The sequence below is a fragment of the Pseudomonas caspiana genome (assembly GCF_002158995.1).
Lineage (GTDB): Bacteria > Pseudomonadota > Gammaproteobacteria > Pseudomonadales > Pseudomonadaceae > Aquipseudomonas > Aquipseudomonas caspiana.
In genome coordinates, this window is the sequence record NZ_LOHF01000020.1 from 54,924 (window position 1) to 111,469 (window position 56,546).

55 protein-coding genes and 1 other RNA gene (1 of these 56 only partly in view) are annotated in these 56,546 nt (G+C 57.9%); 27 read left to right on the forward strand and 29 right to left on the reverse strand.

The window, feature by feature from the left end:
* Positions 1-89 precede the first annotated feature (89 nt).
* On the reverse strand, positions 90-494 hold the full coding sequence (locus AUC60_RS20480) for an RNA-binding S4 domain-containing protein (protein WP_087271883.1): 405 nt from the start codon (positions 492-494) through the stop codon (positions 90-92).
* A gap of 117 nt (positions 495-611) precedes the next feature.
* Here AUC60_RS20480 and rimA point away from each other — a divergent pair, with 117 nt between their 5' ends.
* The 3 genes from rimA to rimK are packed head-to-tail and all read left to right on the forward strand — an operon-like array spanning position 612 to position 2,795.
* Positions 612-1,394 carry a S6 modification regulatory phosphodiesterase RimA gene (rimA, locus tag AUC60_RS20485; RefSeq protein ID WP_087271885.1) on the forward strand — a complete coding sequence of 261 codons (783 nt, stop codon included), beginning with the start codon at positions 612-614 and terminating at the stop codon, positions 1,392-1,394.
* A gap of 16 nt (positions 1,395-1,410) precedes the next feature.
* Positions 1,411-1,893, forward strand: a complete 483-nt coding sequence (gene rimB, locus AUC60_RS20490) for a retropepsin-like aspartic endopeptidase RimB (protein WP_027899917.1) — start codon at positions 1,411-1,413, stop codon at positions 1,891-1,893.
* Positions 1,890-2,795 (forward strand): 30S ribosomal protein S6--L-glutamate ligase, encoded by a 906-nt coding sequence (gene rimK / locus AUC60_RS20495; RefSeq protein WP_020293260.1) that lies wholly within the window; start codon positions 1,890-1,892, stop codon positions 2,793-2,795. Before rimB ends, rimK begins: the two co-directional genes overlap by 4 nt.
* A gap of 198 nt (positions 2,796-2,993) precedes the next feature.
* Here rimK and AUC60_RS20500 read toward each other — a convergent pair whose 3' ends face one another.
* Entirely contained in the window at positions 2,994-4,316 is a 1,323-nt protein-coding gene (locus tag AUC60_RS20500) for an ATP-binding protein (protein ID WP_087271888.1), read from the reverse strand.
* 167 nt (positions 4,317-4,483) lie between these two features.
* Positions 4,484-5,224: an osmolarity response regulator transcription factor OmpR gene (ompR, locus tag AUC60_RS20505; RefSeq protein ID WP_027902703.1), complete on the reverse strand. Its 741-nt coding sequence runs from the start codon at positions 5,222-5,224 to the stop codon at positions 4,484-4,486.
* Positions 5,225-5,516: 292 nt separating this feature from the next.
* On the opposite strand from ompR, the gene AUC60_RS20510 reads away from it, so the two are divergent.
* The 3 genes from AUC60_RS20510 to gshA all read left to right on the forward strand — a co-directional run bounded on the left by AUC60_RS20510 (position 5,517) and on the right by gshA (position 10,014).
* Complete coding sequence (locus AUC60_RS20510) at positions 5,517-7,844, forward strand: Tex family protein (protein WP_087271891.1); 2,328 nt, start codon at positions 5,517-5,519, stop codon at positions 7,842-7,844.
* Positions 7,844-8,227 (forward strand): PaaI family thioesterase, encoded by a 384-nt coding sequence (locus AUC60_RS20515; protein WP_087271894.1) that lies wholly within the window; start codon positions 7,844-7,846, stop codon positions 8,225-8,227. The genes AUC60_RS20510 and AUC60_RS20515 overlap by 1 nt, the downstream gene beginning before the upstream one ends.
* Before the next feature lie 197 nt (positions 8,228-8,424).
* Positions 8,425-10,014 carry a glutamate--cysteine ligase gene (gene gshA / locus AUC60_RS20520; protein WP_087271897.1) on the forward strand — a complete coding sequence of 530 codons (1,590 nt, stop codon included), beginning with the start codon at positions 8,425-8,427 and terminating at the stop codon, positions 10,012-10,014.
* Between the two features lie 136 nt (positions 10,015-10,150).
* Here gshA and argA read toward each other — a convergent pair whose 3' ends face one another.
* Positions 10,151-11,455 (reverse strand): amino-acid N-acetyltransferase, encoded by a 1,305-nt coding sequence (gene argA / locus AUC60_RS20525; protein WP_087271900.1) that lies wholly within the window; start codon positions 11,453-11,455, stop codon positions 10,151-10,153.
* Positions 11,456-11,580: 125 nt separating this feature from the next.
* Positions 11,581-12,729, reverse strand: coding sequence for an acetylornithine deacetylase (gene argE / locus AUC60_RS20530; RefSeq protein ID WP_087271903.1), 1,149 nt, complete (start codon positions 12,727-12,729; stop codon positions 11,581-11,583).
* Positions 12,730-13,066: 337 nt separating this feature from the next.
* Between argE and AUC60_RS20535 the strand changes: the two genes are divergently transcribed.
* Positions 13,067-14,434 (forward strand): CYTH domain-containing protein, encoded by a 1,368-nt coding sequence (locus AUC60_RS20535; protein ID WP_087271906.1) that lies wholly within the window; start codon positions 13,067-13,069, stop codon positions 14,432-14,434.
* A gap of 138 nt (positions 14,435-14,572) precedes the next feature.
* Here the strand turns inward: AUC60_RS20535 and AUC60_RS20540 are convergent, their stop codons facing one another.
* Genes AUC60_RS20540 through AUC60_RS20555 form a run of 4 tightly spaced genes read right to left on the reverse strand, consistent with a single transcriptional unit; the run spans position 14,573 to position 17,424 of the window.
* Positions 14,573-15,310 carry an amino acid ABC transporter ATP-binding protein gene (locus tag AUC60_RS20540; protein WP_027902696.1) on the reverse strand — a complete coding sequence of 246 codons (738 nt, stop codon included), beginning with the start codon at positions 15,308-15,310 and terminating at the stop codon, positions 14,573-14,575.
* Positions 15,297-15,947, reverse strand: a complete 651-nt coding sequence (locus AUC60_RS20545) for an amino acid ABC transporter permease (RefSeq protein ID WP_193441876.1) — start codon at positions 15,945-15,947, stop codon at positions 15,297-15,299. Before AUC60_RS20545 ends, AUC60_RS20540 begins: the two co-directional genes overlap by 14 nt.
* Positions 15,944-16,609 (reverse strand): amino acid ABC transporter permease, encoded by a 666-nt coding sequence (locus AUC60_RS20550; protein WP_087271912.1) that lies wholly within the window; start codon positions 16,607-16,609, stop codon positions 15,944-15,946. The genes AUC60_RS20545 and AUC60_RS20550 overlap by 4 nt, the downstream gene beginning before the upstream one ends.
* Before the next feature lie 29 nt (positions 16,610-16,638).
* Entirely contained in the window at positions 16,639-17,424 is a 786-nt protein-coding gene (locus AUC60_RS20555) for a transporter substrate-binding domain-containing protein (protein ID WP_087271915.1), read from the reverse strand.
* Between the two features lie 252 nt (positions 17,425-17,676).
* On the opposite strand from AUC60_RS20555, the gene AUC60_RS20560 reads away from it, so the two are divergent.
* The 5 genes from AUC60_RS20560 to AUC60_RS20580 all read left to right on the forward strand — a co-directional run bounded on the left by AUC60_RS20560 (position 17,677) and on the right by AUC60_RS20580 (position 23,336).
* Positions 17,677-18,381, forward strand: coding sequence for a FadR/GntR family transcriptional regulator (locus tag AUC60_RS20560; RefSeq protein ID WP_087271918.1), 705 nt, complete (start codon positions 17,677-17,679; stop codon positions 18,379-18,381).
* 281 nt (positions 18,382-18,662) lie between these two features.
* Positions 18,663-18,992, forward strand: a complete 330-nt coding sequence (trxA, locus tag AUC60_RS20565) for a thioredoxin TrxA (protein ID WP_005792406.1) — start codon at positions 18,663-18,665, stop codon at positions 18,990-18,992.
* Between the two features lie 230 nt (positions 18,993-19,222).
* Positions 19,223-20,482: a transcription termination factor Rho gene (rho, locus tag AUC60_RS20570; RefSeq protein ID WP_024689162.1), complete on the forward strand. Its 1,260-nt coding sequence runs from the start codon at positions 19,223-19,225 to the stop codon at positions 20,480-20,482.
* Between the two features lie 419 nt (positions 20,483-20,901).
* Positions 20,902-22,368, forward strand: coding sequence for a 4-hydroxy-3-polyprenylbenzoate decarboxylase (gene ubiD, locus AUC60_RS20575; RefSeq protein WP_087271921.1), 1,467 nt, complete (start codon positions 20,902-20,904; stop codon positions 22,366-22,368).
* Positions 22,368-23,336, forward strand: coding sequence for a CDP-6-deoxy-delta-3,4-glucoseen reductase (locus AUC60_RS20580; RefSeq protein WP_087271924.1), 969 nt, complete (start codon positions 22,368-22,370; stop codon positions 23,334-23,336). The genes ubiD and AUC60_RS20580 overlap by 1 nt, the downstream gene beginning before the upstream one ends.
* 11 nt (positions 23,337-23,347) lie before the next feature.
* Here the strand turns inward: AUC60_RS20580 and AUC60_RS20585 are convergent, their stop codons facing one another.
* A complete protein-coding gene (locus tag AUC60_RS20585; RefSeq protein WP_087271927.1) occupies positions 23,348-23,842 on the reverse strand; it encodes a sn-glycerol-3-phosphate transporter in 495 nt (164 codons plus the stop codon).
* A 342-nt stretch (positions 23,843-24,184) separates the two neighbouring features.
* On the opposite strand from AUC60_RS20585, the gene AUC60_RS20590 reads away from it, so the two are divergent.
* Complete coding sequence (locus AUC60_RS20590) at positions 24,185-24,859, forward strand: gamma-glutamylcyclotransferase (protein ID WP_087271930.1); 675 nt, start codon at positions 24,185-24,187, stop codon at positions 24,857-24,859.
* Between the two features lie 93 nt (positions 24,860-24,952).
* On the opposite strand, the gene glpT is transcribed toward AUC60_RS20590, so the two are convergent.
* Both glpT and AUC60_RS20600 read right to left on the reverse strand, forming a co-directional pair.
* A complete protein-coding gene (gene glpT / locus AUC60_RS20595; protein ID WP_087271933.1) occupies positions 24,953-26,290 on the reverse strand; it encodes a glycerol-3-phosphate transporter in 1,338 nt (445 codons plus the stop codon).
* Positions 26,291-26,443: 153 nt separating this feature from the next.
* Positions 26,444-27,421 (reverse strand): NADPH:quinone oxidoreductase family protein, encoded by a 978-nt coding sequence (locus AUC60_RS20600; RefSeq protein ID WP_087271936.1) that lies wholly within the window; start codon positions 27,419-27,421, stop codon positions 26,444-26,446.
* Between the two features lie 132 nt (positions 27,422-27,553).
* On the opposite strand from AUC60_RS20600, the gene AUC60_RS20605 reads away from it, so the two are divergent.
* A complete protein-coding gene (locus tag AUC60_RS20605) occupies positions 27,554-27,964 on the forward strand; it encodes a flagellar basal body-associated protein FliL (RefSeq protein ID WP_087271939.1) in 411 nt (136 codons plus the stop codon).
* 3 nt (positions 27,965-27,967) lie between these two features.
* On the opposite strand, the gene AUC60_RS20610 is transcribed toward AUC60_RS20605, so the two are convergent.
* A complete protein-coding gene (locus tag AUC60_RS20610; RefSeq protein WP_087271942.1) occupies positions 27,968-28,417 on the reverse strand; it encodes an EVE domain-containing protein in 450 nt (149 codons plus the stop codon).
* Between the two features lie 194 nt (positions 28,418-28,611).
* Between AUC60_RS20610 and AUC60_RS20615 the strand changes: the two genes are divergently transcribed.
* Positions 28,612-28,764 carry a hypothetical protein gene (locus tag AUC60_RS20615; protein WP_087271945.1) on the forward strand — a complete coding sequence of 51 codons (153 nt, stop codon included), beginning with the start codon at positions 28,612-28,614 and terminating at the stop codon, positions 28,762-28,764.
* A 137-nt stretch (positions 28,765-28,901) separates the two neighbouring features.
* On the opposite strand, the gene AUC60_RS20620 is transcribed toward AUC60_RS20615, so the two are convergent.
* From AUC60_RS20620 to AUC60_RS20635, 4 genes are all read right to left on the reverse strand, one after another.
* A complete protein-coding gene (locus tag AUC60_RS20620; protein ID WP_087271948.1) occupies positions 28,902-29,504 on the reverse strand; it encodes a 5-formyltetrahydrofolate cyclo-ligase in 603 nt (200 codons plus the stop codon).
* A 109-nt stretch (positions 29,505-29,613) separates the two neighbouring features.
* Positions 29,614-29,792, reverse strand: a non-coding RNA gene (gene ssrS, locus AUC60_RS20625) — 6S RNA.
* Positions 29,793-29,822: 30 nt separating this feature from the next.
* Positions 29,823-30,152: a cell division protein ZapA gene (locus AUC60_RS20630; RefSeq protein WP_027902405.1), complete on the reverse strand. Its 330-nt coding sequence runs from the start codon at positions 30,150-30,152 to the stop codon at positions 29,823-29,825.
* Entirely contained in the window at positions 30,149-30,358 is a 210-nt protein-coding gene (locus AUC60_RS20635) for a TIGR02449 family protein (protein WP_027902404.1), read from the reverse strand. The genes AUC60_RS20630 and AUC60_RS20635 overlap by 4 nt, the downstream gene beginning before the upstream one ends.
* A gap of 160 nt (positions 30,359-30,518) precedes the next feature.
* Here AUC60_RS20635 and AUC60_RS20640 point away from each other — a divergent pair, with 160 nt between their 5' ends.
* The 8 genes from AUC60_RS20640 (at position 30,519) to gcvH (ending at position 39,599) form a co-directional block, all read left to right on the forward strand.
* Positions 30,519-31,073, forward strand: a complete 555-nt coding sequence (locus AUC60_RS20640; protein ID WP_087271951.1) for a YecA/YgfB family protein — start codon at positions 30,519-30,521, stop codon at positions 31,071-31,073.
* 76 nt (positions 31,074-31,149) lie between these two features.
* Complete coding sequence (gene pepP, locus AUC60_RS20645) at positions 31,150-32,493, forward strand: Xaa-Pro aminopeptidase (RefSeq protein WP_087271954.1); 1,344 nt, start codon at positions 31,150-31,152, stop codon at positions 32,491-32,493.
* Positions 32,490-33,677 carry a 2-octaprenyl-6-methoxyphenyl hydroxylase gene (ubiH, locus tag AUC60_RS20650; protein ID WP_087271957.1) on the forward strand — a complete coding sequence of 396 codons (1,188 nt, stop codon included), beginning with the start codon at positions 32,490-32,492 and terminating at the stop codon, positions 33,675-33,677. The genes pepP and ubiH overlap by 4 nt, the downstream gene beginning before the upstream one ends.
* Positions 33,678-33,735: 58 nt before the next feature.
* A complete protein-coding gene (locus tag AUC60_RS20655; protein WP_167384384.1) occupies positions 33,736-34,950 on the forward strand; it encodes a 2-octaprenyl-3-methyl-6-methoxy-1,4-benzoquinol hydroxylase in 1,215 nt (404 codons plus the stop codon).
* Positions 34,951-35,162: 212 nt separating this feature from the next.
* Positions 35,163-36,164, forward strand: a complete 1,002-nt coding sequence (locus AUC60_RS20660; RefSeq protein WP_087272046.1) for an extracellular solute-binding protein — start codon at positions 35,163-35,165, stop codon at positions 36,162-36,164.
* Between the two features lie 151 nt (positions 36,165-36,315).
* The gene (locus AUC60_RS20665; RefSeq protein WP_087271963.1) at positions 36,316-37,932 is read left to right on the forward strand and encodes an ABC transporter permease; all 1,617 of its coding nucleotides are present in this window, start codon (positions 36,316-36,318) and stop codon (positions 37,930-37,932) included.
* Positions 37,933-38,086: 154 nt separating this feature from the next.
* Positions 38,087-39,169 carry a glycine cleavage system aminomethyltransferase GcvT gene (gene gcvT / locus AUC60_RS20670; RefSeq protein ID WP_087271966.1) on the forward strand — a complete coding sequence of 361 codons (1,083 nt, stop codon included), beginning with the start codon at positions 38,087-38,089 and terminating at the stop codon, positions 39,167-39,169.
* A 46-nt stretch (positions 39,170-39,215) separates the two neighbouring features.
* Positions 39,216-39,599, forward strand: a complete 384-nt coding sequence (gcvH, locus tag AUC60_RS20675; protein ID WP_087271968.1) for a glycine cleavage system protein GcvH — start codon at positions 39,216-39,218, stop codon at positions 39,597-39,599.
* Between the two features lie 58 nt (positions 39,600-39,657).
* Here gcvH and AUC60_RS20680 read toward each other — a convergent pair whose 3' ends face one another.
* The 5 genes from AUC60_RS20680 to AUC60_RS20700 all read right to left on the reverse strand — a co-directional run bounded on the left by AUC60_RS20680 (position 39,658) and on the right by AUC60_RS20700 (position 44,054).
* A complete protein-coding gene (locus AUC60_RS20680) occupies positions 39,658-39,981 on the reverse strand; it encodes a DUF2388 domain-containing protein (RefSeq protein ID WP_027901291.1) in 324 nt (107 codons plus the stop codon).
* Between the two features lie 168 nt (positions 39,982-40,149).
* Complete coding sequence (locus AUC60_RS20685; protein WP_087271971.1) at positions 40,150-40,605, reverse strand: NfeD family protein; 456 nt, start codon at positions 40,603-40,605, stop codon at positions 40,150-40,152.
* 10 nt (positions 40,606-40,615) lie between these two features.
* Entirely contained in the window at positions 40,616-41,536 is a 921-nt protein-coding gene (locus AUC60_RS20690; protein WP_087271974.1) for an SPFH domain-containing protein, read from the reverse strand.
* Between the two features lie 278 nt (positions 41,537-41,814).
* On the reverse strand, positions 41,815-43,599 hold the full coding sequence (gene tfpB, locus AUC60_RS20695) for a type IV pilus assembly ATPase TfpB (protein WP_087271977.1): 1,785 nt from the start codon (positions 43,597-43,599) through the stop codon (positions 41,815-41,817).
* A gap of 107 nt (positions 43,600-43,706) precedes the next feature.
* Positions 43,707-44,054, reverse strand: coding sequence for a hypothetical protein (locus AUC60_RS20700; protein ID WP_087271980.1), 348 nt, complete (start codon positions 44,052-44,054; stop codon positions 43,707-43,709).
* Between the two features lie 140 nt (positions 44,055-44,194).
* Between AUC60_RS20700 and AUC60_RS20705 the strand changes: the two genes are divergently transcribed.
* The gene (locus AUC60_RS20705; protein ID WP_087271983.1) at positions 44,195-44,659 is read left to right on the forward strand and encodes an Lrp/AsnC family transcriptional regulator; all 465 of its coding nucleotides are present in this window, start codon (positions 44,195-44,197) and stop codon (positions 44,657-44,659) included.
* A 216-nt stretch (positions 44,660-44,875) separates the two neighbouring features.
* Positions 44,876-46,378, forward strand: a complete 1,503-nt coding sequence (ppx, locus tag AUC60_RS20710) for an exopolyphosphatase (protein WP_087271986.1) — start codon at positions 44,876-44,878, stop codon at positions 46,376-46,378.
* Here the strand turns inward: ppx and ppk1 are convergent.
* Together ppk1 and hemB are read right to left on the reverse strand one after the other, a co-directional pair.
* Positions 46,365-48,572 carry a polyphosphate kinase 1 gene (gene ppk1 / locus AUC60_RS20715; RefSeq protein WP_087271988.1) on the reverse strand — a complete coding sequence of 736 codons (2,208 nt, stop codon included), beginning with the start codon at positions 48,570-48,572 and terminating at the stop codon, positions 46,365-46,367. The genes ppx and ppk1 overlap by 14 nt on opposite strands.
* A gap of 16 nt (positions 48,573-48,588) precedes the next feature.
* A complete protein-coding gene (gene hemB, locus AUC60_RS20720; RefSeq protein ID WP_087271991.1) occupies positions 48,589-49,599 on the reverse strand; it encodes a porphobilinogen synthase in 1,011 nt (336 codons plus the stop codon).
* A gap of 219 nt (positions 49,600-49,818) precedes the next feature.
* Between hemB and AUC60_RS20725 the strand changes: the two genes are divergently transcribed.
* Positions 49,819-50,505 carry a DedA family protein gene (locus AUC60_RS20725; protein ID WP_087271994.1) on the forward strand — a complete coding sequence of 229 codons (687 nt, stop codon included), beginning with the start codon at positions 49,819-49,821 and terminating at the stop codon, positions 50,503-50,505.
* Between the two features lie 334 nt (positions 50,506-50,839).
* Positions 50,840-51,502, forward strand: a complete 663-nt coding sequence (elbB, locus tag AUC60_RS20730) for an isoprenoid biosynthesis glyoxalase ElbB (protein ID WP_087271998.1) — start codon at positions 50,840-50,842, stop codon at positions 51,500-51,502.
* A gap of 217 nt (positions 51,503-51,719) precedes the next feature.
* On the opposite strand, the gene codA is transcribed toward elbB, so the two are convergent.
* From codA to AUC60_RS20755, 5 genes are all read right to left on the reverse strand, one after another.
* Positions 51,720-52,955, reverse strand: a complete 1,236-nt coding sequence (gene codA, locus AUC60_RS20735) for a cytosine deaminase (protein ID WP_087272001.1) — start codon at positions 52,953-52,955, stop codon at positions 51,720-51,722.
* Between the two features lie 2 nt (positions 52,956-52,957).
* The gene (locus AUC60_RS20740) at positions 52,958-54,175 is read right to left on the reverse strand and encodes a PucR family transcriptional regulator (RefSeq protein ID WP_087272004.1); all 1,218 of its coding nucleotides are present in this window, start codon (positions 54,173-54,175) and stop codon (positions 52,958-52,960) included.
* Positions 54,172-55,437 (reverse strand): cytosine permease, encoded by a 1,266-nt coding sequence (gene codB / locus AUC60_RS20745; protein ID WP_087272007.1) that lies wholly within the window; start codon positions 55,435-55,437, stop codon positions 54,172-54,174. Before codB ends, AUC60_RS20740 begins: the two co-directional genes overlap by 4 nt.
* 224 nt (positions 55,438-55,661) lie before the next feature.
* Positions 55,662-56,111, reverse strand: a complete 450-nt coding sequence (locus AUC60_RS20750) for a YaiI/YqxD family protein (RefSeq protein WP_027902767.1) — start codon at positions 56,109-56,111, stop codon at positions 55,662-55,664.
* Positions 56,112-56,248: 137 nt separating this feature from the next.
* On the reverse strand, positions 56,249-56,546 hold the final stretch of the coding sequence (locus AUC60_RS20755; RefSeq protein ID WP_087272010.1) for a cytochrome c/FTR1 family iron permease. It continues 1,598 nt past the right edge of the window; 298 of the gene's 1,896 nt are visible here — the last part of the coding sequence; its start codon lies beyond the right edge, outside the window; the stop codon is at positions 56,249-56,251.

The window sequence follows — 56,546 nt, forward strand, 5'->3', positions numbered from 1 at the left end:
GGATCTACGCCATTCGCAGCACCGGCGTCTCGTCACTAGAAATACCGCTCTTCTGGCTAAAGCTGGTCCTACGGATTCGCGAGGTTCACTTATTCGCGCACCGCTCCACGAAAATCGAACAGTTGCCGACGCTGCTTCTTGGTCGGCTTGCCGTCGGTAGTCACCCCCAGATTCCCGGCCTTGCGTTGTGCGGCTTCGTTTTCACGTTTGGTAATACTCTCGGGCGTCTCGCTGTAAAGCGCTTGGGCCTCCGGCGCGCCGCGGCGGACAATCGACAGGGCCTCAACAACGACCGTACGCTCATCGAAGCCTGTACGAATCTGAAACTGATCACCGATGCGCGGTTCTTTGCCCGGCTTGCAACGCTCGCCACGGCAGTGCACCTTACCGCTTTCAATAGCCGTTTTTGCCAAGGCGCGAGTCTTGTAGAAGCGGGCCGCCCATAGCCATTTATCCAGGCGGACTTTATCGTCTTCCTCTGACTTTTGAGCCATATGAATTCCTCAATCAGGTCGTAGTCAGACTGTACTACGGCACGCACCGCGTGCTGCAAGCGTTTGCGACGATCTGCAACCCTGGCTCTTTCCAAAACCCTATTCATGGAACGTGATATGACTGAGTTTCCCCCGTCATTGACCTCACCCGCCAGCGGCTGCGACGGTTGCAGAAACAGCCCCGATCTGGACTTCTCTTTCGCCTTTGCCTATCAGCCTATCGTTGACCTGCGCGACCAGTCGGTTTTTGCGCACGAAGCACTGGTGCGTGGCATCAATGGCGAAGGTGCGTTTTCGGTCTTGAATCAGGTAACTGACAAGAACCGCTATCGCTTCGATCAATTGTGCCGGACCCACGCCATTGCAGGGGCTGCTACGTTGCAGATGCAAGAGCGGCTTTCGATCAACTTCCTGCCCAATGCGGTTTATCGACCTGAGTTGTGCATCCGCAGCACGCTTGAGGCTGCGCGCCGGCATGACTTTCCGCTGGACCGGCTGATCTTTGAGACGATCGAAAGTGAGCACGTCGATAACAATCGCCACCTCACCAATATTCTGCGTGAATACCGCCAATTCGGTTTCATGACGGCCATCGATGATTTCGGCGCTGGATACTCGGGCCTGACCTTACTCGCTGACTTTCAGCCGGACCTGATAAAACTCGACATGCAATTAATCAGAGATATTCACCGCGACCGGCCGCGTCAGGCTATCGTTCGTGGGGTTGTCACAATGTGTGCGGAGTTGGGGGTTACAGTCATTGCCGAAGGCATCGAATGTGCCGAGGAGCGTGACTTTCTCGCGGACTGCGGGATTTACCTGATGCAAGGTTACTGGTTCGCCAGACCTGCATTCAAAGCATTGGCCCAGATCGATTCAGGGGTCTGGCAGAAAGCATAAGAAGTACGGAAATTCATTGAAAACATTTGATCATCTGACAGTCATCGGCCTGCGTGAGTGGGTGGCGCTGCCCGACCTTGGGGTCGCGGGCCTGCGGGCGAAAATCGATACCGGCGCGAGCACCTCAAGCCTGCACGCTACCGAGATCGAACCTTTCGAACGCGATGGCCAAAAGTGGGTCCGTTTCAACGCCCATCTGGGCACAGTGGTCCAGTTGCGCCATCGCCGTTGCGAAGCGCTGCTGGTCGCCATGAAAACCATTAAGAGCTCCAACGGTCACGCGCAGGTCCGCTACGTCATTCGCACCACCCTGGCTTTGGGTGATCGCGTCTGGCCTGTGGAATTCACGCTGGCCTGCCGCAAAGCAATGCGCTATCGCTTGCTGCTCGGCTCCAACGCTTTGATCGATGGCCAACTGGTCGTCAATCCAGGCATTACTTATGTTCAGGACAAACCGGTCTTTCCGGTCTCGACTACCTCTGCCACAGGTGCTGCATGAAGATCGCTGTGCTTTCGCGTAACCCGCGTTTGTATTCAACCCGTCGTCTGGTCGAAGCTGGTATTGAACGTGGCCATGAGATGGTGGTGATCGACACCCTGCGTGCCTACATGAATATCGCCAGCCACAAGCCGCAGATCCACTATCGCGGCAAACCGTTGGAAGGCTTCGATGCAGTGATCCCGCGCATCGGCGCTTCAGTGACTTTTTACGGCTGCGCGGTATTGCGTCAGTTTGAAATGATGGGCGTTTTCCCGCTCAACGAATCAGTCGCCATCGCTCGTTCGCGGGACAAACTGCGCTCGCTGCAATTGCTCTCGCGGCGCGGGATCGGGTTGCCGGTGACAGGCTTTGCTCACTCACCGGACGATATCCCTGACCTGATCCAGATGGTCAACGGCGCACCGCTGGTGATCAAGGTACTTGAAGGCACACAGGGTATTGGCGTGGTGCTGTGCGAAACGGCCACAGCGGCTGAGTCGGTGATCGAGGCCTTCATGGGCCTCAAGCAGGACATCATGGTTCAGGAGTACATCAAGGAAGCGGGTGGTGCGGATATCCGCTGCTTCGTGGTCGGTGACAAGGTTATTGCGTCGATGAAGCGCCAGGCCAAACCCGGCGAATTCCGCTCCAACCTGCACCGTGGCGGCAGCGCCAGCCTGATCAAGATCACCCCCGAAGAGCGCATGACCGCTATCCGCGCCGCCAAGGTCATGGGCCTGAGCGTCGCCGGTGTCGACATCCTGCGTTCCAATCACGGCCCGCTCGTGATGGAGGTCAATTCTTCACCGGGGCTGGAAGGCATCGAAGTAACTACCAGCAAAGACGTGGCCGGGATGATCATTGAGTATCTGGAGAAGAACAGCGGACCGCATATGACGCGGACCAAAGGGAAGGGTTAACGCAGGTCTTTTGCTGCCCAGTGGGAGCTGGAATCACTGATGACGTGGGACCGGCTTCAGCCGGGAAGAGGCCGGTGCAGACACTGAATCTTCATCTGCCGAAATACCGCCTTCCCGGCTAAAGCCGGTCCCACGTCGTCAATCAGCTTGCGGACAAATATGGAATCTCCAACAGGAGACAGGTTGAGTTGGCCGTTTTTAAACCGCCCCTCTCGGCAGCATCAGCCCCAACGGCAAGCGCACACGCGCTTCCAGCCCACCGCCCGAGCGATTGCGCAATTCAACATTGCCACCGTGCATCGCTGCAATCCGCTTGACGATCGCCAACCCCAGCCCCGTGCCCTTGCCACTTCTGGCACGATCACCACGGATGAACGGATTGAAGATCACTTCAAGCTCCGACGGGTCAATCCCGATTCCACGGTCCAGAACGCTCAGGACCACGTAAGGCGCACTGGTGTCGCCGGACACATAAGCCGCAACCTCAATCCCATTGCCTGCGTGGTGCATGGCATTGCCAATCAGGTTGGTGAGCAATCGCTTCATTGAAACCCGTCGCAACGGGAATGGCGGAATCGGCTCAAGACACAGACGTATCTGCTCTTCAGGATTCTCCGGATTGTTGAATGGGGCAACCACATCACGCACCAGCTCACTGAGGTCTACCTCTTCGATTTCTTCGTCACGGCCGTCACGAATGAACGCCAGAAACTGATCGAGAATGGCATCCATGTCTTCAATGTCGCGGACCATGCCTTCAGTGAGCTCGTTTTCGCCCTTCATCAACTCCAGTGACAAACGCAAGCGGGTCAATGGTGTTCGCAGGTCATGGGAAACACCCGCGAGCATCAACTCTCGTTCTTGCCCTGCCTGCTCGACGTCCTCGGCCATCTGGTTGAACGCGCGATATACCTCAGTCATTTCACTGGGCGTATCGCTGACCGGCAGACGCACGCTGCGCCCCTGCCCTAATTGCCTGGCGGCGAACACCAAACGCTTGAGAGGCTGATTGAGTTGCCGGACGAAGATCCACGCCGAGGCGGTGGATAACAAACCGATTGCAAGGAACCAGCCCAGCACGCTCCAGATTTTCTGGCCGCGAAGCGGGTGCGGATACAACGGCACTTTCAACCAGCCATCGCCCAGACTCGGAGCCCGAACCCACAACGCAGGTGGCGCATGCACGCGCAAGCGCACTTCAGTGTCCGCACCCAGTTCGGCCTGCATCTGGCGCTGATAGATTTCGCTGTAGGGCCAATGCTGCTCACCTTCCGGAACGCCGCCGCCCACCACACGGATCAGGCCTGCCGCATCGGCAATCGCCTCCCGGTCATTCTCGTTGGCCGCCCAATAGGCGCGCAGGGTTAGCGCGACACCGTGGCTGTATTGCCTGTCGACGAGCACGTCCTCGTTCATCAGCAGATAAACCAGGGTCAGCGCCTTGGAGAACAGCACGACGATGAGCACCAGCCACAGGGTGCGGGAGAAGAAGCTTTGCGGGAACCAGAGCGGGGTTTTCATAGTTGCAGCTATACACTTTGCAGGAGCGAGCCAGGCTCGCAGGTTTGCTAAACGCGAACGACAACCCGACGCCAGATCAGCGAAAACCAAAACGTCGATAGCCCTGTTCGGGGCTATCGACGTGACTGGCAATCACCACAGCGGGCTGTGCTCCTAAAAGCGCTCGATTATCGTGTACCCGCACCGTCCGGAACGAATACATAACCAACACCCCAGACCGTTTGAATGTAGCGCGGCTTGGAAGGATCCGGCTCGATCAGGCGACGCAGACGGGAAATCTGTACGTCGATAGAGCGCTCCAGCGCATCCCATTCACGGCCACGAGCCAGGTTCATCAGCTTGTCGCGGGTCAGCGGCTCGCGCGCATGCATCACCAGCGCCTTGAGTACCGCAAACTCGCCTGTGGTGAGCATGTGTACTTCATCGCCACGCTTGAGTTCGCGAGTGGCCAGGGACAACTCGTAATCACCAAAGGTGACTGACTCGTCTTCACTGCCTGGTGCGCCCGGTACCGGAGCGGCCTGACGGCGCAATACAGCTTTGACTCGCGCCATCAGCTCATCAGGGTTGAATGGCTTGGCCAGGTAATCGTCAGCGCCCAGTTCGAGGCCTTTGATGCGGCTCAGCTCATCGCCCTTGGCGGTCAGCATGATGATCGGCACTTGATTATTAGCGGCCCGCAGACGACGGCAGGCTGACAGCCCGTCTTCGCCCGGCAGCATCAGGTCAAGCACGACAAGATTGAAAACTTCGCGGGCCAGCAAGCGATCCATTTGCTCAACGTTGGCCACAGCACGGGCACGATAACCCTTGCTGGTGAAAAAACGTTCTAACAGGCTGCTCAAACCCGGATCGTCATCAACAATAAGGATTTTTTCGCCTTCGGCAGTTTGTGCAGTGCTGCTCATTCAGATGCTCCTTTGATCTCGGGGCGCATTATGGCGTAGCTGCTGTGATACGCACCGTGTGCATTGTTAGCAGATTTTACCGGGGCTGCCACTCAAGCCTTGCTTCTCCTGAGCAAAAACAGCGCTTTTGTCGGCTCATCCCCTAATCGGGCTGTGCTGGGTATAATGCGCCGCCCTCAAAGTCAGGCAACGCCTGAACATGGCCGTTCGACAGTATTCTTGCGAAAGTAGGTCTGCGCAGCTCGCGACCACTTTGTAATCAGGTATTTTGCTCACAACTCCAGGTGGTCTCATGGACAGCATCAACAGCCGCATCGCCGAAGAACTCGGCGTACGCCCACAACAGGTCGCAGCGGCCGTCGCCCTACTGGATGAAGGCTCTACCGTGCCTTTCATTTCCCGTTACCGCAAAGAAGTGACCGGCAGCCTCGATGACACGCAACTGCGTCATCTTGAAGAGCGCCTGCGCTACCTGCGCGAACTCGACGAGCGCCGCATCAGCATCCTTGCCAGCATCGAAGAGCAAGGCAAGCTGACTCCGGAGCTGGCCCGTGATATCAAGCTGGCCGACACCAAGACCCGCCTCGAAGATTTGTACCTGCCTTATAAGCAAAAACGCCGCACCAAAGGCCAGATCGCGCTGGAAGCAGGCCTTGGCGAATTGGCAGACGGTCTGTTCAACGACCCTGCTTTGAGTCCGGAAGCCGAAGCCGCACGTTTTGTAGATGCCGAAAAAGGCGTTGCCGACGTGAAGGCTGCGCTGGAAGGTGCCAAATACATCCTCATGGAGCGCTTCGCCGAAGACGCCACCCTGCTGGACAAGCTGCGCAGCTTCCTCAAACAGGAAGCCGTGATCAGTGCTCGCGTAGTGCCCGGCAAAGAAGAAGAAGGTGCCAAGTTCCGCGATTACTTCGAACACGACGAGCCACTGAAAAGCATGCCGTCGCACCGCGCCCTGGCTATTTTCCGTGGTCGCAACGAAGGCTTCCTCAGCTCGGCGCTGAAAGTCGGTGAAGAACTGCCCGGCACCCTGCATCCATGCGAGCTGATGATCGGCGAGCGTTTTGGTCTGCAAAACCAGAACCGTCCGGCTGACAAGTGGCTGGCCGAAGTCGTGCGCTGGACCTGGAAGGTCAAGCTTTACAGCCACCTGGAAACCGACTTGCTAGGCGAATTGCGCGATGGCGCGGAAACCGAAGCGATCAACGTGTTCGCCCATAACCTGCATGACCTGCTGCTGGCCGCACCGGCTGGCCCGCGCGCCACGCTGGGCCTGGACCCGGGCCTGCGCACCGGTTGCAAGGTCGCCGTGGTCGATTCCACCGGCAAGCTGCTGGATTACGCCACGGTTTACCCGCACGTTCCGAAAAACCAGTGGGATCAAACCATCGCTGTGCTGGCTGCGCTCTGCGCCAAGCACGCTGTTGATCTGATCGCCATCGGCAACGGCACCGCCAGCCGCGAAACCGACAAGCTGGCCGCCGAACTGATCAAAAAATACCCAGGTCTGAAAATGACCAAGGTCATGGTCTCCGAAGCGGGCGCCTCGGTTTATTCCGCCTCGGAACTGGCCGCCAAGGAATTCCCGGATCTGGACGTGTCGATCCGTGGCGCGGTTTCTATCGCCCGTCGCCTGCAAGACCCGCTGGCTGAGCTGGTGAAGATTGACCCGAAATCCATTGGTGTCGGTCAGTACCAGCACGACGTGTCGCAGCTCAAATTGGCGCGAGGTCTGGACGCTGTGGTGGAAGACTGCGTAAACGCCGTGGGCGTGGACGTGAACACTGCATCGGTGGCCCTGCTGGCACGGATTTCCGGCCTCAATACCACACTGGCGCAGAATATCGTGGCGCACCGCGATGAAAACGGCGCATTCAAATCTCGTGCAGCGCTGAAAAAAGTCCCGCGCTTGGGCGAAAAAACCTTCGAACAGGCTGCAGGCTTCCTGCGCGTCATGAACGGCGATAACCCGCTGGACTCGTCGGCTGTTCACCCGGAAGCCTATCCGCTGGTGAAGCGTATCGCGTCCGAAACAGACCGGGATATCCGTTCGCTGATCGGCGACGCCAGCTTCCTCAAGCGCCTGGACCCGAAAAAATACACTGACGAGACCTTCGGTCTGCCAACCGTCACTGACATTCTGCAAGAGCTTGAGAAGCCGGGCCGCGACCCGCGTCCAGAGTTCAAGACTGCCGAGTTCCAGGAAGGCGTCGAAGACCTCAAGGACCTGGTACCAGGCATGATGCTTGAAGGTGTTGTGACCAACGTCACCAACTTCGGCGCTTTCGTTGATATCGGCGTGCATCAGGACGGTCTGGTGCATATCTCGGCGCTGTCCGAGAAGTTCATCAAGGACCCGCGTGAAGCGGTCAAAGCCGGTGACGTGGTCAAGGTCAAAGTCATGGAAGTCGACATCCCTCGCAAGCGCGTTGGCTTGTCGATGCGCATGAGCGACACACCGGGCGAGAAAATCGACGGTGCTCGTGGTTCACGCCCAGGCTCTGCCCCGCGCCAGCAGCAGAGCAGCGTCCCACGCAAGGAAACCGCAACAGCAGCAGCCCCGGCCAACAACGCGATGGCTTCGCTGTTCGCCAACGCCAAACAGTTGAAGAAGCGCTGATGGACGTTCCGGCAGGCTTTACGGAAAGCCCGTACTTCCGGGCCATAGGCTGCCAGTTACGCCGTTTGGACGTGGGCGTTGCCGAAGTGGCCTTGCCGCTGGAAGACCACCTGCGCAATCGCGGAAATATGATGCACGGCGGGGCGATTTTCAGCCTCGTCGACATCGCCATGGGGCTGGCTTGTTCCAGCTCCCACGGTTTCGATCAGCGCAGCGTGACCATCGAATGCAAAATCAATTACATGCGTGGAGTTTCTGAAGGCGAAGTGCTGTGTATCGCCAAAGTGCTGCACGCGGGCCGTCGCACGCTGGTGGTTGAAGCTGAAGTGCTTCAGGGCGAGAAACTTGTCGCCAAAGCACAAGGCACGTTCGCTGTCGTCTAGTACAGACAGGCCAAATTGAGGTAATTTCGGCGCTATTGAATAAGCGTCGGAATTTTCCATGCGCGCTGTGGCCAGAAAGAGCTATCGATAATGGCGTCGCAGAACCAAACCAGGCGACATCGCCAGTTAATCCTCACCCTTGTACACCGTCACATCCACCCCCATATTGGGGCGACTGACGCGTGAAGGAATCCAACTTGAGCGAACTTCTCAACCGCCGCCTGGCTTTGCTTAGCGAGCGCACTAACCTCTCCCTGCTGGAGCAGTGCCTGCACGGTATTGAGCGCGAATGCCTGCGTGTAACCGGCGATGCCCAACTGGCGCAGACGCCGCATCCGCAAGCCTTGGGCGCGGCTTTGACCCATGGCCAGATCACCACAGACTATTCAGAATCATTACTGGAGTTCATCACTCCGGCGCTGGCCAACCCGGTCGAAACACTGGACAGCCTGGATAAAATCCACCGTTTTGCTTACACCAAGTTGGGTAACGAGCTCCTCTGGAGCCCGTCGATGCCGTGTCCGCTGCCGGATGAAAAAGATATTCCGATTGCCTATTACGGCACGTCGAATATCGGCAAGCTCAAGTACGTCTACCGCAAAGGCCTGGCCCTGCGTTATGGCAAAACCATGCAATGCATTGCGGGTATCCATTACAACTTCTCGCTGCCGGAAAGCGTCTGGCCGCTGCTCAAGCAAACCGAAAGTTTCGAAGGCGATGCTCGCGACTACCAATCGCATGCTTACATCGGCCTGATCCGAAACTTCCGTCGCTACAGCTGGCTGCTGATGTACCTGTTCGGCGCTTCACCAGCGCTGGATGCAGGCTTCTTGCGCGGCCGTGCCCATAAGCTTGAACAGTTCGACGCTGACACGCTGTATCTGCCTTATGCGACCAGCCTGCGCATGAGCGACCTTGGCTATCAGAGCAACGCCCAAGCGGACCTGACGCCTTGCTACAACGATCTGATCAGCTACACCGACAGCCTGCGCAAAGCGGTGGCCACGCCGTACGCTCCGTATGTCGAAGTGGGCACACATAATGCCGAAGGTGAGTGGGTTCAGCTCAACACCAATGTCTTGCAGATCGAGAACGAGTACTACTCCAACATTCGCCCCAAGCGAGTGACCTACTCGGGCGAGCGTCCGATCCAGGCCCTGATGGCACGAGGCGTGCAGTACGTTGAAGTTCGCTGCCTGGACATCAACCCGTTCCTGCCAACCGGCATCGACTTGCAGCAAGCCCGTTTCGTCGACGCCTTCGTGCTGTACTGCGCCCTGCAGGAAAGCCCGCAACTGACCAATAACGAATGCCGTAACGCTGCGTCGAACTTCCTGACGGTGGTCAAGGAAGGACGTCGCCCAGGCCTGGAGCTCAACCGCAACGACGGCACCATCGACCTGAAGGCATGGGCCACCGAGCTGTTGGAAAAGATCAAGCCTATCGCGCAATTGCTGGATCAGGCGCAAGGCACTGACGAGCACGTCAAATCCATCGCGGCGCAGCAAGCCAAGGTCGATGACGCATCCCTGACCCCATCGGCGAAAGTGCTGGCGAGCATGAAGCAGCACAACGAGGGGTTTACCGCATTCTCGCTGCGTCAAAGCCGTGCGCACGGTGAATACTTCCGCAGCAACCCGTTGAGCGCCGAAGAGCAGGCGCACTTCGAAGAGCTGGCCACCACCTCGATTGCCGAACAGGCAGAGCTGGAGCAAACCGAAGAACCGGTGGATTTCGATACCTTCGTCGGTGCGTATCAGGCGAGTATTTTGCGGATTAGTAACTGAGCCGGAAGCACGATTATCTGTAGGAGCTCACGAGCAACGCGAGGCAGCGATAGCGGTTTACCTGAAACACCCCTATGCTACCTCGCGTTGCTCGTGAGCTCCTACAGAATCGGTGTTTGCCGCAACGATCCGGCTTTTACAACGCCTTCTCGAAAATCTTCGAATTACGCTGGAAGTTATACAGCGATGCACGGGCAGCAGGCAGGCGATCAACGCTGCTTGGCTCGAAGCCACGCTCGCGGAACCAGTGCGCCGTGCGCGTGGTAAGCACAAACAGGGTTTTCAAACCTTGTTCGCGAGCACGGGTTTCGATGCGCTCAAGCAACTCGTCACCGCGGCCGCCATGGCGGTATTCAGGGTTGACCGCCAGGCAGGCCAATTCTCCGGCTTGCGAATCCACAATCGGATACAACGCCGCACAGGCGATGATCAAACCTTCGCGCTCGACCACGCTGAACTGCTCGATCTCACGTTCCAGCACTTCACGTGAACGACGCACCAGAATGCCCTGCTCTTCCAGCGGCGTAATCAGATCCATCAAGCCGCCGACGTCTTCAATGGCGGCTTCGCGCACCAGCTCGAATTGCTCCTGCGCCACCAGCGTACCGCCACCGTCACGGGTAAACAGCTCGGTGAGCAGCGCGCCGTCTTCCGCGTAGCTGACGATATGGCTACGGCCCACACCGCCTCGGCATGCTTCAGCGGCAGCATCCAGCAACTCGGCCTGATAGTTGTAGTTGCTGCCCAGACGCAAGATATGCGCAGGCACTTGCTGCGGACGCAGCTCACGCACCAGCCGGCCCTGCTCGTCCATCAAGCCGCGCTCCTCGCCGAACAGCAGCAACTTGTCGGCACCCAGATCGATAGCGGTTCGGGTAGCGACGTCTTCGCAGGCAATGTTGAAAATTTCACCAGTTGGCGAGTAACCGATTGGCGACAACAGCACGATGTGGCGCTCGTCCAGCAGGCGATTGATCCCCTTGCGGTCGATCCGGCGCACTTCACCGGTGTGCTGGTAGTCCACGCCTTCAAGCACGCCGATGGGCCGTGCGGTGACGAGGTTGCCGCTGGTGACCCGCAGGCGCGAGCCCTGCATCGGCGAGGCGGCCATGTCCATGGACAGACGCGCCTCGATGTCGAGACGCAAATGACCGACCGCGTCGATGACGCAGTCCAGCGTTGCAGCATCAGTCACGCGCAGGTTGCGGTGATATTGCGGCGTCAGACCGCGAGCAGCCAGGCGGCTTTCGATCTGCGGACGCGAGCCATGAACCAGCACCAGACGCACGCCGAGGCTGTGAAGCAGCACCAGGTCGTGGACGATATTGCCGAAGTTCGGGTGTTCAACGCCATCGCCGGGCAGCATGACGACAAAGGTACGTTCCCGGTGAGCGTTGATATAAGGCGAAGCGTGGCGAAGCCAATTGACGTATTCGTGCATAACCTGAAGAGCCTGCTGATAAAAGGACGAAAGACAGAAACACTCACAACCGTGTGGTGGTTATCGTCGGAACAAGCATGGCTGCACGCGCACTCTCCTTATTTTTAATTCAGGCATGAGCCGATTCATTTCGGGCTCAGGCAATAATGTTCAATCAGTTGGCTTAACAGACGCACTGTAGGCTGCAAACGTGACATTTCAAGATACTCACCCGGCTGATGCGCGCAGGCAATATCACCGGGGCCCAATACCAGCGTTTCGCACCCCAGACGCTGAAAATAAGCGGCTTCGGTACCAAATGCTACCGCTTCGGCGCGATGCCCTGTAAGACGTTCGGCAACACGCACCAGTTCCGCATCGGCCGCCTGCTCGAACGGCGGAGCCTCAGGAAACAACGGCGCGTAATCAATTTTTACCTGATGCAGTTCGGCCAGCGGCTCCAGCTTCTGACGGATCGCGGCGCGCAGTACAGTCGGATCCATGCCTGGCAGCGGGCGCAGGTCGAATTCCAATGAACACTGACCGCAAATCCGGTTCGGGTTATCCCCGCCGTGGATGCATCCGAAATTCAGGGTTGGCGTCGGCACGCTGAACTGCGGATTGCGGTACTCAAGCTGCCACTGCTTGCGCAAGCCCTTGAGCTCGCTGATTGCATCGTGCATGGCTTCCAGAGCGCTGTGTCCCAGGCTTGGATCTGAGGAGTGACCGCTGCGTCCGAGAATATCGATGCGCTCCATCATCACGCCTTTATGCAAACGAATCGGCTTGAGGCCCGTGGGCTCACCGATAACGGCCGCACGACCTAAAGGCCGCCCCGCCTCGGCCAACGCACGAGCGCCTGCCATGGAGCTTTCCTCGTCACAGGTCGCCAGGATCAACAGCGGCTGCTTGAACGGCTTATCCAGCAACGGCTGCACGGCTTCGATAATCAACGCGAAGAAGCCTTTCATGTCACAACTGCCCAGCCCGACCCAGCGGTTGTCGACTTCGGTCAGCTTCAGCGGATCAGTTTTCCACAGGGCCTCATCGAACGGCACCGTGTCGCTGTGCCCGGCCAATACCAGCCCGCCAGGACCACTGCCGAAACTGGCCAGCAAGTTGAACTTGCCCGGCGAAACCTGCTGGATATCACACGCAAAACCCAGATCGCCCAGCCAACCGGCCAGCAAATCAATCACCGCACGGTTGGACTGATCCAGTGAAGGCTGGGTGCAGCTCACCGAAGGGGCGGCAATCAACGCGGCGAATTGGTCTTTCATGGACGGCAAGGGCATGTGCGTTTCCTTTAACGGGAGAGCTTGCCGACCATCATAGGGGTATCGGGCGGTGGGAATAAACCGTTAAGGGCGGTTTGCCAGACATCTCACAGCGGCGGAGAAACGCAGAACCTGTTGGAGCGGTGCTTGCCCGCGATAAGGACGACGCGGATTATCTGACATACCGCGCCGCTATGATCGCGGGCAAGCACCGCTCCCACAGGGATGGCATTCCAGCCAACGGGATTTGATCCAGCCTGTTTAAGACCCATGTCCTGTACACTGCCCACCCTAAGTAGCCACGCAACAACCGGCTGCACCCCGTTTATCAGTAAAAGCGTCTGGATTCCCGGCCATGCAGAAAGAAACAGAAATCAAACTCCGCGTCAGCCGCGAAACCCTCGCTGCACTGCGCGATCACCCGTTGCTGAAAAAGCGTAACAAGAGCGGCTGGGAGAGCGTGGAGCTGTCCAATCAGTATTTCGATACGCCAGAGCGCGACCTGGCCAACGCCAAGGTTGCCCTGCGCGTGCGCCGTGATGGCGACCAGATCATCCAGACCATGAAGACTCGCGGCCAAAGCGTGGCCGGATTCTCCGAGCGCAACGAGTTCAACTGGGACCTGCCCAAGGCCAAGCTGGACCTGAAGAAGCTCGACGGCGAATGCTGGCCTGAGCAATTGGCCGATCTGGACAAGAAAACCATCAAGCCGCTATTCACCACCGATTTCGTCCGTGAGCGTGCAGAAATCGCCTGGGGCCGCGGTAAAACCAAGGTTGTGATCGAAGCAGCACTGGATCTCGGTCATGTAGTGGCGGGCAAGCAGAAGGAAGAAATCTGCGAGCTGGAGCTGGAATTACGCGAAGGCGACCCGTCCGCACTGCTGGAGTTGGCCGCTGAACTGGCGGTGACCCTGCCGCTGATGCCGTGCGATATCAGCAAAGCCGAGCGCGGCTATCGCCTGCTGGACGCCAACAGCTATTCGCTGACGCTGCCTGCTCCGCAGTTCCAGGCCGAAATGCCACTGGATGATGCTTACGCTGCTCTGGCCTTGCATTTGTTGGGCAGCAGCCAGCGTCTGGCCGAGCAATACCGTTTCAACGGCCACTGGCGCTTGCTTCAGGACTGGGTTGCGTTGCTGGCGGAATTGCGCGCACTGACCGGCAGCCTCGGCCAGGCCGCACCACGCAGCACCAGCAGCGAACTGCGTTTGTCGCTAGATGCCTTGCTGGAAGACTGGCGTCCGCTGGTTCAAGCAGGCCAGGAAGATGAGGATGTGCGTGGCGCAGCTCACGAGCAGTTTCTTGAAGAGCTTCAGGACCCGCGCTGGGGCCTGTTCTCGCTGAGCACTTCGCGCTGGTTGCTCGCACGCAGCTGGACAGTGGAACGTAATAACCGCGGCAATCGCCAAGGCGCCGCGCAACTGGATAGCTGGCTGCCGCGTTTTCTGGCCGATGAAGCCACGGCTTTGCAACTGGGTCGTTATCAGCAGCAGCCGGAAGATCTGGCCGAGCAACTGCCGCGTATCGAGCGCATTCAGGCCTGGCTGCACCACGCCCGTGGTGCGCTGGATCTGCCGGAGCTGGATCGTCTATACGGGGAGCTGAACAAGCTGGTGCATCTGGCTGAGCAGCCGATAAGCGATGAAGTGCTGGATGCTCGCGTGCAACAGACCATCGTCGTGTTCCAGAGCCGTGCGTGGAAGACGTTGCTGCGGTTTTAAGCAACGCTGATTACTGTGGGAGCCAGGCTTGCTCGCGATAAGACTGGACGCGATTCACTCTAGATCGCGCCTGGCCTTATCGCGGGCAAGCCCGGCTCCTACAAGAGATTACTTTTCAAATTTAGTTGTATGGGCCTCTTAAGCCCCCTGCTCCACCGACCCGATAAAATTCGCCAGCTCTGGCGTTCTCGGGTTGGCGAACAGGATCTTCGGATCGCCCACTTCATGCACCTTGCCTTGGTGCATGAACACCAGTTTGTCGCCCACTTCACGGGCGAAGCGCATTTCGTGGGTCACCATGATCAGCGTCATGCCGTCTTTTGCCAGTTGGCGCACCACGCTGAGCACTTCGTTGACCAACTCCGGGTCCAACGCCGAGGTGATTTCATCGCAGAGCAATACCTTCGGCGACATCGCCAGCGCACGAGCAATCGCCACGCGCTGCTGCTGACCACCTGAAAGCCGATCAGGGAAGGCATCGAACTTCTCACCCAGCCCGACACGTTCAAGCATCTCTTTGGCAATCTTCCTGGCTTCAGCTTTCGAAACCTTCTTCACCACCTGTGGTGCCAGCATTACGTTCTCGCCAACACTCAGGTGCGGGAACAGGTTGAACTGCTGGAAGACCATGCCGACTTTCTGCCGCAACGAGCGCAGGTCTGCGCGGGCGGCATCCAGGTACTCGCCATCGACTTCGATAACGCCGTCGTTGATCGACTCCAACCCGTTCAACGTACGCAGCAGCGTACTTTTGCCCGAACCGCTACGGCCGATGATCGCAACAACCTGACCCTCTTCAACGGTCAGGTCGATGCCTTTGAGGACGTGATGGTCGCCGTAATATTTATGCAGCGCGGAAATTCTAAGCAGAGGCATGCAGTCTCCTTTCCAGGTAACGGGCACTGAGGGACAGGGGATAGCAGAGCATGAAGTAGCCCAGAGCGACGAAGCCATACACCATGAAGGGCTGGAACGTAGCGTTGGCGAGCATGCCGCCGGTTTTGGTCAATTCGGTAAAACCAATAATCGAGGTCACTGCGGTGCCTTTGACGACTTGCACCGAGAACCCGACTGTAGGCGCAACGGCAATGCGCAGCGCCTGGGGCAGAATTACATAACGCAGTTGCTCCAGTGGCGTCATTGCCAGACTGGCAGACGCTTCCCACTGGCCATTGGCGATCGACTCGACGCAACCGCGCCAGATCTCAGCCAGGTAAGCACTGGTAAACAGCGTGAGGGCCAACGCTGCAGCGGCCCATGGAGAAATATCAACGCCCAGCAAAGCCACACCGAAGAACACCAGGAACAGCTGCATCAGCAGCGGCGTACCCTGAAACAGTTCGATGTAAACCTTGGCGATAACGCGTGGCGCATTGAGCTTGGCGATGCGCATACACATGACCAGCAAACCGATCACGCCGCCGCCGATGAACGCCACCAACGACAGGGCCAGGGTCCACTGCAGGCCGGTGAGCAAGTTACGCACAACATCCCAGAGGGTGAAATCCATCAGCTTTTCCTCGAAATGTAGCGACGACCAATCCAGGCCAGAAGCTGGCGAACCATCAGTGCCATAAAGAGGTAGATCAGCGTCGTGACGATGTACGTCTCGAAAGCCCGAAAATTACGCGACTGAATGAAGTTGGCGAAGAAGCTCAACTCCTCGGTAGCGATCTGTGAACAGACCGCCGAACCGAGCATCACGATAATGATCTGGCTGCTCAATGCCGGCCAGACTTTACCCAATGCGGGAATCAGCACGACGTAGCGGAACGCCTCGAAGCGCGTCATCGCCAATGCGGCAGCGGCTTCCAGCTGGCCTTTGGGAATCGCCTGGATGCCTGCACGGATAATTTCCGTCGAGTAAGCGCCCAGGTTGATCACCATGGCCAGAATCGCCGCCTGCCATTCGGAAATCTGCAGGCCCAGAGACGGCAGCCCGAAGAAGATGAAGAACAACTGCACCAGGAACGGCGTGTTGCGTATCAGCTCGACATAGACCCCAAAAATCGCCGAGAACGGCTGAATCTTCCAGGCCCGCACGATGGCGCCGATGATGCCCAGGCCGACCCCGAGCAACGTGCCAATGGCGGTCAACTCCAGGGTAAACAAAGCCCCGCGCAGAAGCAGATCGGCATTCTGCATGACCGGTGCAAAGTCAAAGTTGTAAGCCATTGGCAGCCTCCGAAATCAGTAAACAGTTATCAGAGGTCAGCGGGCAGAGGCTGCTTGAGCCAGGTCTGGGAGTTCTTCTCCAGTGCGCCATCTTTCTTGGCGGCATCAATGATTTCATTGACCTTGGCCAGCAGCGCGCCCTGATCCTTGTTGACACCCACATACACCGGGGAATCCTTGAGTTTCACTTTCAGCTCAGGGATGCGCTTCGGGTTCTTCTCACTGATCGCGACCATTACCACGTTGCCGCTGGCGATCAGGTCAGTCTGGCCAGCCAGATAAGCCGCAATAGTGGAGTTGTTGTCTTCAAAGCGCTTGATGGTCGCTTCTTTCGGCGCAACAGCGGTCAGCTCGATATCTTCGATAGCGCCGCGGGTGACGCTGATGGTCTTGCCTTTGAGATCGTCCAGACCTTTGATCGACGCCTCAGGTGGACCGAACACCGCCAGGTAGAAAGGCGCGTAGGCCTTGGAGAAGTCGATGACTTTCTCACGATCAGGGTTCTTGCCGAGGCTGGAGATCACCAGATCCACCTTGCCAGTGGTCAGGTACGGAATGCGGTTGGTGCTGTTGACCGGCGTCAGCTCCAGTTTGACCTTGAGCTGGTCAGCGATCAGCTTCGCGGTGTCGATGTCCAGGCCACGGGGCTTCATATCCGGACCTACCGAGCCAAACGGCGGGAAGTCCTGTGGCACGGCAACTTTCAACGTGCCGCGTTTCACGACGTCGTCCAGACCATCGGCGTGGGCAGGTGCCTGGCTGAGCATGAGGCTGGCAAACAGGGCAGTAAGCAGAGCGCTGTAACGCTTGGTCATAGGAAGACTCCGTGAAGGACGACAGATGTTTGTCCGCAACCTCAGTGCACAGCCCATGCCATCCGTTCATACGCAGCCATAAACCAAGGCTTTGCGCTGAATTTCGGTCTTACTGGTCTGACCAGTCAAACCATTCTACGCCCTGCTTTGGCGCGCCAGAGAGCCCGGCCGCCCTAGGCTTGGGCGTCGCTTGCCGAATTGTGAAGATGGTTATAAAAGGGACTTTTCGCGGACTGACTGGCCTGAACAGTGATGCCCTATAGCCCACTTGCCGTACCCGAGTCAGCCTTGAGGGCAATCCGTAAATTGATTGCCGAACAAGGCTATCAGCCCGGCGATAGCCTGCCGTCGCAGCGTGATCTGGCGGCCCTGCTTGGCGTCAGCCGTGCGTCGTTGCGCGAAGCGTTGTCGTCGCTGAGCGCACTTGGCGTGGTCAGCGTACAGCCCGGCAAAGGCGTGTTCGTCCAGGCGATTTCTGAACCAGAAAAGCGCACAGGCGGTTTTTCCTGGCCTTTCGACGCACAGGTTTCACCAGCTGATACGTTTCAACTGCGTTATGCACTGGAAGGCTTTGCTTCAGGGCTGGCGGCCGTGACCTTGACCGCCGACGAGCGCGACGTACTGGAAGACAACGTCGAAGCCATGCGCCTGGAGCTGCGCGCCGGGGATTTCGAGTCGGCGTCACGGCTGGATTTCGAATTCCATCGGCACATTCTGATCGCCAGCGGCAATCAAGCCATGCTCGGCATCATCACTGCCGGTGCCGATATCTTCCTCGAAAGCCAGAAAATGCCTTTTATCCGCCCCTCGCGAGCAATGGAAACCTGGCAGGAACACCGCAAGATCCTCCGCGCCCTGGCCCGCCACGCATCGGGCCCCGCGCAAAAGGCAATGCACGAGCACATTCGTAATGCAGCCCTGCGGACCGGGATTGTTTTCGTTTCGCCAGCGAGCTAGAGCATCTGACGATCTGCAGGAAGCACACATACCTGTAGTAGCTGCCGAAGGCTGCGAAGCATTCATTCTGATACGCCTCCATCGCAGCCTTCGGCAGCTCCTACAGGGATTCATTCCGGGTGAAGTTTCGCGCTGGTTGAAGATCGGCCTTGCTAAAACCCTCCCCCTATAACCAGACTCATGGACCTCTATAGCCAGACTCAATCAAAGCCGACTTCCTGAACGGGGCAAGGCCCGCTATGATGGGCCACGTTTTTTAGCCTACTAACTCGGAGAACTCCATGAGTAGCGACCTTATCAAGCATGTCAGCGACGCCAGCTTTGAAGCCGACGTCCTCAAGGCTGACGGTGCTGTACTAGTTGATTACTGGGCTGAGTGGTGTGGCCCGTGCAAAATGATTGCCCCGGTTCTGGACGAAATCGCCGAAACCTACAAAGGCAAACTGACTATCGCCAAGCTGAACATTGACGAAAATCAGGAAACCCCGGCCAAGCATGGCGTGCGTGGTATCCCGACTCTGATGCTGTTCAAGAACGGCAACGTTGAAGCCACCAAAGTCGGTGCGCTGTCGAAGTCTCAGTTGGCAGCGTTCCTGGACGCCAACATCTGATGCATCAAAGCCCTGCAAATTGCGGGGCTTTTTTTCGGCCTCGATACTAGACGCCTCGAAAATCAAGTGGTACATTCGGCCCCGCAACGGCTTCTCCGTTGCCCCCTGCTAGCCGTCGCCGACGCTCTCCTTTCGATTTAGTACGCGATCCTGTCGCCTTCTCTGCGGCGCGGCCTCATTAAGCCCACAAGCTTAATTTTTCCCCTCCTACATGATTACGTCATTCCCATATGAATCTGACTGAACTCAAGCAAAAGCCGATTACCGATCTGCTCGAAATGGCCGAACAGATGGGCATAGAAAATATGGCCCGTTCGCGCAAGCAGGATGTGATTTTCTCCCTGCTGAAAAAGCACGCCAAAAGCGGCGAGGAAATTTCCGGTGATGGCGTGCTGGAGATCCTCCAGGACGGCTTCGGTTTCCTGCGCTCTGCAGACGCTTCCTATCTCGCCGGCCCAGACGATATCTACGTCTCGCCGAGCCAGATCCGCCGCTTTAACCTGCGCACTGGCGACACCATCGTCGGCAAGATCCGTCCACCGAAAGAAGGCGAACGTTACTTCGCACTGCTCAAGGTCGACACGATCAACTACGACCGTCCGGAAAACGCGAAGAACAAGATCCTCTTCGAAAACCTGACGCCGTTGTTCCCGAACGTGCGCATGAAGATGGAAGCCGGTAACGGTTCCACTGAAGACCTGACCGGCCGCGTAATCGACTTGTGCGCCCCGATCGGTAAAGGTCAGCGCGGCCTGATCGTTGCTCCGCCAAAAGCGGGCAAGACCATCATGCTGCAGAACATCGCGTCGAACATCACGCGTAACAACCCGGAAGTGCACCTGATCGTTCTGCTGATCGATGAGCGTCCTGAAGAAGTAACCGAAATGCAGCGCACCGTGCGCGGCGAAGTGGTTGCCTCGACGTTCGATGAGCCGCCAACCCGCCACGTGCAGGTTGCTGAAATGGTGATCGAGAAGGCCAAGCGCCTGGTTGAACACAAAAAAGACGTGGTGATCCTGCTCGACTCCATCACTCGTCTGGCTCGCGCCTACAACACCGTCATTCCAAGCTCCGGCAAGGTACTGACAGGTGGTGTCGATGCTCACGCCCTGGAGAAACCGAAACGTTTCTTCGGCGCAGCACGGAACATCGAAGAAGGCGGCTCGCTGACCATCATCGCCACCGCTCTGGTTGAAACCGGCTCGAAGATGGACGAAGTGATCTACGAAGAATTCAAAGGCACCGGCAACATGGAGCTGCCTCTGGATCGCAAGATCGCTGAGAAGCGCGTGTTCCCGGCAATCAACATCAACCGTTCCGGTACCCGCCGCGAAGAGTTGTTGACCGCCGATGACGAGCTGCAACGTATGTGGATCCTGCGCAAACTGTTGCACCCGATGGACGAAGTCGCTGCTATCGAGTTCTTGATCGACAAGCTGAAGCAGACCAAGACCAACGACGAGTTCTTCCTGTCGATGAAACGCAAGTAACAGGCAGAACCGCAGCACAAAAAATGGCGCCCTCACCGGCGCCATTTTTTTATTCTGAAATAGCGCTAAATCCCGGCGGGAAGCTTTATGTGTGCCCGCAAGCTGATATGCCGACGTGGGACCGGCTTTAGCCGGGAAGGCGGTATTTCTGCAGATGAATATTAAGCGTCTGTCCCGACCTCTTCCCGGCTGAAGCCGGTCCCACGTCATCATTGATTCCTGTGGGAGCGAGGCTTGCCCGCGATGAGGCTGGACTCGATTCCAGATAAAAACCGCGGAGGTCTTATCGCGGGCAAGCCTCGCTCCCACAGGAATGTATTTCAACAATTGGTATTAGCGACCCAATCCCGATACTTCAAAGCTGCCACGAACTCTAAGAGCAGGTACGATACGAACCTATTTTATCGGTGGCCGGGTTAATGAAATTCAAGGATCTACGGGATTTCGTGCAGCAGCTTGAGCAGCGCGGAGAGTTGAAACGCATTCAAATGCCCATTTCCCCAGTATTGGAAATGACCGAAATCTGCGATCGGACCTTGCGCGCCAAGGGCCCGGCTCTGCTGTTCGAAAAGCCAGTCGGCTTTGATATTCCGGTATTGGGTAATCTGTTCGGCACACCAGAACGCGTTGCCATGGGCATGGGCGCTGAAGAAGTCAGCGAGCTTCGAGAAATCGGCAAGCTGCTGGCATTCCTGAAGGAGCCTGAACCACCCAAGGGCTTGAAAGACGCCTGGTCCAAGCTGCCAATCTTCAAGAAAGTCATCTCCATGGCGCCCAAGGTCGTCAACGACGCGCCTTGCCAGGAAATCGTCATCGAAGGCGATGATGTAGATCTGGGCATGCTGCCGGTCCAGACCTGTTGGCCTGGCGACGTTGGGCCACTGATCACCTGGGGCCTGACCGTCACTCGCGGTCCGAATAAAGAACGCCAGAACCTGGGCATCTACCGCCAGCAGGTCATCGGCCGCAATAAAGTCATCATGCGCTGGTTGAGCCATCGTGGCGGCGCGCTGGACTTCAAGGAATGGTGCATCAAGCATCCCGGTGAACCGTTCCCGGTGTCCGTTGCCTTGGGCGCGGACCCGGCAACCATTCTTGGCGCCGTAACGCCGGTACCGGACAGCCTCTCCGAATATGCTTTCGCAGGTTTGCTGCGCGGTAACCGTACCGAGCTGATCAAGTGCCGGGGCAATAACCTGCAAGTCCCCGCCAGCGCGGAAATCGTTCTGGAAGGCGTCATCCATCCGGGCGAGATGGCCGATGAAGGCCCGTACGGCGACCACACGGGCTATTACAACGAAGTCGACAGCTTCCCGGTATTTACCGTCGAGCGAATCACCCACCGCATCAAGCCGATCTACCACAGCACTTACACCGGCCGTCCACCTGATGAGCCCGCGATTCTCGGCGTCGCATTGAACGAAGTGTTCGTGCCGATCCTCCAAAAGCAGTTCCCGGAAATCACCGACTTCTACCTGCCACCCGAAGGTTGCTCGTACCGGATGGCGGTGGTGACCATGAAGAAGCAGTACCCCGGCCACGCGAAACGCGTGATGCTCGGTGTGTGGTCGTTTTTGCGACAGTTCATGTACACCAAATTCGTTATCGTCACCGACGACGATATCAATGCCCGGGACTGGAACGACGTGATCTGGGCCATTACCACGCGCATGGACCCCAAGCGTGACACGGTAATGATCGAAAACACGCCGATCGATTATCTGGATTTCGCCTCGCCGGTTTCCGGACTGGGTTCAAAAATGGGGCTGGATGCAACGCATAAATGGCCGGGTGAGACCACGCGTGAGTGGGGTCGGGTGATCGTCAAGGACGAAGCCGTTACACGCCGGGTCGACGAAATCTGGAATCAGTTGGGAATAGATTGATGCGCGTAACTTTGCAGCCTTCGGGTGCGGTGCTGGAAACGTTGCCCGGCGAGCGGATTCTCGATGCCGCTCAACGCCTGGGCTATGAATGCCCGCAAAGCTGTCGCAACGGCAACTGCCACGTGTGCTCGGCACTGCTGGTGCAAGGTCGCGTGAAACAGGCCGATGATGAGCTGAGCCACGGCGAGATCTATACCTGCCTTGCAGAGCCACTGGAAGACTGCGAAGTGCTATGGGACGGTGTGCTCGCTCTGGGTGAGTTACCCGTTCGCAGCCTCGCCTGCCAGTTGAGCGAATGCGTGGAAGTTGGTGGTGATGTCTGGCGGGTCGGCTTGCGCGCTCCGGCAGGCAAGCCGCCGCGTTATCACGCCGGCCAGTACTTGATGATCCATAAGGACAGCGGCGAAAAGTCGGCGTTCTCCCTGGCTTCCGCGCCCCACAGCGGTCGTGATCTGGAAATGCACGTACTGGTCCGCGAAGCCAGCGCGCAAAGCCTGATCGAGCAACTGCAACGCGATCAAATGGCCCGCATCGAGCTGCCATTCGGTGACACGCACCTGGCCGATCTGCCCGATGGCCCGCTGGTGCTGATCGCCGCCGGTACCGGTATGGCGCAGATGCACAGCCTGATCGAACACTGCCGCGCCAAAGGCTTCACCCATCCGGTGCACTTGTACTGGGGTGCGCGTCGCCCGGACGACTTCTACGAAATCAAGCATTGGGAAGAATGGAAAAAACTGCCCAATCTGTTTCTGCACAAAGTGGTCAGTGACCTGTGTGGCTGGGAAGGACGTTGCGGCATGCTGCATGAAGCCGTTTGCGAAGACATCGACGACCTGTCGGCAGTCCATGTCTATGCCAGCGGCTCACCAGCCATGATCTACGGTACCCTCGACGCACTGGTCAGCGCCGGGATGGATGCACACCAGATGCGTGCCGACGTATTTGCCTACGCACCGCGCCCCTGATCAGGACGCCGTTAAAAGCGAAACCCTACGTTAAATATCGCAGCGGAGGCTCCCAGCAGGACAGCTTCCGCGACGACCGGCCCGAGGTTGATTCCCACCCCAGGGATGATCACAGGAGCCACGCCGTAGCGATTCAACGGAATCTTGTCGCGGTACTGCCCGCGGTAGCCATGCAGCAGCCCACCGGTGACCTTTAGATACACGGCCGGATAGCGGCTGCTGTTGAAGCGCTTGCCAACATAGCCGTACACGGAACGTTGCGCGAACGAATTGCGGAAAGTCGCGCCACCATAGACCAGTCCTGATGCTTCATTGCGCTCAAGACCGATCAAGTTCTGGCGATTGTTATGCTCCGGCGAGGGCGAAAAATGCCGGGTATACACGCTGGTTTGCACGACCCAAAAACCGGACCCGCTCTCTTCTGCCTGTAAGTCGGCCTTCGCCTGTATTGCCCCGGCGCCCAGCGCTACGAGCAATATTCCGTTGATAGCTACACCCGCTTTCATGCCCAGACCTTTTCGCTTATGACTTTAAGGCTGGGCGTTATACGACTCGCGCGGTTGACTCGGTAAGCGGAAGTCTCCCAATGTTACGTAGGATTCGTCCTTGAATTAAACACGACGGCCGCGCGTCGTTTATCGGGAAATGTTCTGCATTCGCCTGTACACAACTTGCGTGGATTGCTAATTGCATTGTTTTTTTTATTAAATAGATTCAAGTGTTTCACTCGTGAAACGTGATCGCCGAATCATCAGCACGGCGCACACTGTTTTAGCCTGCGTCGCATTGAACGCGTCACTCACACAAGATCCGCTACAACTGGCCACTCACAGGCCAGGGGAGCCCGAATGGAGAATCAAATCAATAGCTTGTCAGCGGCCGTCCACGACGGTCTGGGGCTGACGTACCCGCCCGTTATCGATCTGGGTCCACAACTGACCCGCGAGCAATTGATGCTCTCGATGAAAAAAACCATGCAACTTCACGAAGGTGGGCCCGTCTGGCTGTTTGCTTATGGGTCATTAATCTGGCGCCCCGAGTGCACCGCAGTCGAGCGCCAACGCGGCCGTATTCATGGCTACCATCGCGGTCTGTACCTGTGGTCGCACGAGCACCGGGGCACGCCGGAAATGCCGGGCCTGGTATTCGGCCTGGATCGCGGCGGCTCCTGCAGCGGCTTTGCCTACCGCTTGCCGGAGGAAAATCTTGAAGAATCGCTGCTCGCCCTGTGGCAGCGAGAAATGCCCTTCCCTTCCTACCGCCCACATTGGCTCAACTGCCGCTTGGCAGACGGCCGACGGGTTCAAGCGCTTGGATTTGTGCTCGAGCGACACTTGCCTAGCTACGCGGGCAACCTGCCGGACAGCGTACTCAGTCAGGTACTGGCCAGCGCCAGCGGCCGTTACGGCACCACCCGCGACTACGTCGAGCAAACCGCCAACGCACTGCGCAGCCACGCCATGCCGGATTTGAATCTAGAGGCGCGGTTGAAGCGCTGCGGGGCAGATTGCCAGGTGGTGTAAACCGGTAGGAGCGAACTTGTTCGCGAGGCGATATTCCTGATTACGCCGAACCGACGCCTCGCCAACAAGTTGGCTCCTACCGGATGGGACAACTTAACGCGACGCGCTCTCAACCTGCTTGTGCCACAACGTCGGCAGGAGGAAGACGATAGACAGCACGCAAGCACCGATCAGCAGAACGAAACCGCCATCCCAACCGAAGTGGTCAACGGTGTAGCCCATCGCTGCGCTGGCGGCGACCGAACCACCCAGGTAGCCGAACAGGCCAGTGAAACCTGCCGCCGTACCCGCGGCCTTTTTCGGTACCAACTCCAGCGCCTGCAAGCCGATCAACATGACCGGGCCGTAGATCAGGAAGCCGATGGACACCAGGGCGATCATATCAACGGTCGGATTGCCCGGCGGGTTCAGCCAGTAAACCAGTGTCGCGATGGTCACCAGGACCATGAACACCACGCCAGTCAAACCACGGTTGCCTTTGAAGATCTTGTCCGACATCCAGCCGCACAGCAGCGTGCCCGGAATACCGGCCCACTCATAGAGGAAGTAAGCCCACGAAGTCTTGTCGACGGTGAAGTGCTTGGCTTCCTTCAGGTAAGTTGGTGCCCAGTCCAGAACGCCATAGCGCAGCAAGTAAACGAACACGTTTGCCAGCGCGATGTACCACAGCATTTTGTTGCGCAGAACGTATTTGACGAAGATTTCCTTAGCGGAAAATTCCTCTTCATGGCTGGCGTCGTAGCCTTCCGGATAGTCGTTCTTGTAGTGCTCGATGGGCGGCAGGCCGACCGATTGCGGAGTATCACGCATGGTCGCGAAAGCAAACACCGCCACCAGCAATGCCACAGCGGCAGGCACATAAAACGCAGCGTGCCAGTCATTGGTCCAGCCCATGCCTAGCAGGAACAGCGGGCCAATCAGACCGCCACCTACGTTATGCGCCACGTTCCACACCGACACCACGCCGCCGCGCTCTTTCTGCGACCACCAGTGCACCATGGTCCGTCCGCTTGGCGGCCAGCCCATGCCCTGCGCCCAACCGTTGATAAACAACAGAATGAACATGATCGTCACGCTGGACGTTGCCCAAGGCGCGAAACCAAATATGAACATCACGCCCGCTGAAACCAGCAGACCGAATGGCAGGAAGTAGCGTGGGTTGGAACGGTCGGAAACAATACCCATCAGGAACTTGGACAAACCGTAGGCAATCGCAATTGCCGACATCGCCACACCCAGCTGTCCACGGGTATAACCCTCGTCGATCAGGTAAGGCATCGCCAGCGAAAAGTTTTTACGAAGCAGGTAGTAACCGGCATAGCCGATAAAAATACCCGCGAAGATCTGCCAGCGTAGTCGTCGATACGTACTGTCGACTTTTTCTTCAGGCAGGGGTGCCTGATGTGCGGCGGGACGGAAGAAGGCAAACATCGAGACACTCCATTTTTGTTTTTCTGCGCGAAAGTGAATATTACATTTTCATTACAGAAAAAAGCACTGCTTATTACGCAAGAATTTGCTGTAAACAGGGAGCGTCGCGTGTTGTTTTACGAACATGTCGCCAAATTATCTAGCGGAATCGTTTCACCTGATCCCAACAACTACTTTCCCAACCGCCCGCCTCTCCCCCAACGAATCAATCGCCAGCCCCGCCTCTTCCAGCGGATAAACTTTCGACACCAACGGCTTCAACTTGCCCTGCGCATACCAGCCAAACAACTGCTGAAAGTTCGCGACGTTATCTTCCGGCTGACGTTGCGCGAATGATCCCCAGAACACACCGATAACGGAGGCGCCTTTCAATAGCGCGATGTTGACCGGCAGTTCGGGAATGCGGCCGCTGGCGAAACCAACGACCAACACGCGACCGTTCCAGGCGATGGAGCGAATGGCCTGATCGAAAAGGTCGCCACCCACGGGGTCGTAGATGACGTCGACGCCATTACCGTTGGTGAGGCGTTTGATTTCTTCTTTGAGGTTGGCTTCGCTGTAGTTGATGAGTTCGTCGGCACCTGCGTTTTTGGCGACGGCCAACTTCTCGGCAGAGCTGGCTGCGGCGATGACACGGGCGCCCATGGCTTTACCGATTTCCACAGCGGCGAGGCCGACGCCACCCGATGCACCGAGCACCAGCAAGGTTTCGCCGGGTTGGAGATTGGCGCGTTGTTTAAGCGCGTGCATGGAGGTGCCGTAGGTCATGCTGAAAGCAGCAGCGGTGTTGAAGTCCATGGAGGGCGGCATGGGCAAAACGTTGTATGCGGGTACGGCGACTTGTTCGGCAAAACTGCCCCAACCGGTGAGGGCCATCACTCGGTCGCCGACGTTCAAATGGGTCACTTTTTCGCCAGCAGCAGCCACAACGCCTGCTGCTTCTCCACCAGGGGAAAAGGGAAATGGCGGTTTGAATTGGTACTTGCCTTCGATGATCAATGTGTCGGGAAAGTTGACCCCGGCGGCATGCACCTCCAGAAGGATTTCATTCTTCTTGATTTGCGGGCTGGCGATGTCTTCGAGGACGAGGGTTTCGGCGGGGCCGAACGCTTTGCACAGCAAGGCTTTCATCGGGCTATTCCTTTTGGATTTGTGGCCGATACGTTCAGGTATGTAGATTTTCGGGTCAATGAGCATGATCCGCCCTGATACTCATGCATAAGCTCAAGTAAGCTAGGCGGCAAACCGGATAAGGAGTGGACTGTGAAAGCGTGGATCTTGATGTTGTTGGCCCTGTCACTGCCAACCATGGCGCTGGCTGAAGAAGCGGCCAAAGAAGGTGAGGCGCCCAAGGTTGCCTATGTATCCCTGACGCCACCGTTCGTGGGCAATTACGCACTGGATGGCGGCCCGAAGCTGCGCGTCTTCAAGGCAGATGTCGCCTTGCGTGTGACCGGCCCGGAAGCACAGGCTGCGGTAAAGCGTAACGATCCGCTGATTCGTAACCAGTTGGTGGCGCTGTTTACTCAGCAAACCGTCGACACCATGAGCAGTGCCGAAGCCAAAGAGAAGCTGCGTCAGGAAGCGCTCAAACAAGTTCAGCAAGTCATGAATGACGAAGAAGGCAAGCCGATCGTAGAAGACCTGCTGTTCAACAACTTCATCGTTCAGTAACGGTTAACGCAATGCCAGGATCGCCGCCCACTGTTCGGCGGTCACTGGCATGACGGACAGGCGAGTGCCCTTCTGCACCAGTGGTAATTGTTCCAGCGCGCTTTGCTGCTTCAAATAACTCAGGCTGAGCACTTTCGGAAAGGCTTCGACGAAAGCCACATCGACGGCGCTCCACTGATTTTTTTCAGCCGTGGCTTTGGCATCGAAATAGTGACTCTGCGGATCCAGCGCGGTCGGGTCTGGATAGGCCGCCTGTGTGATACGTGCAATACCCGCAATACCTGGCTCAGGGCAGCTTGAGTGATAAAAGAAGAATTCATCGCCAACCGCCATGGCGCGTAGAAAATTGCGCGCCTGATAGTTGCGGACACCGTCCCAACGCGCGTTGCCGAGGCTTTGCAGGGCACTGATGGAGAGTTCGTCGGGCTCGGATTTCATTAGCCAATAGGCCATGTTTTTTGCTCCTGATAGGGGCTGCGGGCAAGTTGTCAGACAGTTTTATGACAAACCGACAGTCGGCTGACGTCAACGTTTGCGTGTACGCACATGTTGTCGCAGAATGCCGGGATTTTAAGCTCCACGCTGCTGCACGGCCTATTTAAAAACCGATGCTGACATCGTATTGATTTGCCTAAGGAGGGCAGTCAATGAAACGCAAGCCGGATTTACTTTGGATTTTGGTTATTTTGTTCGGCTTGGGTGTCGTCACGACGGGTTATGCGCAAAGCTTGTGGTCCAGCAAGACCGATGCGCCGGTTGAAATCACTCAACAGCAGCAGAAGTATCCTTCGCGGCATTGATTCTCGGGCTGCAGATTACCTTTAGGAGCTCACCGAGATTACGAGGCCAGCGATTGCGGTATGCCTGACGCTCCGCCATCGCTGCCTCGCGTTGCTCGTGAGCTTCTAAAGAGTTTGCATCGTAAAGATAAGACGTTTTACGCCAGATACCACCGGCGATCCGACACTGAGCCATCCAAAGGCACGTCCCAACTGGCTTGCGCCAGACGCTCGACCTTCTGACATTCATGAGCTAGCCCAAGCAATACAGGCTTTTGCCAGACTGTTCTGCGTGAGCGGTATGCCAGGCTGCGATCGTAGAAGCCGCCGCCCATACCCAAGCGCCCGCCTTCATCGTCAAAGCCAACCAATGGCATCAGAATCAAATCCAGCGCCCAGATTTTGCGTTGCTTGGCCAGGCTGATGCGCGGCTCGGGAATGCGGAAGCGGTTGGGTTTGAATTTCTCCCCGGGCTTTACCCGCTGAAACACCATCTTGGTTCGTGGCCAGGCGCTGAGTACAGGAAGGTAAGTCGCCTTGCCGCGCTTCTGCGCCGCACGCAACAACAGGCGCGGATCTATCTCGCCGTCCATGGGTAGATAAAACGAGACGTGCCGGGCGCGACGAAACAAAGGGTGTTGAGCAAGTTGGCGATAGATGCCGCGTGCAGCTGCGCGCTGTTCGCTAGCGCTCAAGGCGCGACGAGCCTGACGTAGCTTTCGGCGCAATTGCTGGCGCGTGGGCGGTGCTTCACTGGTCATGAGAGCGGGACATGCAGACTGATCCATCACGGTTGAACCAGAACCGAGGACGCCAGAGCGACGACCTCGTGGACATTGTCGTCGGTGAACCCGGCGGCAATAAGAATTGAGACTCCCCGACGAACCGCTGTCGGTGTAGCCCTTGAACCCGAAAGTTCAAGGTGGAGATTGCAGGAGGTTTTAAGGCTTTCCGTCGAGCGGACATGCACACCAACCCCAACGTGCAACCCCCGTGGTTGTGCGTATCGGCTCAGGGACATGACCGACTGGCAAGCACTCCAGGGAGCGGCGCGAGTATACCGAAACTTGTCGGAAAATTCAGCCCCGAGGCGCATCCGGAGGCAGATCGGAGTCTGTGGCCAGCACCAGATCAACGCGATCCAGCAGGTCGCGGACCTGTTCACGCGTTGAACCACTGGCCTGCAGGTCTGGCAGATCCTGCTTATGCAGCAAATCGTGAGTAATGTTCAACGCCGCCATTACAGCGATCCGGTCGGCGCCGATTACTTTGCCGCTGCTACGGATTTCACGCATCTTGCCATCCAGATAGCGCGCGGCGCTGACCAGGTTGGTGCGCTCTTCCTGAGGGCAGATGATCGAATATTCTTTGTCGAGGATCTGTACGGTGACGCTGTTGCCATTGCTCATGAGTCTTGCTCCAGGGCCTTGAGGCGCGAAATCATTGTCTCGACCTTCTGCCGGGCGATTTCGTTTTTTTCAATCAAATGAGCGCGTTCTTCGCGCCACGACTTTTCCTGAGCTAATAGGAGTCCGTTTTGGCGTTTTAGTTGCTCGACACGAGTGATCAGTAATTCCAGTCGGGCCATCAGCGCTTGCAGGTCGGTGTCTTCCATTGGTTCCCACTGAATACTTTCTGATGAGTGGCACAGGAGCTGGCTTTACGCCACGGCCTCTGAAGCGCCGCCTACGGCCGTGTAGATGATCTTGTGATCCGGATAGTCTAGGATACAAGGCTTCATTCTAGACACTGAGCCGATTGGCGACTAGCTACCCATGCCCATTCAGAATTCCCCGTACAAAGCATTCGCCACCCTGCTCAACAGCAGCGGTCATCCTGTCTCTCCCGCTGAGCTGCACGGCCTGCTGCTGGGCCGCAGTTGCGCCGGTTCCGGATTCGATTCCGGTGACTGGTTGAACGACGCGGCCGAGTTGCTTGAGTCCGTGCCTGAAGACAATGTCCGCCAGGCCCTGATCGGCTTACAGGAGATGGTCAAAGGCGAGCTCACCAGCGACGACATGACCGTTGTTTTGCTGCTCCCGAGTGACGACGAACCGCTTGCCGAACGCGCCATTGCGCTGGGCCAGTGGTGTCAGGGCTTCCTCACCGGTTTTGGTCTGACGGCAGGTGACACGGCGTTGAGCGCTGAAGCCATGGAAGTGTTGCAGGATCTGGCAGCTATCGCCCAGGTGCAGGACGCGCTGGAAGAGTCCGACGACGGCGAAAGCGATTACATGGAAGTCATGGAGTACCTGCGCGTCGCCCCGCTGCTGTTGTTTACCGAATTCAACAAAGCTGCTGCTGCCGAGCCAAAACCGTCTTTGCATTGATCCTTCATCGCCGCTTTCGCGATCATCGTCCACTCAGACGATGGTCGCGGCGCTTAAAAAGGGAACCCGCCTGCCTATGATCCATATCCCGAAGTCGGAATACGCTCGTCGACGCAAGGCCTTGATGGCGCAGATGGAACCCAACAGCATCGCCATTCTGCCCGCAGCCGCCGTGGCGATACGTAATCGCGACGTCGAGCATGTGTATCGCCAGGACAGCGACTTCCAGTACCTGAGCGGCTTCCCGGAGCCGGAAGCGGTGGTGGTGCTGATCCCCGGCCGGGAATATGGCGAATACGTGCTGTTCTGTCGTGAGCGCAACCCCCAGCGGGAACTGTGGGACGGGCTGCGCGCAGGACAGGAAGGCGCAATCCGCTATTTCGGTGCTGACGACGCATTCCCGATCAACGATATCGATGAAATCCTGCCCGGCCTTATTGAAGGCCGTGACCGCGTTTACTCGGCCATGGGTAGCAATGCAGAGTTTGATCGGCACCTGATGGAGTGGATCAATGTGATTCGCTCCAAAGCCCACCTGGGCGCGCAGCCGCCGAATGAATTCGTTGCGCTGGATCATCTGCTGCATGACATGCGTCTGTATAAATCGGCGGCGGAAATCAAGGTAATGCGCGAAGCGGCAAGAATTTCCGCCCGCGCCCATGTCCGGGCGATGCAAGCCTGTCGCCCTGGGCTGCATGAGTTCAGTCTCGAAGCCGAGCTGGATTACGAATTCCGCAGAGGCGGCGCGAAGATGCCCGCGTACGGCTCCATCGTCGCCTCAGGCCGCAACGCCTGCATCCTGCACTATCAGGAAAACGATGCGCTGCTCAAAGATGGCGATCTGGTGATGATCGACGCGGGTTGCGAGATTGATTGTTACGCCAGCGATATCTCGCGCACCTTTCCAGTCAGCGGCAAGTTTTCCCCTGAGCAGAAAGCGATTTATGAGCTGGTGCTCAACGCTCAGGAAGCTGCGTTTGCGGCCATCGGCCCGGACAAACACTGGAATCAGGCCCACGAAGCGACTGTTCAGGTCATTACCGCAGGCCTCGTGGAGCTGGGTTTGCTCCAGGGCGATGTGGATGAGCTGATCGCCAACGAAGCCTACAAGGCTTTTTACATGCATCGAGCCGGACATTGGCTGGGGATGGATGTGCATGACGTGGGCGACTACAAGGTCGGCGGCGAATGGCGGGTGCTGGAAGTCGGCATGACACTGACGGTCGAGCCAGGCATCTATGTCGCGTCGGACAATCAGCAGGTCGCGAAGAAATGGCGCGGTATCGGTATACGAATCGAGGATGACGTCGTGGTGACCAAAAAAGGCTGTGAAATTCTTACCGGTGACGTACCTAAAACCGTCGCGGAAATCGAGGCACTGATGGCCGCAGCCCGCAATCAACCGGAATTTGCTGCATGAGCCGTTTCAATCTGGCAATCGTCGGTGGTGGCCTGGTCGGCGCCAGCCTCGCCATGGCCTTACAGGCCGGCGCCAAGGAACGCGGCTGGAAGATCGTGCTGATCGAGCAGTTCGCCCCCGGCGATACTTATCAGCCGAGCTACGACGCTCGCTCTTCGGCGCTGTCATTCGGTGCTCGACAAATCTATGAGCGCCTTGGTCTGTGGCAAGCCATCGCCCGCCGCGCCGAGCCTATCCTGCAGATTCAGGTGTCGGATCGTGGTCGGTTCGGGTCTGCACGCTTGTCTGCTATGGAAGAAGGTGTGCCCGCGCTGGGCTATGTGGTGGAGAACGCCTGGCTGGGCCAATGCCTTTGGCAGGGCCTGGACAAAGATGTAGTCAGTTGGCGCGTCCCGGCTGAAGTCAAACGCATGCAAGCGCTGCCGGATGGTTATCGCCTGTTGCTTGACGATGAAACCGAGCTGGAATGCGATCTGGCGGTATTGGCCGACGGTGGCCGTTCAAGCCTGCGTGAACAATTGGGCATCGGTGTTCGCCAGCGTCCTTACAATCAGAGCGCGCTGATCGCCAATATCACCCCGAGCGAAGCCCACTGCGGTCAGGCGTTCGAACGTTTCACCGATGAAGGACCAATGGCTTTATTGCCGCTGCCGGAAAATCGTTGTGCGCTGGTCTGGACGCGTACGGGGTCGGACACTCAGCGCTTGCTGGAACTGGACGACCGCAGCTTCCTCAGCGAACTGCAGAACGTGTTCGGTTATCGCCTCGGCACGCTGCAGCAGGTTGGAGTGCGGCATGTGTATCCGCTGAACCTCATCGAAGCGGAAGAACAAGTCCGCTCACATCTGGTCGTACTCGGTAACGCGGCGCACAGCCTGCACCCGATTGCGGGGCAGGGTTTTAACCTGTCGCTACGGGATGCAAACGCCTTGGCGCAGACGTTACTGGCCAGCGATACGCTGCCGGGCGATCTGCCAACATTGCAGTTGTATCGCGAGCAACAGCGAGTGGATCAACAGCTTACGGTCGGCTTTTCTGATCAAGTCACGCGCCTGTTTGGCAGTAATGAGCCTCTGGTGGCTGCCGGTCGTAACATCGGTCTGCTAGGGCTTGATCTACTGCCTCCGGCCAAGCGCTGGTTTGCGCGTCAGGCGATGGGCCTGGGGACTCGGCCCAATGTTTGATTTACGCCTTATTACTCACCGGCTCACGCCTTCAGCGGGAACGATTTAAAGCATGGAAATCCGCGCAGATCTGCTGATTGTCGGGGCCGGAATGGTTGGCAGCGCTTTGGCGCTGGCGCTACAGGGCAGCGGCTTGAACGTTGTCGTGGTTGATGGCAGCCCGCTGAGCGTCAAACCCTTCGACGCTCAGGCGATGTTCGAACCCCGGGTCAGCGCATTATCCGCCGCCAGCCAGCGGATTCTGCAACGTCTGGGTGCCTGGGAAGGCATTGCCGCTCGGCGCACCAGTCCTTACGGTGAAATGCAGGTCTGGGATGGCAGCGGCACCGGCCAGATTCACTTCTCGGCAGCCAGCGTACATGCCGACGTGCTCGGGCACATCGTGGAAAACCGTGTCGTGCAGGACGCCCTGCTGGACCGTCTGCATGACTGCGATATCGGCCTGTTGGCCAACGCGCGGCTGGAACAGATGCGGCGCTCCGGTGATGAGTGGCTGCTGACGCTGGCTGATGGTCGTCTATTGCGCGCGCCTCTAGTGATTGCTGCTGACGGCGCCAACTCGGCAGTCCGTCGCCTGACCGGCACTCAAACCCGTGAGTGGGATTACCAGCATCACGCCATCGTGACCAGCGTGCGTACCAGCAATTCGCACCGTAAAACTGCCTGGCAGCGCTTTACCGACAATGGCCCGCTGGCTTTCTTGCCGTTGCAGCGAGAGGGTGAACATTGGTGCTCCATCGTCTGGTCGGTCACCCCAAAGGAAGCCGAGCGGCTGACGGCGCTGGACGATGATGCGTTTTGTCGCGAGCTTGAACGGGCCTTCGAGGGCCGTTTGGGCCCAGTGCGTGCCGCCGACCCTCGCGTGTGTGTGCCGTTGCGCCAGCGCCACGCCAAGCGTTATGTCGCCGAAGGCCTGGCGTTGATTGGGGATGCCGCACACACCATCCACCCGCTGGCCGGGCAAGGGGTGAATCTCGGCTTTCTCGACGCGGCAGTGCTGGCCGAAGTGCTGCTGCATGCCCATGAACGTGGAGAGCGACTGGCCGACGTGCGAGTACTAAGCCGCTTCGAGCGCCGCCGCATGCCTCACAATCTGGCGCTGATGGCGGCGATGGAAGGTTTTGAGCGGTTGTTTCAGGCTGACCAACTGCCATTGCGCTGGCTACGCAATACCGGGCTGAAAATGGTTAATCAGGTTCCGGAAGCCAAGGCAACATTCGTGCGCCAGGCACTGGGCTTGAGCGGGGATTTGCCGGAGTTGGCGCGTCTGTAGGCCGCAATGCATCTGTGGGGGCCGAGCTTACTCGCGATAAAAGCTGGATGCGGTTCACTCTGGATCGCATCGCCCTTATCGCGGGCAAGCCCGGCTCCCACAGATAGTGTCCGATGCTCGCCAGCTGCAACATTCTGTTACGCGTCTATCCAGACTTGGCAAATGGGATTCACTACCATTTCGCCTCATTTTGCGAACGCGAGACCCTCCCCATGCAGGCAAGCAAGCGTCTTCTGGCTGCTTTGACACTGACAGTGCTTGGCAGCACCGCCCAGGCTGCCGAAGAGGTAGTGGTTTACTCCTCCCGGATTGATGAACTGATCAAGCCGGTGTTTGACGCGTATACCGCCAAGACCGGCGTGAAGGTCAAGTTCATCACCGACAAGGAAGCGCCACTGATGCAGCGCATCAAGGCCGAAGGCGAGAACGCCACGGCCGATCTGCTGCTCACCGTCGATGCGGGCAACCTTTGGCAGGCCGAGCAGATGGGTATTCTGCAGCCGTTCACTTCGCCGGTGATCGACGCCAATATTCCTGCGCAGTATCGCTCGTCGACTCACAGCTGGACCGGCCTGAGCCTGCGGGCCCGGACCATCGCCTATTCGACTGATCGCGTTAAGCCAGAAGAGCTGACCACTTACGAAGCTTTGGCCGGCAAAGACTGGGAAGGTCGCTTGTGCCTGCGTACAGCGAAAAAAGTTTACAACCAATCGCTGACCGCTACTTTGATTGAAACCCATGGTGCAGAAGCGTCCGAGAAGATCCTCAAGGGCTGGGTAAACAACCTGTCCACCGACGTGTTCTCGGACGACATCGCTGTGCTGGAAGCGATCAACGCCGGGCAGTGCGACGTCGGCATCGTCAACACTTACTACTACGGGCGTCTGCACAAGGATAATCCTGATCTGGCGGTGAAGTTGTTCTGGCCGAATCAGTCAGACCGCGGCGTACACGTCAACCTGTCCGGTATTGGCCTCACCAAATACGCTCCCCATCCGGAAGCTGCCAAGGCGATGGTCGAGTGGATGACCGGTCCCGAGGCGCAAGCGATCTTCGCGGGCACCAATCAAGAGTTCCCGGCCAACCCGAAAGTCGCCCCCTCCGAAGAAGTCGCGAGCTGGGGTCAGTTCAAGGCTGATACCATCCCGGTCGAAATTGCAGGCAAGCGCCAGGCCGAAGCGATCCGCATGATGGATCGGGTGGGTTGGAACTGATTACCTCCTGAAAGCATATTTCTCCTGTGGGAGCAGAGCTTGCTCGCGATAAGGGCACTGCGGTATCAGATAGACAGCGTCGCTGATATCGCGAGCAAGCTCTGCTCCCACATGAGTCTCTGAAAGCCTGATTTCTCCATAGAGAGCCCTCTTGGCCCATCCCGCTCAACGCCGCTGGTACCCGCTGGTCTTCGCCATCGCTGCATTGGTGCTGCTGCCGCTCAGCGTTCTGCTGCTGTCCTGGCAAACCATCGACATGCAGATCTGGTCACACTTGTGGGAAACCCAGATGCCCCGCCTGCTGGGCAACACCCTGACCCTGATTCTGGGTGTGGGCGTTGGCGTCACACTGCTGGGCGTCAGCCTGGCGTGGCTCACCAGCCTGTGTGAATTCCCCGGTCGACGCTGGCTGGATTGGGCGTTGATGCTGCCGTTTGCGATTCCCGCTTATGTGCTGGCGTTTGTATTTGTCGGCCTGCTGGATTTTGCAGGTCCCGTACAGACACTGCTGCGCGATTGGTTCGGCACCGGGTTGCGACTGCCAAGGGTCCGCTCCACCGGCGGCGTGATCATCGTACTGGTGCTGGTGTTTTACCCCTACGTGTATCTGCTCGCACGTACCGCTTTTCTTGCCCAGGGCAAAGGTTTGATGGAGGCTGCGAGAGTGCTCGGCCAAACGCCGTGGCAAGCGTTCTGGCGCGTTGCATTGCCCATGGCACGTCCAGCCATTGGTGCAGGTGTGGCGTTGGCACTGATGGAAACCCTTGCCGATTTCGGCGCGGTTTCGGTGTTCAACTTCGATACCTTCACCACTGCCATTTATAAAACCTGGTACGGCTTTTTCAGCCTCTCCAGCGCTGCGCAACTGGCCAGCCTGTTGCTGCTGGCGGTGATGATCGTGCTCTACGGCGAGCGCCGAGCCAGAGGTGCCAGTCGGGCGACCAATGAGCGACCTCGGGTCAAGGCGCTTTACCACTTGCGCGGACTCAAGGCCGCCGCCGCCAGCTTCTGGTGTGGACTGGTGTTCCTCTGCGCCTTTGCGGTCCCGCTGCTGCAACTCATCGTCTGGGTCTGGCAACGCGGGCGCTTCGATCTGGATGAACGTTATACCGGGCTGATCCTGCACACCTTGTATCTGGGCAGCATCGCCGCGCTGATTACCGTGAGCGTGGCACTGGTGTTGGCGTTCGCCCGACGTCTGGCCCCGACTCCGGCGATCAACTCCGGGGTTGGCCTGGCTAATCTGGGCTATGCACTGCCAGGTTCGGTGCTGGCTGTGTCAATCATGCTGGCGTTCAGTTATCTGGATCGTGTGCTGGTGATTCCGGTTTCCAGCTGGCTGGGTGGCGCAGGCAAGCCTTTGCTGCTGGGCAGCCTGGCAGCGCTGCTGTTGGCTTATCTGGTGCGCTTCATTGCCGTGGCCTACGGACCATTGGAAAACAGCCTGTCGCGCATCCGCCCTTCGCTTCCGGAAGCAGCACGCAGTTTGGGTGTCAGTGGGCCACGATTGTTTTTCAAGGTGTATCTCCCGCTGCTGGTGCCTGGCGCTCTGAGCGCAGCGTTGCTGGTCTTCGTCGATGTGCTCAAGGAAATGCCCGCCACCCTGCTGATGCGCCCGTTCGGCTGGGAAACGCTGGCGGTGCGCATCTTCGAGATGACCAGCGAAGGCGAGTGGGCCCGCGCCGCTCTTCCCGCCCTGACCCTTGTCCTTGTCGGCTTGTTGCCGGTTATCGGTTTAATCCGACGCTCCGCGCGCCAATTTCGTTAGGTGCGGGTCTAGAGGCTTGCGGCTACAATGCGCCGCAATCGGTGTGGTCTGTCAGACTGTTCGACATGTTGCTATCTGCTCCAAACCCCAATTCAAGGGGGCATGTCAGCGTTTTGCCTGTCCACACCTTCGCCACGCCCGGAAGGAGAAACCCATGGGACAGCGCACGCCGCTTTTTGACCTGCATCTCGCCCTGGGCGCGAAGATGGTCGATTTTGGTGGTTGGGACATGCCGTTGCATTATGGATCGCAGGTCGAGGAGCACCATCAGGTGCGCCGCGATTGCGGTGTGTTCGACGTCTCGCACATGCATGTGATTGATGTGACCGGTAGTCAGGCAAAAACCTGGCTGCAGTATTTACTCGCCAATGATGTCGAGCGCCTGAAAGATGTGGGGCAAGCGTTATACAGTGCGATGCTCGACAACGACGGCGGGGTCATCGACGACATGATCGTCTACCTCACTGACAGCGGTTACCGGCTGGTGGTCAACGCGGCCACTGGCGACAAAGATCTCGCCTGGATGTTCGTGCATCTGAACGACTTCGATGTGCAACTGAACAAGCGTAATGACCTGTCGATGCTGGCTATCCAGGGGCCCCACGCCCGAGCCAGAATTGCCGAGCTGGTCACTGCATCCCGCGCCGAACTTATTCGTCAGCTCAAGCCATTTGAGGGACGCGAAGACGACCGCTGGTTTATCGCACGTACCGGCTATACCGGCGAAGATGGCCTGGAAATCATTCTGCCGTCTGAACAAGCGCCTGGCTTCTTCAACGATCTGGTGGGCGCTGGCATTTCCCCGATTGGTCTTGGCGCACGGGATACCTTGCGACTTGAGGCCGGGATGAACCTCTACGGCCAGGACATCGACGAGCAAGTCACGCCGCTGGTAGCCAATATGGCCTGGACCATCGCCTGGGAGCCTGCCTCCCGCAAGTTCATTGGCAGAGCGGCTCTGGAGGCCGAGCGCGCTCGGGGTATTGGCTCGAAACTGGTGGGGCTGGTACTGGAAGAGCGCGGCGTTTTGCGGGCCCATCAAGTGGTTCGCATCGCAGAAATTGGCGAAGGAGAGATCACCAGTGGTAGTTTCTCTCCTACGCTAAGCAAGTCGATTGCCTTGGCACGTGTGCCTATGGCCACTGCTGACCGTGCCGAAGTCGAAATTCGCGGCAAATGGTACCCGGTTCGCGTGGTCAAGCCTGCGTTTGTACGTCATGGCAAAGCCCTGATCTGAATTTTCCTGGCGGGTTTACCGCTGACCCGATGTTGAGGATGACTAAATGAGCAATATCCCCGCCGAACTGCGTTTTGCTGAAAGCCACGAATGGGCAAAGAAAGAAGGTGATCTAATTGTCGTGGGTATTTCTGACCACGCTCAGGAAGCGCTGGGTGACGTTGTGTTCGTCGAGCTGCCGGAAATTGGCAAAGTCTTCGCTGCGGCCGATACTGCAGGTGTTGTTGAATCGGTGAAGGCCGCTTCCGACATCTACTCGCCGATTGCCGGCGAAGTGGTTGCAGTCAATGAATCGCTGGGCGACGCTCCGGAATCATTGAACAATGACCCTTACGGCGCGTGGATCTTCAAGATCAAGCCAAGTGCCGCCGATGCTGATCTGGCAAAACTGCTGGACGCTGCAGGCTACAAGGCCGCTATCGGCGAATAAGCCAAACAGCCAGCCATAAAAAATGCCGCTCATTGAGCGGCATTTTTTTATTCCGGAATTACTGGTTTTCAGCAACCAGATTCTTGGCCAGGATGGCGTTAGCCAAGTCCATGTCCGAAGCATTCAGGCCTGGGTTTTCGCTGCGAACCTGCTGGATAGCAGCTTCCAGGAAAGGACCACGGATGCCACCGTCGCTGGCAACGAAACTGCCGGCGTCGTCTTGAGCGGCAACGATCAGTTTGTGATCCTTGAAAGTCAGGTAAGTGGAGCCGGTAGTGGCGCCAGAGGAAATAACATCACGCCAGAACCCAGCGTCAGCCATTGCTGAACCAACCGGGAGAGAGAGCAGAGCAAACGTGGCGACAGCGAGCTTGAGACGCATGATGAGGTACTCCAACAGTGATTGTTCTGAAACAGTTGGATGTCTGGAGGGATGCGGTAGTTCCATGTGGGAGCCGAGCTTGCTCGCGATAGGGAAGACGCATATCTCAGGGACATTGCGTCCAGCCTTATCGCGAGCAAGCTCAGCTCCCACAAGGAATGGCAAGGCTTAGGCCTGATCGCCCAGCGCCTCAACGCGCAATATCGCCCCATCCTGCCCGATAACCCGCACCTGACTGCCGACCGCCACATCCGGACCATTCACCAGCCAGACGCTGTCACCGACCTTGATCTTGCCGCGACCGTCGACAATCGCGTTCTGGACGATAAACACGCGACCGATCAGCTCCTGACCGCGCATGTTCAAACCGGGCTGATCCGAAGGCCGGTTAACCGTACGCTGGCGGCGCCACCAATACACTGCCGTCAGTACCGAGATCACCGCAAACAGCAGGAACTGCAGCGTCCAGTGCATATCAGGAATGATAAACGTCAGCACGCCGACCGCTGCGGCTGCGACTCCCATCCACAACAGATAGCCACCTGCGCCGAACACCTCGAGGATCAACAGCACGGTGCCCAGCCCCAGCCAGTCCCAGAACGACAGATTTTGCAGGTATTCCATAGAACCCGCCTCAGACCTTCTTGCTGTCGAAAGTGGCTTTAACGATCTCGCCAATGCCGCCAACCGCGCCGATTACCTGACTGGCCTCCAGAGGCATCAGGATGACTTTGCTGTTGTTGGCTGAAGCCAGCTTGCCCAATGCATCAATATATTTTTGTGCGACGAAGTAATTGACCGCTTGAACGTTGCCGCTGGCAATGGCCTCGGACACCACCTGAGTGGCCCGCGCTTCAGCTTCGGCCTGACGTTCACGCGCTTCAGACTCCAGGAACGCCGCCTGACGGCCACCTTCAGCTTCCAGAATCTGCGCCTGCTTCTTGCCTTCAGCGGTCAGGATCGCCGCTGCCCGCAGGCCTTCAGCTTCAAGGATTTGCGCACGCTTGATCCGCTCGGCTTTCATCTGCCCGGACATGGCGGCCATCAGGTCAGCTGGCGGGCTGATGTCCTTGATTTCGATACGGGTGATCTTGATGCCCCAAGGGGCAGTCGCTTCATCCACGGTGCGCAGTAGCCGTTCGTTGATGTTGTCCCGCTGACTGAGCATCGCATCCAGCTCCATGGAGCCGAGTACGGTACGAATGTTGGTTTGCAGCAGATTGCGAATGGCGTGTTCGAGGTTGTTCACCTCGTAAGCCGCCTGTGCGGTGTTCACGACCTGGAAGAAACACACAGCGTCGATTTGCACTGTCGCGTTGTCAGCCGTGATGACTTCCTGAGGCGGAATGTCGAGCACGCTTTCCATGACATTGATCTTGCGCCCGATGCGGTCCATCACCGGCACAATGATATTCAGGCCCGGCTTGAGGGTGGTGGTGTAGCGGCCAAAGCGCTCGACCGTCCACTGATAGCCCTGCGGCACAACCTTGAAGCCCATGAATACGATGGCGATCGCCAGCGCAACGAAGAGTAAAACCACACTGCCCAGTTGCATAACATTTCCCTGTTGGTTACGAACGTCTACCAGGGCGCTATTTAGTCAGACTTCGGCCACATAAAGCCAATGATTCAAAGGAATATTGGTTCAGGATGTGAGTGATTTTCTGAGCGGGATTTATGTTTGCCTGCATGCGAATCGCTGACGTGGGACCGGCTTTAGCCGGGAAAGCTATCTGCCAGGCGACATAGATGCAGCGGCAGTATCGGCCTATTCCCGGCTAAAGCCGGTCCCACGTCGGAGATCCGCCCAATGGAAGCGCATTCCAGCCAACCTCAGCGCTGCTCGCTCTGCGGCGTCACGCGCAGTACTTCTTCAAGCGTAGTCAGCCCTGCCGAGACTTTCTGGGCGCCGGACAAACGCAAGCTGCGCATCCCTTCCTTGAACGCCTGGCGGCGCATCGCCGTAAGGTCCAGGTCAGCACTGATCAAACCCTGAACGCCATCGGACATCAGCATGATCTCGTAAACGCCTGCGCGGCCGCGGTAACCGGTATCGCGGCACTCCACGCAACCTACTGCTCGGTGCGCTCCGGCGGGCACTGGCGCTTGCCACGGGCGAGTCAAACTCTGCCAGTCGCTCTCATCCAGTTGCACCGGTGCCTTGCAGTGCGGACACAAAGTTCGCACCAGCCGCTGCGCCATGACCCCGAGAATCGTTGCCTTGAGCAAATAATGCGGTACGCCGAGTTCCAGCATCCGGCTGATCGCACTCGGTGCATCGTTGGTGTGCAGCGTGGAAAGTACCAAGTGGCCCGTGAGCGCAGCCTGGATCGCCATTTCGGCAGTTTCCAGATCGCGAATCTCGCCGATCATGATGATGTCCGGGTCCTGCCGCATCAGCGCGCGTATCCCGCTGGCAAACGTCAGGTCGATATTGTGCTGAACCTGCATCTGGTTGAATGCAGGCTCAACCATCTCGATAGGATCTTCGATGGTGCACAGGTTGACCTCAGGGGTCGCGAGCATCTTGAGCGTGGTGTAAAGCGTGGTGGTCTTGCCGGAGCCGGTGGGCCCGGTGACCAGGATGATGCCGTTGGGTTGACGGGTCATGCCTTCCCAGCGACGCAGGTCATCGCTGGAAAACCCGAGCTGGTCGAAGTTTTTCAGCAGTACATCCGGATCGAAGATCCGCATGACCATTTTTTCCCCGAAAGCCGTTGGCAGTGTTGAAAGCCGCAGCTCAACCTCCCCGCCGTCAGGGGTACTGGTTTTAACGCGGCCGTCCTGCGGCTTGCGCTTTTCGGCGACGTTCATGCGGCCCAGGCTTTTCAGGCGACTGACGATGGCCATGGTCACTTGCGCAGGAAATTGGTAGACGTTGTGCAGCACGCCATCAATACGAAAGCGCACCGTGCCCTGCTCTCGTCGCGGTTCAATATGAATATCACTGGCTCGCTGCTGAAACGCGTACTGGAACAACCAATCAACGATATTGACGATGTGAGCATCGTTGGCGTCGGGCTCCTGATCACTGGCCCCAAGCTTGAGCAATTGTTCAAAGTTGCCCATGCCGCTGATTTTCTGATCCGTCGCGGCAGCACCACTGACCGATTTGGCCAGTCGATAGAACTCCACCGCCAACCGCTGAATATCAACCGGATTGGCCACTACACGCCGGATTGGCAGTTTCAGCACATGGGCCAGGTCAGCCTCCCAACCGCGCACATAGGGCTGCGCGCTGGCGATGGTCACGGAGTCGCGATCTACCTCCACCGCCAGAATCTTGTGGCGTTGAGCAAAGGCGTAAGACATCAATGGCGTGACCGAAGCGACCTTGATCTTCAGCGGGTCGATGCGCAGATAAGGCTGCCCGCTTTGCGCAGCGAGCCACGCGGTAAGCGTCTCCAGATCCAGCTTGCGCCCGGGCCGCTTAAGGTCGTCGAGTTGTTGCACGGCGATAAATTCGAGAGGGTGCAGTTGCAGGTTCGCGGCACCGCGGCGCTGGGTCAGTGCATCCTCAGCACTGCTCTGATCAATAAACCCTTGGGCGACCAGATCGCGCAGCAGATCATTCAGATCCAGCCAACGGTCCTGTGATGATGAGGCGTGAACTGACATGCGGATTCCTTTGGACAGTTGGGCTCAAACGAACCAAGCGTAGTCCCCAGCGTGTCAGTTATTTCGGCATATGCGTACACATGAGTTACGTCTTTTTTCTGCTGGGCTCAACCGACGGCGAGGGAAACCGTTGAGTTTGAGACGTGCGGCTGAGCCAATTGTTCCAATTCCACTGAGCAGACATTGATCAGGCTGCGCATTTTTTGCGCAATGACCTGCGCCCGGTGCCACGTCAGATTAGCGATCTCAACGTCGATACCCAATACGTCGTCCTGCTGCAGAACGTTGACCTGATGAGGGATCAGGTACTGCATCGCAAACAGGTTCAGCACTCGGCACAGTGAATCGGCCTCAGCCTCGACCAGAATCTGATAGCGCGCGCAGCAGTGGGCATTGTCAGCGGACCAGGTATCCGGACGTTGTGGCTGGGAGGTAACGGCTTCGAGGTTGGGCATGTGAGCCTCAGCGACTTAGAGGGTTTAAATGACTGGAAGAAATTCTTGCATGCTCGAAAAGAAATGTCTGATCCATCATTGGTTGATTTAGTCTTGATAAGACTTGTTAATGCGCCATATCTCCACAGCGGGAAATAATTATGCAAACCGAGTTGGACACCTACGATCGCAAGATTCTTGCACTGCTTCAGGAGGACGCGTCGCTGTCCAGCGCGCAAATCGCTGAACAGGTGGGATTGTCCCAATCGCCTTGCTGGCGCAGGATTCAGCGGCTCAAGGATGAAGGCGTCATCCGTCGTCAGGTTTCGCTGCTGGATCGCAAGAAAATCGGCCTCAACACGCAGATCTTCGCCGAGATAAAGCTCAATGCTCACGGCCGCTCGAACTTCACTGAATTCACCGAGGCCATTCGCGGCTTCCCGGAAGTACTGGAATGCTACGTGCTGATGGGCTCGGTGGACTTCCTGCTGCGCATCGTGACGCCGGACATTGAAGCGTATGAGCGGTTCTTCTTTGAAAAGCTCTCGCTGGTGCCGGGGATTCAGGAAGTGAATTCGACGGTGGCTCTGTCGGAGATTAAATCCACGACCAGCTTGCCGGTTTGACCGTTTGTGGGAGCCGAGCTTGCTCGCGATAAGAACACCACAATGTCCGAATATGATGGTGCTCTTATCGCGGGCAAGCCCAGCTCCAACATATCCACCAACTAACTGATCCAGACCATCGACATTGAAGGCCAAGCGCCAGCTTCAAAGCTTCGCGTTGGCGGCAGCCATGGATCGTGGCACGATGGCGCGGTTATCGACCGAGATTTTCTGATCATGCCGCAATCCAAAGCCAAGAATCTTTCCCTGATCGCTGCCATTGACCTGGGCTCGAACAGCTTCCACATGGTGGTAGCCCAAGCCAACTCGGGTGATATCCGCATCCTGGAGCGCCTTGGAGAGAAGGTTCAACTGGCGGCTGGCATCAACGAAGAGCGCAAACTCAACGAAGAGTCCATGCAGCGCGGCCTCGACTGCCTCAAGCGTTTTGCGCAGTTGATCAACGGTCTGCCGCTGGGTGCGGTGCGTATCGTGGGTACCAACGCCCTGCGTGAAGCGCGCAACCGTAATGAATTCATCATCCGCGCCGAAGAAATTCTCGGCCACCCGGTGGAAGTGATTTCAGGCCGTGAAGAAGCCCGCCTGATTTATCTCGGGGTATCACACACTCTGGCTGATACCCCCGGCAAACGTCTGGTGGCAGACATCGGCGGTGGCAGTACCGAGTTCATCATTGGCCAGCGTTTTGAACCGCTGCTGCGCGAAAGCCTGCAAATGGGCTGCGTAAGCTTTACCCAGCGCTACTTCAAGGATGGCAAGATCACCCCGGCACGTTATGCACAGGCTTATACCGCTGCGCGCCTGGAAATCATGAGCATCGAGCATGCTCTGCATCGCCTTAAGTGGGATGAGGCCATCGGCTCGTCGGGCACTATTCGCGCCATCGGTCTGGCCCTCAAGGCCAACGGCCAGGGCTCGGGTGAAGTGAATGCTGACGGCCTGGCATGGCTCAAGCGCAAGCTGTTCAAGCTGGGCGACGTAGACAAGATCGACTTCGACGGCATCAAGCCGGATCGCCGCTCTATCTTCCCGGCAGGCCTGGCCATTCTCGAAGCGATTTTCGACGCTCTGGAACTGCAACGCATGGATCACTGCGAAGGTGCGCTGCGTGAAGGTGTGCTGTACGACCTGATGGGCCGTCATCATCATGAAGACGTCCGTGAGCGCACGCTAAGCTCGCTGATGGAGCGTTATCACGTTGACCTGGAACAAGCCGCCCGTGTCGAGCGAAAGGCTCTGCATGCGCTTGAGCAGGTCGCTCACGCCTGGGACCTGGAGGATGACAGTTACCGGGAACTGCTCAGTTGGGCAGCCAAGGTTCATGAAGTCGGCCTGGATATCGCTCACTATCACTACCACAAGCACGGCGCCTACCTGATCGAGCACTCCGATCTTTCCGGGTTCTCACGCGAAGATCAGCAAATGCTCGCGCTGCTGGTGCGTGGCCACCGCCGTAACATTCCCAAGGACAAGTTCGCCGAGTTCGGCGCAGAGGGCGATAAGCTGATTCGTCTGTGCGTGCTGTTGCGCTTCGCGATCCTGTTCCACCACATTCGTGGCACGCAGGAAATGCCGCAGCCGGTTCTCACCGCCAACGGCAACAATCTTGATGTGGTATTCCCGAAGGGCTGGCTGGAAAACAACCAACTGACCCAGGCCGACTTCGCCTTGGAAGCGGAGTGGCTGACCCGGGTCGGTATCGTCCTCAGCGTACGCTGAGGACTGGATTGCTCAGGCGCTCCAGCAGGGCCGCCTGAACATTGCGAGCATTCTGGTTTCCGGTCGGAGTGCTTCGCACGTAGGTGCCATCTGGCTGCAAGAGCCAGCTGTGAGTGTTGTCGGTCAGATAAAGCTCGAGCTCTTTCTTCACTCGCAGGATTAACTTTTTACCCTCTACCGGGAAGCAAGTCTCGACGCGCTTGTCGAGGTTTCGCTCCATCCAGTCGGCGCTCGACAGATACATCTGCTCGTCGCCGCCATTGAGGAAGTAGAACACCCGCGTGTGCTCCAGGAAGCGGCCGATGATCGAGCGCACATGAATATTGTGAGACACGCCCGGAATGCCTGGCCGCAGGCAGCACATGCCACGCACGACCAGATCAATGCGCACGCCAGACTGACTGGCCTTGTATAACGCCCGAATGATTTTTGGATCAGTCAGCGAGTTGAACTTGGCAATGATGTGCGCCGGTTTACCGTCCACCGCAAACTGCGTTTCCCGGGCAATCATGTCGAGCATGCCCTTCTTCAGCGTAAACGGCGCGTGCAGCAGCTTCTTCATGCGCAGGGTTTTACCCATACCAATCAACTGACTGAACAGTTTGCCAACGTCTTCGCACAAGGCGTCGTCGGAGGTCAGCAAGCTGTAGTCGGTGTACAGGCGAGCGTTGCCGGCGTGGTAGTTACCGGTACCCAAATGCGCGTAACGGACAATCTCGCCCGCCTCGCGACGCAGGATCAGCATCATCTTGGCGTGGGTCTTGAAGCCAACCACGCCGTAGATCACAACTGCACCCGCAGCCTGCAGGCGGCTGGCCAGTTGCAGGTTGGACTCTTCGTCAAAGCGCGCACGCAACTCGATCACCGCAGTGACTTCTTTGCCGTTACGGGCCGCGTCGACCAACGCATCGACGATTTCCGAGTTGGCACCGCTGCGATACAGCGTTTGACGTACGGCCAGAACGTGAGGGTCCTTGGCAGCCTGACGCAGTAGATCGACCACCGGAGTGAACGACTCGAACGGGTGCAGCAGCAGAATGTCCTGCTTGCTGATCACGTTGAAGATGTTCTCGCTGTTTTGCAGCAACTTCGGAATGGCCGGGGTGAACGGCTGGTATTGCAGTTCCGGATGGCTGTCCAGACCGGTGATGCTGAACAGACGCGTCAGGTTGACCGGGCCATTGACCTGATACAACTCGGACTCGGACAGGTTGAACTGCTTGAGCAGATAGTCCGACAGATGCTTTGGACAAGTGTCGGCCACTTCCAGACGGACCGCATCGCCATAGCGACGGGAGAACAATTCACCACGCAGCGCACGGGCAAGGTCTTCCACGTCTTCGGAGTCAAGCGCCAGGTCGGCGTTACGGGTCAGGCGGAACTGATAGCAGCCTTTAACCTTCATGCCCTGGAACAAATCGTCCGCGTGGGCGTGGATCATTGATGACAGGAAGACGAAGTTATCCCCAGGACCACTGATCTCTTCCGGCACCTTGATCACACGTGGCAACAGACGCGGAGCTGGAATAATCGCCAGACCGGAGTCACGACCAAAGGCATCGATGCCTTCAAGTTCGACGATGAAGTTCAGGCTCTTGTTGACCAGCAGCGGGAACGGGTGAGTCGGGTCAAGGCCGATCGGGGTGATGATCGGCGCAATTTCGTCACGGAAATAACGACGAACCCAGGCTTTGAGCTTGGCCGTCCAGTGCCGACGACGGATGAAGCGCACCTGATGCTTTTCAAGCTCAGGCAGCAGAATGTCATTGAGGATCGCGTATTGGCGATCAACGTGGCCATGCACCAGCTCACTGATGCGGGCCAGGGCCTGATGCGGCTGCAGACCATCGGCACCGGCTTGTTCGCGGGCGAAGGTGATCTGCTTTTTCAGACCGGCGACACGAATTTCGAAGAACTCATCGAGGTTGCTGGAAAAGATCAGCAGGAACTTGAGCCGCTCCAACAACGGATAGGACTCATCCAGTGCCTGTTCCAACACGCGAATGTTGAACTTGAGCTGCGACAGCTCCCGGTGGATGTACAGACTGCTGTCGTCCAGGTTTGGCACGACAATCGCTGGCACCGGAGGCGTCTCGACAATTGCGGGTATGACCTCGACGCTTGGCTCGACCACAGTCAGAACTTCCTGATCGTTGACTTCAACAGCAGCTTCGGTAAGTCCTTCGGTATTCATGAATGTTCCTGTACGGCTATTGCCCTTTTAACAGTTCTGCAGCGCGGACGGCGAAATAAGTGAGGATGCCGTCAGCTCCTGCGCGTTTGAAAGCGGTGAGCGATTCAAGAATGACGCCTTCGCTGAGCCAGCCATTCTGTATGGCCGCCATGTGCATCGCGTACTCGCCGCTGACCTGATAAACAAATGTCGGCACTTTGAACTCATCCTTGACCCGGTGAAGGATGTCCAGATAAGGCATGCCCGGTTTGACCATGACCATGTCCGCACCTTCAGCCAGGTCGGCGGCCACTTCATGCAACGCTTCATTGCTGTTGGCCGGGTCCATCTGGTAGGACGCCTTGTTCGCCTTGCCCAGGTTCAACGCCGAACCTACCGCATCGCGGAATGGCCCGTAGTAGGCGCTGGCGTACTTGGCAGAGTAAGCCATGATCCGCACGTTGACGTGTCCAGCCAGCTCCAGTGCTTCGCGAATGGCCTGAATTCGACCGTCCATCATGTCGGAAGGTGCTACAACCTGCGCACCCGCATCGGCATGGGACAACGCTTGCTTGACCAGCGCATCGACGGTGATGTCGTTCTGCACATAGCCTTCTTCGTCGAGAATCCCGTCCTGACCATGGGTCGTGAACGGATCAAGTGCCACGTCAGTGATGACGCCCAACTCCGGGAAGCGGTCACGCAACGCGCGGGTAGCGCGCTGAGCAATACCGTCGGGATTCCAGGCTTCAGCGCCATCCAGGGTTTTCTTCTCGACCGGGGTCACAGGGAACAACGCCAGGGCCGGGATGCCCAGCGCGACCCACTTTTGCGCCTCTTCCAGCAGCAGATCGATACTCAAGCGCTCTACGCCAGGCATCGAAGCCACTTCTTCACGACGGTTTTCACCATCAAGTACAAATACGGGGAGAATCAGATCATCGACAGTTACGACGTTTTCACGCACCAGACGACGAGAGAAATCGTCGCGGCGGTTGCGACGCAGGCGGGTGAGAGGAAAAAGGCGGTTGGCGGGGGTAAAGCTCACGGCGAGACTCCTGAGCCCGCGTACACGGGCAAGCGTGACAGTTATAAGCGGCCATTATGACTAATGTGTGACAGTCATGGGCCACGTGCGACTCGGGGCCGCAGTAGAGGCATTTGCCATTGTCCTTGTAGGAAAGATTAACGTCGAGACACATTTGCACACTTTCCTGAATGGCTTGGCCGAGTTAGGCTGCGCGTTCATTTCGCCAGCATCCAGACAATGCTCCAGAATTTCTTGCACGAATTTGGCTACTTCGCCCTCTTCATCGGCACCTTCTTTGAAGGCGAGACCATTCTGGTTCTCGCTGGATTTCTGGCGTTCCGTGAATACATGGACATCAAACTGGTTGTGGTCGTAGCGTTCTTCGGAAGCTATGCCGGGGACCAGCTCTGGTACTACATGGGGCGCAAGCACGGCCGCAAAATCCTGGCGCGCAAGCCGCGCTGGCAGCTCATGGGCGATAAAGCGCTGGCGCATGTGCGCAAGCACCCGGATCTCTGGGTGTTGAGCTTTCGCTTTGTCTACGGCTTGCGAACGGTCATGCCTGTGGCGATTGGCCTGTCGGGCTACCCGCCACTGCGCTATCTGGTCCTCAACGGTATCGGTGCGGCTGTCTGGGCCGCTGCGCTGGGTTATGCGGCTTATCACTTCGGCGCAGTGCTTGAAGGCATGCTGGGCAACATCAAGAAGTATGAGTTGTGGGTACTCGGCGCACTGCTGGTGCTCGGGTTCGCCCTCTGGTTGCGTCGTCGTTTCAAGAACGCGCGTATTGCCAGAGAGGAAGCAGCCGCAGCCTCAACGGCTGCAGCAGCGGCAGCCGAGGCTGATGCCAGTGTCGTCAACCACGTTCCGGCTGAAGTCACCGTTGATGTGCCTGCCGACAACAAGAAACACGCCGACCAATAGGTCCAACACGAGCGCAATGCCCCGGTATTGCGCTCGTCTGTAACGCCCTCCCCACGTCCCATTGGAATGCTTTTCTGTAGCTCACGAGCACCGCGAGACAGCGATGGCGTCCTGTCTGATATACCGCTATCGCGGCCTCGCGGTGCTCGTGCGCTCCTACAGGAATACATTCCAATTCGAACGATTGCATTTTGTTGATACCAGACAATCGTTTGCCGCGAGACAGCGCAGTTTCAGGACGCAGTACATCCGATTGAATCCCCATCGCAGACGCTTGTCCCAAGACTAGGTAAAAGTCTTGAGCAGACCGCTGCGCTCAATAGGGAGAATGATCATGCAAAAGAAAGTCGCCGTGATTTTGTCCGGCTGTGGCGTCTATGACGGCGCGGAAATTCATGAGAGCGTGCTCACCCTGCTGCGCCTTGATCAACGTGGCGCGGCGGTGCAGTGCTTTGCGCCAAACATCACACAGCACCATGTGGTTAACCACCTGACCGGCGAAGAAATGCCGGAGACTCGCAATGTGCTGGTGGAGTCGGCGCGCATCGCCCGCGGCGCCATTGAGGATATTCGTGAGGCTGACGTTACAGAGTTTGATGCACTGATCATCCCTGGCGGGTTCGGCGCTGCCAAGAACCTTTCTGACTTTGCCACCGCCGGCGCTGACTGCAAGGTACAGGCTGAGGTCCTGGCATTGGCCGAAGCATTCGCTGAAGCGGGCAAGCCGGTCGGGCTGATCTGCATCAGTCCTGCGCTGGCGGCCAAAATCTACGGACCGGGCGTGACCTGCACCATCGGCAACGATGCTGAAACCGCACAGGCCATCACGCTGATGAAGGGTGAACACCAAGAGTGCGAAGTGACCGATATCGTAGAAGATAAAGCCCGCAAACTGGTCAGTACGCCTGCCTATATGGTTGCTAAAACCATCGGCGAGGCGGCCGCCGGGATCAACAAGCTGGTGGACCGGGTGCTGGAGTTGACGCACGAGAAGTGAGTAAAAACCCGACCGCTCAAGGACCCATTTCGGGACACGATCCTGTAGGAGACTCTGTGTTTAGGCGCAAGATGACGTGGGACCGGCTTTAGCCGGGAAAGCGGTATTTCTGCTGAGAAAGATTCAGCGTCTGTCCCGGCCTCTTCCCGGCTAAAGCCGGTCCCACGTCATCAGTTCATTCAGCGTTCGCGCTCCGGCAGGACGATTTACGTGCCCCTTAACTGAACTCCACCCGCTCCGGCACTCGTGTCATCAACACCTTTCCGCCTCTGACTGACACTCGCGCCTTGGCCTGACGGCGCACTGCTTCGTAATCGCTCTCGGCATCAAGGATGACCAGATTCGCCGGACGGCCTACTGCGATGCCGTAGCGCTCGCCCAGGTTAAGGGTTCTGGCGCTGTTGTCGGTGACCAGATCCAGACTGCGAGCCAGATCCTCGAAGCCCATCATGTGGCAGATGTGCAAACCGGCATCCAGTATGCGCAGGATGTTGCCGTTGCCCAGCGGATACCACGGATCCTTGATCGAATCCTGACCAAAGCACACGTTCATCCCGGCACGGTCCAGCTCAGCGACGCGCGTCAGGCCGCGGCGCTTGGGGTAAGTGTCGAAGCGGCCTTGCAGGTGAATACTCTCGGTCGGGCAGGAAACGAAGTTGATGCCCGACCTTTTCAGCAGCCGGAACAGCTTTGAGCAGTACGCATTGTCATAAGAGCCCATGGCCGTGGTGTGGCTGGCCGTTACCCGGCTGCCCATGCCACGCACCCGCGCTTCTTCAGCCAGCACTTCGAGAAAGCGCGAATTAGGGTCGTCGGTCTCGTCGCAATGCACGTCCACCAGACAACCGGTTCGCTCGGCCAAGTCCATGAGGAACTTGATTGAGCTGACGCCCTGCTCGCGGGTGTTTTCAAAGTGCGGGATACCGCCGACCACGTCCGCGCCCATTTCCACGGCACGGGTCATCAATTCACGCCCGCTTTCGTAGGATTCGATGCCCTCCTGAGGAAAGGCAACGATCTGCAGATCTATCAGATGGCGGGCTTCTTCACGCACTTCAAGCATTGCCTTGAGCGCGCCCAACGTCGGGTCGGTGACATCGATATGGGTTCGAACATGCTGGATGCCATGCTCGGCCAACATGCGGATGGTGGTATGGGCGCGTTGCTTGGTGTCTTCGTGAGTAATGGTTTCCTTGCGTTGAGCCCAGCGCTCGATACCTTCGAACAGGGTCCCGCTCATGTTCCACTCAGGCTCACCGGCGGTCAGCGTTGCGTCCAGGTGGATGTGCGGCTCCACCAGTGGCGCAATGACCAATTGGCCGCGAGCATCGATATCATCTGAAGCAGGCTGCACGTTTTCGGCCTGAGCGGTGATGGCTGTGATGCAGCCGTTTTCCCAGGTGACGGTGTGCAGCCCTTGGGTTTTACGCAATGTGGCATTGATGATGTTCATGACTATTCCTGTCGCTGAGCCTCGGACATGCGCCATACCAGCAGCGCAACCGAAGCGTTCATTCGAAAATTAGCGTCGTCGAGGGCTTGTCCGCTGAGCTGCTCGATACGCTGAATACGTTGATTGATGGTATTTCGATGGATGCCAAGACGCTGAGCGGCCTTGAGTCCGTTGCTGTTTTCCTGGAGCAAGGCGTCCAGTGTTTCAATCAGGCTGTGGGGTTGCTTGCGGTTGGTCTCGATCAGCGGCCCGAGGATCTGTCTGACGAAGCTGTCGATAATCGAGCGGTCAGTAACCGCCTGGAGCAGGCGCAACACGCCCAGCTCGCTGAAATCGCAAAGGCCGCTGGCGGGTCGCAAGTGTTCGGCGACGTCCAGCGCCTGGCGAGCCTCATTCAGCGCCTGACGGTACTGCCCGCAGTCTTCGACTGGATTGGCCAGCCCCATGAACAACGCCATGTCGCCCAGCACCGAGGCGAGCTCGCGATACAGCCGCGCCAGCTCACTGCGAATCGCTTCAAGCCTGGGCAACAACAGAATGAACAAGTCGCCCTGGACGATGACCGGCAAGGCGTCCGGTAAGGTGCGATTCCAGGCGTCGAGATGGTCGAGTACTGCCTGCCGGGTTTGCTGCAGCAACCGTTCCGCAGCCTCCGGCGCGTGGCTGTCGAACAGCACGCTCACCGCCGACAGGCGCAACGCGACCAGACGTCGAGGCACCTCCAGTGGCAGGCGTAAATGTGCAGCCCTTTGCCTGGCGATACTCAGGCTTGGGTAATCACCGCTGAGCAACTGGCCGAGGATGTCGTGGCGCGAGCGCTTGGTCTGCGCCATCTGCACCAGCGCTGTGCCGATCAGGTGGGTAACGATGACCATCTTCAACAGATACGGTTGCTCGATCAGCGGCAAACCGCATCGCTCTGCCAGCGCGATCACGGACTGAGGGATCTGCTGGATATAGGCATCCCCGGTCAGAATCACCAGCCCGGCGATGCCACTGGCATCGCCCTCCTGCACCATGCGCAGGAGATTGGCTTCATCGCGCTGGCAATTGATGCCGGTGATGAAAACCAGCTCACCGCCCATGATCCAGTCGGCAATACCTTCGTTCTCGGCAACATACGACCAGCGCACGCTGCGATGCAGGTTGGCTGAACCTGCACGCACGGCCATTTCCTCCAGCCCGGGGAGCTGGAGAATTTCTTCAACGGTCAGGCTCAAAGCTCCTCCTGCACGCCAGCGACCCTGCTGCGCTTGCCTGTCACTTCAAGCAGCACGATGTAGCAGATGGCCGATGCGGCGATCCCCACCAACGGCGCAATCCAGGGCGAGAAGTACGCCAGCGCCGCGCCAATGGCATAAGACGACAGCCCCAGCAGGTTGTAGCGTGGCAAGGTAACGCTGGCCAACGCAGGGTATTTGCCGTGATGGCGGTACCAGAAATCCGCCATGATCACGCCGCCAATGGGCGGGATGATCGAACCCAGCAGCACCAGAAAGGGAATCAGCATCTCGTACATACCGCCGATGGCCAGGACGATACCGACCGCCGCCGCGATCAATGTCATGGTGCGACGCCGCTCGCTACGCAACAGGTGGCAGGCCGCCGCCGAAACGTTGTAGATGGTCGGCCCCTGAATGGTCCACAGGTTCAGGCAAAGCATGATCACTGCGGCGAAGGACAGGCCTTGAAGCATCATCACTTCTACGATGTCGGCCTGCTGATAAACCATCGCACACCACGCGCCAGCGACAACCATCAAGCCGTTGCCCAACAGAAACGCAACAACGCTGGCAGTCACGGCCACGCGTCCGCTGCGTGACAGACGTGTCCAGTTAGTGGCCTGAGTTGCGCCACTGGCGAACGTCCCGAAGACCATGGTGATGGCCGCTGAAAGCGTCATGGTTTCGTTGGGAATAACCGCCGCAAGCCCCTGAAAACCGCCGACATCGCGGGTGGCGATGTACATGGAGATGACCAGCAGCACGAACATGAGCGGCACCGACACACGCGACAGTACGTCCAGCCCTTTGTAGCCGATGATCGCCGTGATACTGAAGCCCAGACCGAACAAGATCATCAATGGCGTAGTGAAGCCTTCAGCCAAGCCGAGCATCTTCACCAGCACAATGGCCACCGTCGCGGTGCCCCACGCGTACCAGCCCAGCTCGGCGAAACCAAGCAGCACATCGGACAGCCGACTGCCCGCTTCGCCGAAACAGAAGCGCCCCATCAGTACCGTGTTCAAACCACTGCGCGAGGCGATGAAGGCCAGCGCCGCGGCATAGATTGCCAACAGGCTGTTACCGATGGCGGCGATCCACAGCATGTCGACAAAGTTGAACGCCATGCCCAACTTGCCACCCGCAAACATGGTGCCGGTGAAGAAGGTGAAACTGAACAGCACCATGGAAATCGACAGCAGCCCCTTGCGTCCTTCACGCGGGGCTTCGCTCAAGGGAAATTCGCTGGGTGAACTCATATCGTTTTTCTCCACATCGACAAGGTTGGGGATCGGACTCAACGGCAGGCTGGTGCAAGAGCAATAACCAGGCCGTTTCCGAACAACATTGCGAAGTGGAAAAAAGTAGGCAGAGGCGATATCGCGCGCTGTTCACTCTGCACACTTTAAGCTGACGATTCAGGATCAGACTGTGCAGAGTGATTCATTCTGAGGCGCGAACGCACCGTTTTAGGCTGCGATGCCTAGCGAGTAAGCCGCGTGAGAATCCGGTCCAGGGAGTTGGCGAACGCCTGTTTTTCACGGTCGCCGTAAGGCGGCTGACCACCGCCCATTTGCCCTTGGTCGCGCAGGTCGGTGAACAGGTTGCGCACGGCGAGCCGGTCGCCCATGTTTTGTGTGTCGAACTCTTTGCCACGGGGGTCCAGCGCAGCGACGCCCTTCTTGACCAGACGATCGGCGAGCGGCACATCGCTGCAAATCACCAACTCGCCGGGTACGGCGTGCTCAACCAGATAATCGTCCGCAGCATCAGGGCCGCTGGGCACCACGATCAGTTTGACCAGGGTGTACGTGGGCTTGATCTGACTCTGCCCGGCCACCAGCACCACCTCGAATTGACGCTTGAGCGCGAACTTGATGACCTGCTCTTTTGCTGCCTTGGGGCAAGCGTCGGCATCGATCCAGACGCGCATGGGGAGGTGTCCTTTCTAATGACTCACAGTCTGGGTAGGAGCGAACTTGTTCGCGAAGCGCCTCGGCTGGTAGACGCTATCTATCGTCTGTGCCAACGACTCGCGAACAAGTTCGCTCCTACCGGGGATTTCGCAACTTACACGGTCTGCGCCCTGCGCTTCTCCGCCAACCAGCTGCGACCATACAGCACTGCAATCGCCAGCAAGGCTATCAGTTGGGCGCACAGGGAATACGCATCGGCATGAATGCCCAGCCAGTCGAACTCGAAGAACGGCACAGGACGGGTACCGAAAATACCGGCTTCCTGAAGGGCTTTTACGCCATGCCCGGCGAACACCACCGACAACGCACACAACAGTGCTGCGTTGATGCCGAAGAATAGCGTAAGCGGCAGTTTTGCCGAGCCACGCAGGATGATCCACGCCAGCCCGATC

What these genes read in the sequence shown, in the direction of transcription:
- pepP (WP_087271954.1), top strand. Translation starts at nt 31,150, where the DNA reads ATGATCCATATCCCGAAGTCGGAATACGCTCGTCGACGCAAGGCCTTG.
- AUC60_RS20580 (WP_087271924.1), top strand. Translation starts at nt 22,368, where the DNA reads ATGCGCGTAACTTTGCAGCCTTCGGGTGCGGTGCTGGAAACGTTGCCC.
- AUC60_RS20680 (WP_027901291.1), bottom strand. Translation starts at nt 39,981, where the DNA reads ATGCGTCTCAAGCTCGCTGTCGCCACGTTTGCTCTGCTCTCTCTCCCG.
- AUC60_RS20725 (WP_087271994.1), top strand. Translation starts at nt 49,819, where the DNA reads ATGCTCCAGAATTTCTTGCACGAATTTGGCTACTTCGCCCTCTTCATC.
- AUC60_RS20635 (WP_027902404.1), bottom strand. Translation starts at nt 30,358, where the DNA reads ATGGAAGACACCGACCTGCAAGCGCTGATGGCCCGACTGGAATTACTG.
- gcvT (WP_087271966.1), top strand. Translation starts at nt 38,087, where the DNA reads ATGGGACAGCGCACGCCGCTTTTTGACCTGCATCTCGCCCTGGGCGCG.
- AUC60_RS20685 (WP_087271971.1), bottom strand. Translation starts at nt 40,605, where the DNA reads ATGGAATACCTGCAAAATCTGTCGTTCTGGGACTGGCTGGGGCTGGGC.
- argA (WP_087271900.1), bottom strand. Translation starts at nt 11,455, where the DNA reads ATGCACGAATACGTCAATTGGCTTCGCCACGCTTCGCCTTATATCAAC.
- argE (WP_087271903.1), bottom strand. Translation starts at nt 12,729, where the DNA reads ATGCCCTTGCCGTCCATGAAAGACCAATTCGCCGCGTTGATTGCCGCC.
- AUC60_RS20560 (WP_087271918.1), top strand. Translation starts at nt 17,677, where the DNA reads ATGCCCTATAGCCCACTTGCCGTACCCGAGTCAGCCTTGAGGGCAATC.
- AUC60_RS20515 (WP_087271894.1), top strand. Translation starts at nt 7,844, where the DNA reads ATGGACGTTCCGGCAGGCTTTACGGAAAGCCCGTACTTCCGGGCCATA.
- AUC60_RS20500 (WP_087271888.1), bottom strand. Translation starts at nt 4,316, where the DNA reads ATGAAAACCCCGCTCTGGTTCCCGCAAAGCTTCTTCTCCCGCACCCTG.
- AUC60_RS20690 (WP_087271974.1), bottom strand. Translation starts at nt 41,536, where the DNA reads ATGCAACTGGGCAGTGTGGTTTTACTCTTCGTTGCGCTGGCGATCGCC.
- AUC60_RS20590 (WP_087271930.1), top strand. Translation starts at nt 24,185, where the DNA reads ATGGAGAATCAAATCAATAGCTTGTCAGCGGCCGTCCACGACGGTCTG.
- AUC60_RS20550 (WP_087271912.1), bottom strand. Translation starts at nt 16,609, where the DNA reads ATGGCTTACAACTTTGACTTTGCACCGGTCATGCAGAATGCCGATCTG.
- glpT (WP_087271933.1), bottom strand. Translation starts at nt 26,290, where the DNA reads ATGTTTGCCTTCTTCCGTCCCGCCGCACATCAGGCACCCCTGCCTGAA.
- ubiH (WP_087271957.1), top strand. Translation starts at nt 32,490, where the DNA reads ATGAGCCGTTTCAATCTGGCAATCGTCGGTGGTGGCCTGGTCGGCGCC.
- elbB (WP_087271998.1), top strand. Translation starts at nt 50,840, where the DNA reads ATGCAAAAGAAAGTCGCCGTGATTTTGTCCGGCTGTGGCGTCTATGAC.
- AUC60_RS20630 (WP_027902405.1), bottom strand. Translation starts at nt 30,152, where the DNA reads ATGAGCAATGGCAACAGCGTCACCGTACAGATCCTCGACAAAGAATAT.
- AUC60_RS20640 (WP_087271951.1), top strand. Translation starts at nt 30,519, where the DNA reads ATGCCCATTCAGAATTCCCCGTACAAAGCATTCGCCACCCTGCTCAAC.
- rho (WP_024689162.1), top strand. Translation starts at nt 19,223, where the DNA reads ATGAATCTGACTGAACTCAAGCAAAAGCCGATTACCGATCTGCTCGAA.
- AUC60_RS20540 (WP_027902696.1), bottom strand. Translation starts at nt 15,310, where the DNA reads ATGCCTCTGCTTAGAATTTCCGCGCTGCATAAATATTACGGCGACCAT.
- AUC60_RS20510 (WP_087271891.1), top strand. Translation starts at nt 5,517, where the DNA reads ATGGACAGCATCAACAGCCGCATCGCCGAAGAACTCGGCGTACGCCCA.
- AUC60_RS20660 (WP_087272046.1), top strand. Translation starts at nt 35,163, where the DNA reads ATGCAGGCAAGCAAGCGTCTTCTGGCTGCTTTGACACTGACAGTGCTT.
- ppx (WP_087271986.1), top strand. Translation starts at nt 44,876, where the DNA reads ATGCCGCAATCCAAAGCCAAGAATCTTTCCCTGATCGCTGCCATTGAC.
- gcvH (WP_087271968.1), top strand. Translation starts at nt 39,216, where the DNA reads ATGAGCAATATCCCCGCCGAACTGCGTTTTGCTGAAAGCCACGAATGG.
- AUC60_RS20615 (WP_087271945.1), top strand. Translation starts at nt 28,612, where the DNA reads ATGAAACGCAAGCCGGATTTACTTTGGATTTTGGTTATTTTGTTCGGC.
- trxA (WP_005792406.1), top strand. Translation starts at nt 18,663, where the DNA reads ATGAGTAGCGACCTTATCAAGCATGTCAGCGACGCCAGCTTTGAAGCC.
- AUC60_RS20535 (WP_087271906.1), top strand. Translation starts at nt 13,067, where the DNA reads ATGCAGAAAGAAACAGAAATCAAACTCCGCGTCAGCCGCGAAACCCTC.
- rimK (WP_020293260.1), top strand. Translation starts at nt 1,890, where the DNA reads ATGAAGATCGCTGTGCTTTCGCGTAACCCGCGTTTGTATTCAACCCGT.
- AUC60_RS20700 (WP_087271980.1), bottom strand. Translation starts at nt 44,054, where the DNA reads ATGCCCAACCTCGAAGCCGTTACCTCCCAGCCACAACGTCCGGATACC.
- ppk1 (WP_087271988.1), bottom strand. Translation starts at nt 48,572, where the DNA reads ATGAATACCGAAGGACTTACCGAAGCTGCTGTTGAAGTCAACGATCAG.
- AUC60_RS20600 (WP_087271936.1), bottom strand. Translation starts at nt 27,421, where the DNA reads ATGAAAGCCTTGCTGTGCAAAGCGTTCGGCCCCGCCGAAACCCTCGTC.
- ubiD (WP_087271921.1), top strand. Translation starts at nt 20,902, where the DNA reads ATGAAATTCAAGGATCTACGGGATTTCGTGCAGCAGCTTGAGCAGCGC.
- rimA (WP_087271885.1), top strand. Translation starts at nt 612, where the DNA reads ATGACTGAGTTTCCCCCGTCATTGACCTCACCCGCCAGCGGCTGCGAC.
- AUC60_RS20610 (WP_087271942.1), bottom strand. Translation starts at nt 28,417, where the DNA reads ATGGCCTATTGGCTAATGAAATCCGAGCCCGACGAACTCTCCATCAGT.
- codB (WP_087272007.1), bottom strand. Translation starts at nt 55,437, where the DNA reads ATGAGTTCACCCAGCGAATTTCCCTTGAGCGAAGCCCCGCGTGAAGGA.
- codA (WP_087272001.1), bottom strand. Translation starts at nt 52,955, where the DNA reads ATGAACATCATCAATGCCACATTGCGTAAAACCCAAGGGCTGCACACC.
- AUC60_RS20480 (WP_087271883.1), bottom strand. Translation starts at nt 494, where the DNA reads ATGGCTCAAAAGTCAGAGGAAGACGATAAAGTCCGCCTGGATAAATGG.
- AUC60_RS20585 (WP_087271927.1), bottom strand. Translation starts at nt 23,842, where the DNA reads ATGAAAGCGGGTGTAGCTATCAACGGAATATTGCTCGTAGCGCTGGGC.
- AUC60_RS20705 (WP_087271983.1), top strand. Translation starts at nt 44,195, where the DNA reads ATGCAAACCGAGTTGGACACCTACGATCGCAAGATTCTTGCACTGCTT.
- AUC60_RS20750 (WP_027902767.1), bottom strand. Translation starts at nt 56,111, where the DNA reads ATGCGCGTCTGGATCGATGCCGACGCTTGCCCCAAGGCAGCAAAAGAG.
- AUC60_RS20620 (WP_087271948.1), bottom strand. Translation starts at nt 29,504, where the DNA reads ATGACCAGTGAAGCACCGCCCACGCGCCAGCAATTGCGCCGAAAGCTA.
- AUC60_RS20555 (WP_087271915.1), bottom strand. Translation starts at nt 17,424, where the DNA reads ATGACCAAGCGTTACAGCGCTCTGCTTACTGCCCTGTTTGCCAGCCTC.
- tfpB (WP_087271977.1), bottom strand. Translation starts at nt 43,599, where the DNA reads ATGTCAGTTCACGCCTCATCATCACAGGACCGTTGGCTGGATCTGAAT.
- ompR (WP_027902703.1), bottom strand. Translation starts at nt 5,224, where the DNA reads ATGAGCAGCACTGCACAAACTGCCGAAGGCGAAAAAATCCTTATTGTT.